Genomic DNA, 56,656 nt, shown 5'->3' with positions numbered 1-56,656 from the left:
CGAAATGCTGGATGATGGCGTTGAGGATGCCGATCTGGGTCTGGCCCTCGCCCCGATACTCGTAGATGAATTTCCAGATCACGCTGGCGCCGACGAAGGAGATCGCCAGCGGCAGGAAGATCAGGCTCTTGGCGACCGTGCCCCACCAGATCTTGTCGGTGAGCACGGCGATGATCAGCCCTAGGAAGGTGCAGGCGGCGGGCACGACCGCCAGCCAGATGATGTTGTTGAGGATCGAGTTGCGGAACTCGCGATCGCCGAACGCCCATTCATAGTTCGCCAGGCCGACGAAATTGATGCCGCCGCGATCGAGGAACGACAGCCGCAGCGTCTCGACCACCGGATAGATCAGGTAAATGGTGAGGATGATCATCGCGGGGCCGACGAAAAGCCATGGCCTGACCAGCCCTTGCCGGCGCAGATTGTCGATGGCCGCGGCACCCGCGACGCCGCGTGACGGGAATATCAGGTCGACCAGCTTGTTGGCGCCCCAGAAATAGGCGACGCAACCGCCGACGCCGACGATGATGACGAAAATGGCCGAGAAAATCTGAGCCGCCATGGGTCCCTCTCCCCCTGCGCATGACCCGACAAGGAATGACCTTGGTGACGGGGACCAGGCGCCGATTCAGTTGTTTGGAGCGCGTCATCGGCGGCTTGCGCACATTGCCGATCGCGCTTCATGTCAATGCGCTCATGACGAAAGGCTGCGGCACGGGCCACCGTCAGATCCGGGCCAGTACGGTCCGGATCCAGTGCGAGAATGGTTGGTCGTCTACGTGCCAGCCGTCTACTTGATGGCGTCCCAGCTCTTCTGGATGTCGGTGGCGACGTCCTGCGCCGACTTGCCGCCGACCAGGTCGATCATGCCGGTCCAGAACGCGCCGGCGCCGATCTTGCCCGGCATCAGATCGGAACCGTCGAAGCGGAAAGTCGAGGCATTGGCGAGGATTTCGCCCTGCTTCTTCAGCGCGTCGCTGGCATAGGCATCCTTGTTGACCGACTTGAGCGGCGTCACGAAACCGCCCTCGGCCATCCAGATCTCGTGGGCGAGCGGCATCTTCAGGAATTCGATGAACGCGCGCGAGGCCTTGGAGTCCTTGGTGATCATCGCCAGCGTACCGGCGCCGAGCACGGGCGTGCCCAGTTCAGGCTTGGAGGCATAGGGTGGGAAGTAGAAGAAGTCCGCGTCCTGACCGACCTTGGTGCCCTCCGGGAAGAAGGTCGGAATGAACGATGCCTGGTGGTGCAGGTAGCATTTCGGCGGCACCGAAAAGAGGCCCTTCGGGCTGTCGCGGAAGTCGGTCGCCGCAACCGCCTTGGCGCCGCCGTCGACCATCTTGTCGTCGGTCGCGATCTTGCCGAAAATGTCGATTGCGTTGACCACTGCGGGGTCGTTGAACGGAATCTCGTTCTTCACCCATTTGTCGTAGACCTCCGGAGGTTGGGTGCGCAGCATCAGGTCTTCGACCCAGTCGGTCGCCGGCCAGCCGGTGGCGCCGCCGGAGCCGAGGCCGATGCACCACGGCTTGCCGCCATCGGCGATGATCTTCTTTTCGAGATCGGCGAGTTCTTCCTGCGTCTTCGGTACCTTGTAGCCGGCTTCCTCGAAATTGTCCGGCGAGTACCAGACCAGCGACTTCACGTCGGCCTTGTAAGGGAAGGCGAAGAAGCCCGGCTTGCCGTCCTTGTCCTTGAAGGTGCCGAGATCGACCCATGACTGGCCGGCACCGTAATTGTCCTTGACCCATTTGGCGGTGTCGTCACCGAGCGGCGTCAAAAGGCCCTTCGACGCCAGGTCCTGGATGAGGCCCGGCTGCGGCAGCACGGCGATGTTCGGCGGGCTGCCGGCCTGCGTGTCGATGACGATCTGCTGTTCGTAATTTTCCGAGGAGGAGTATTTGATCTCGACGCCGGTGGCTTCCGCGAAATAGTCGAGAACGCCGCGCACCAGGCCTTCGTCCTCGCCGCGCCACGGTCCGAAGATCGACAGCGTCTCACCCTTGAGGTCGACTTTCTTGAGTTCTTCGTAGTTTGCCCAGTTGAAGCGCTTGTCTTCGCCGGGCTTGAACTTCAGTTCGGCCTGCGCGGGCGCGTTCAGGGCGAACGTGGCAAACGCAGCACCCAGCAAAAGCATTTTTTTCATCGGTATTCCTCCCAGTGGGTCTCACACACCGGACGGAACCTCCATTCCGCCCGCCGACGCCGCAGGACTGTGACTCAGTCGGAAAGGAACCGCAACCTTTCGAAGAGTCTTCCAAAGCGCTTTGGCTTTTTCGATCACGCCATTGAATCGCTGGGAAGTCAAGAGCCTGGCGAGTTAATCGATTTAGGTTCGCCCGTTTTCACTCCTAAAAGTGCGCTGCAACATACTATTTTGGCGATGCAGCAGCAATTTCTGTTTCAAACACGCCCAAACCGCGTCTATGGTTCGGCTTCGTATGGCTCGGCCCCGGTGGCACTTGGGTCGATTCAATTTAAAAGCGCTTTGAGGGAATGGAGACTTCGTGAACCTCAAGCAGCTCGCCCACATGCTGGCACTTTCGCAAACCACGGTGAGCCGTGCGCTGAACGGCTATCCCGAGGTCAACGAGGAGACGCGCAGGCGTGTCATGGATGCCGCCAAGCGCCATGGCTATCGTCCCAACCCGAGCGCGCGCCGGCTGGCGACCGGCAAGACCGGCATGATCGGCTATGTCCTGCCGACCGGTGCGTCGGTCGACATCGATCCGCATTTCGTCGAGTTCCTGTCCGGTCTTGGTGACTATGCCCGCTCGCACGAGCTTGACCTTGTGCTGTCGCCGGCCGACGCCGACGACCAGGAGACGACCTACCGGCGCATCGTCGCCAACCGGCAGGTCGACGCTGTTTATATCTCCTCTCCAAGGCCCGCCGACCGGCGCGTGGCGCTGGTCAACACGCTCGGCATTCCCTTCATCGTCCATGGCCGCAGCGAAGGTTTCGATTTCGACTATGCCTTCACCGACATCGACAATGAGGGCGCCTTCCACGAGGCAGCCAGGCTGCTGATCCAGCTCGGTCATCGGCGGCTGGCGTTGATCAACGGTGACGACCGCGAAACCTTCGCCATCCATCGCGAACGCGGCGTGCGCCGGGCACTCGCCGCGAGCGGACTGTCATTGAGCGAACGCCATGTCTGCTCGGTCGATATGACCGAAGAGAACGGCTATCGCGCCACCAGGCGTTTGCTGGAAGAAGGTGACGCGCCGACGGCGATCGCCTGCTCCAGCCTGATCATGGCACTCGGCGTCGTGCGCGCCGTGCGCGACCTCGGCTTGAGCATTCCCGGCGACGTGTCGCTGATCGCTCATGATGACGTCTTCCCCTGGCTGAGGCCGGAGAATTTTTCGGTGCCGCTGTCGACGACGCGTTCATCGATCCGTCTCGCCGGCGCCCGTGTCGCCGAGCGGCTGGCGGCACGGATTTCAGGCCTGGAGGAGGGGGCGCGAGGCGAGGTCTGGCCGGTCGATCTGGTGGTCAGGGGATCGGTCGCCGGCGCGCCTGGCTAGCGGTCGAAACGCAATCACTCCGCGCGACCGAGTTCGACCCATTTCTGCCGTTGATTTTAAGAAGGCTCGCGCGGGCAATTTTCCGTCTAGGCATTAACCATCTGATCGAAGCCAAGATTCATATTCCGCCATACCAGAATATTCCCACTCAAATCGCTTGCACAATTCGCGAACACTCTCCTTCCATGAATTCCCTTCACATTTTCTAAGGATATCTAGAATGCTTTTGAGCAGATCAGGCCATTTAAAATCTTCGACGCTAATTACCGGATGAGGGTCTATATTGATCTGATCTCTGATTGCGTTCGTGATGATATAGACGGTAAAATTGTCAGCCCCAACACCATTGTCCCACCCTATCGACAGGTTGAGCGCCAAAGCGACGCTCTTTGGATTTGCAGGCCTCCAATGCTCCAGCGCCTCCTCTGGCGTTACCACCCTGATACCAGAGTGAATTTCAGCTTCGGTGTAGCCTTCTCTGATGAGACTTTCAGGAGTTGAGCCAGGTTTTCTTGTTCTTTCGCCAAGATTCCGTGCATCGAAGCTGCGTAACCGTAGTCGGGACTCGGAGCAGATATTCGACATTAATCACCAGCATTCTCTCAGCGGCAGCCCAGCGCGGCGCAGCTATCTTCCGGGATGGAAATACTATGAACTAAACTGTTAGACGACTGCTTCCCACCCATCTCGGCCATTGGGCAACCATCTGATTGAGTTTCGACATGCATGAAAGCAGAAGCTTTTAAGCGTTAGATCTATTCCTTTGCCGCCGCCGCCTTTATGTCCAGCAGCCCATAGCCGAAATCATCGTCGCGTCCCTTGGGGCCGAGATCTCTGGCCGTTGCAGCGAGCGCCTTCTCGATGTCGTCGGCCGAGCGATCAGGCGCGGCGTGGATGAGATTGGCGATGGCGCCGCTCACGATCGCCGCCGCGAATGAGGTGCCGGTGACCACGTCCGAGCCGGCGCCGCTCGGCGCCACCATCTCGACGCCGGGCGCCGAGATGAAGACATAGGCGCCGCGATTGGCCTGCGGCATCAGCCCGTCCTTGGCATCGGTGGCGGTGACCGCGATGACGCCGTCGAAGGCGGCCGGATAGCCATAAGGCGCTTTCGGCCCGTTGTTGCCGGCGGCAGCGACCAGCACCATGCCGAGCGCGCGGGCATTGCGGCAGGCGACGCCGAGCAAATCGTTCTTCGGCCCGACGAAACTCATATTGATGATGCGCACGTCCTGTTCCGCCGCCCAGTCGAGCGCCGACAGGATGACATCCATGGTCGACTTGCCGCCCTCGAAGGCGCGGGCGTGATAGATTTTTGCGCCCGGCGCCATGCCTTCCAGCGCGCCGACGCCGGCGATCAGCCCGTCGATCGACGTGCCGTGATCGCGCTTTTCTGTCGGCACGTCGGGCATGGCGTCGAACTGCCCGGCAATGACGCCCGACAGCGCCGGGTTGGTGTCGTCGATGCCGGTGTCGATCACCGCGATGCGGACGTTTTCGCCGCTCGCCTGCTTGGCATCGAGCGCGATACGATCGAACGCATAGTTGACGATGCCGGCGGCCTGCTGCAGCGAATAGACATGGTTGGGCTCGCGCCGCTGGGTGCGGCCGTCGGCGGCCAGTTGCGCCAGCACGACGCCGACGGGCCGGCCGTCGGGAATGCCGAAGCGCACCAGCGTGGTGCCAAGCAGAAGCGACTGGCGCTGCGAGCGCACCTGCAGGCCGAAGGAGGCGGCGATCTGCTGGACAGCGCCGGCATCGCCGTCGACGGTCACCAGCACCTCGTCGGGCACGAAATCGCCAACCACCGCGCGCGCCGGCTGAACGGCAATGAGATCGGTCGGCGAGACGATCGGGCCGCCAGGCGGGGGGCCGGCTTGAGTATCGGCAGGCAGCGCCGCTGGCGCCGGCCGGGGCGTCGGCACCGGTGTTGGAGGCGCCGCCGGGTTGGGAAACAGGTCGACGATCAGCGCCGGCAGGAACACAGCGCCGGACTGCGCCGCATCCGATCCGCCCTTTGTGTCGCTGCCATCCTTGGCGCAGTCGGCGCCCGCCGCGTTGGTCCCGTCGCGGCAGTCGATTTTCGCCGGGTCGGGATTGGGATCGTTGGTCTGCGCCGACGCGGGCACGGCGGCGATTGTCATCGCCGCCGCAAGCATTGCCGCAAATCGAATGACCGCCTCAGCCGCCATCAACGGGTTTCCTTCCCTCGATCACAGTTTCCGTGAAAGCCTGGGCGGCAACAAGGCCGATTTGCTTGTTGTAGTCGGCTGCGTTGGCAGCCGGGATGCCGAGCCGGAAGACGCCGTCGGCGGTCGGTCCACCGATGATCTTCAGCCCGTTGCCGCCGAGGAAGGCGGATATGTCAGACATCTTGGCATCCGGCTTGAACTTGACCAGAGCGAACGGCATTTTCGCCAGATCGTTTTCCGCGCCGGCAATCTCGAAATCATTGCCCTTGCCGCCGGGTTCGACAAACGACTGCACCATGACCAGGGCCAGCAGAACCGCGGCTGCCGCCCAGGCGACACCGACCGGCACCGCCATGAAGCGGCCCCAGGCCTGCGCCAGCCAGGACGATCCTGCCGGTTTGCGCGCAAGCCCGGCCTCGGCGTCGAGTGCCTTGGCAAAGCGGCTGAGCGCATCGGCCGGCGGCCGGATTGCTTCGTTGGCGGCCGTGGCGCCGGAGAATTCGGCTTCAGCCTCACCAAGGGCGGCAAGTGCCGAGGGATCGCTGGCCAGCCATTCCTCGACCGCTTCCAGGTCGGAACCTTCCAGCGAGCCGTTCAGGTAGAACGGCAGCAGCGTTTCCATTTCGTCGCGGCGCGACATTTTTTCAGCGGCACTCATGGCCACCCCCTGTCGTAACCGGCGGCCTTGAGGGCTTCGCCGAGTTTCTTGCGGGCGTAAAACATCCGGGTCTTGACGGTTGCGACCGGAATGTCGAGCACCTCGCCGATCTCGTTCACCGACTGTCCGTGATAATAGGCAAGATCGATCACCACGCGGTGCTCTTCGGGCAAGGCGTTAACGAAGCGCCGCAGGGCGGCCGCCTTGTCTTCCTTCATGGTGACGACTTCCGGCGTGTCGGCGCCGTCGGGCACCGCGGCGGCGGCCTCGTCGTCGATCCAGTCTTCCTTCTTCTTGCGCAGCACGGACAGCGCCTTGAAACGGGCAATGCCGAGCAGCCATGTCGAGACTTCGGAACGCCCTTCGAAGGCGGGGGCCTGGCGCCACAGCTCGAGGAAGACTTCGTTGGCGATATCGTCGGCCATCATTTCCGATCCCGTCTGGCGCGCCACGAAGCGGTAGACCCGCGCGTGGTGACGCATGAACAGGAGCCGCACGGCGGCACGGTCGCCCTTCGCGACCCGGTCGACAAGCGCGCGATCGGTCTCGGTCGCTGCCGTCATGGCCGGTCGAGCCGCCTGGCTCCTGTCTGCTCTGTCGCTGATCGGCCCAAAAAGGTTCATCCTCCGCCAAGGAATTTTGCGGAGGCTAACCGAAGAAAGGGGAGGTTGCCAGAGCCGGGCCTTTTTCCCTTCTCCCGCAAGGGGAGAAGGGAGGGCCGCGCTCAGCTCAAGAAAGCCTTCGCCTTCATCGTCGCCGGCACCGGCACACCCAGTCGGCTCAGCACCGTCGGCGCCAGCTGCAGCTGGTCGAGCAGCGTGTCGGCCTGCGGTCCTTTGCCGGCACCGAAATAATACAGCGCGAAATCCTGCATCTCGTCGTCATGGCCGCCATGATGGCCACGATCGGTCTGGCCGTGATCGGCGGTGACGATCACCTCATAGCCGGCTTCGATCCAGCGCGGCAGGAAGGCGGCCAGCATGCCGTCCATCGCATAGACGGCATGGTCCATCTCGTGGCAGTCGTGGCCGAAGCGGTGTCCCATCGAGTCAAGCGTGCAGGTGTGCAGGATGCCGTAGTCGATGCCATGGCGTTTCGTCAGCATGGTCAGCGTCGCGAACAGGTCGACATCGCTCGGCGTCATCTGGTTGCGGAGATTGTAACCGGTCATGGTGTGGAAGCGGCCATGCGTGATCGGCCCGCTTGGCTCGTCGAATTCCATGTCCTCGACCAGGTCGAACGGATAGGCGCGGAAGAATTCCGACCAGTAGGAATGGGTCACCGCCCCCGTCTTGCCGCCTGCCTTGCTGACCTCGGAGAAGATATCGGGCTGCTCGACGCGGAACCGGTTCTCGTTGGAGAGAATCCCGTGCACCTGCGGAGAGACCCCGGTGTGGATCGACGCATAGCAGCAGGCCGAGGTCGACGGCAGCACCGAGCGCATCTTCCAGACGCGCGCCTCGCCCGATTGCACCCAACCTTCGAGATTGCCCATCAGCCGGCGCCAGTTCCGGTAAGGCACGCCATCGAGGATGATCAGCAGAAGCTTGGATTTGAGCGCCATGGGCTGCTCCATGTGGTTGGCGGTTTGAAACGGGAACGCCGTGTGCCGTCCCGGGCACACGGCGTTCTTGATAGATGAAATCGGACGATCAGAGTCCGCTCAAGCGTTGAGCCAGCACTCGGCAAGCGCGTAGCCGTCCATCATTTCGCCGATAGGGCTCTTGGCATAGCCGCCGATCTTGTTGGTGGCGGCCGCGTCGATGAACTGGTTGAAGAAGGGCACGATCAGCCCGCCTTCGTCACGCATCATCACTGCCATATCGTGGTAGATCGCCTGGCGCTTGGCCTGGTCGAGCTCGCCGCGCGCGGTAAACAGCATCTTGTCGAATTCCGGCCGCTTGAAGCGCGTGTCGTTCCAGTCGGCTGTCGAGACATAGCCGGTGGAATACATCTGGTCCTGCGTGGCGCGTCCGCCCCAGTAGGAGAGCGAGAAAGGCTGCTTGTTCCAGACCTCCGACCAGTAGCCGTCGCCGGGCTCGCGCTTGATCTCGATCTTGATGCCGGCTTTGGCGCAGGACTGCTGATAGAGCTGTGCGGCATCGACGGCGCCCGGGAAGGCGACGTCCGAGGTGCGCAGCACGATCGAGCCGCTGTGGCCTGATTTCTTGTAGGCTGCCGCCGCCTTGTCCGGATCGAACTTGCGCTGTTCGATGTCGGCGGAAAACAGCGGATAGGCCTCGTTGATCGGGAAGTCGTTACCCACCGAGCCATAGCCGCGCAGGATCTTTTCCAGCATCTCGTCGCGGTCCATGGCCAGCTTCAGCGCCATGCGCAGATCGTTGCTGTCGAAAGGTGCGGTGTCGCAGAACATGTTGAACGGATAGTAGCCCTTGCCCGAGACGTTCTCGATGGAAACGCCCGCGATGCGCTTGACGAGATCGACGACCTTGGGTTCGACGCGGTTGATCATGTGCACCTGGCCGCCCTGCAGGGCTGCAAGCCGTGCGGTCGCATCATTGATGACGATGATCTCGACCTGGTCGGCATGGCCGGCCTTGTCGCCCAGCCAGTAATTGGCGAAACGCTCGCCGCCATGGCGCACGCCTGGCTGGTTGACGCTAACCTTGTAGGGTCCGGCGCTGATACCGGCATTCGGATCGTCCTTGCCGCCATTCGGCTGGATGGTGAGATGGTAGTCGGCCATCAGATAGGGGAAGTCGGCATCGGCGTCGCCGAGCGTGACGATGACTTCCTTGCCGCTCGCCTTGACGCCCTTGATGTTCTTGAGGATACCGAGCGCGCCCGACTTCGATTTCTCGTCTGCATGGCGCTCGATGGTGGCGGCAACGTCTTCGGCGCCGACCGTCTTGCCATTGTGGAACTCGATGCCGTCACGGATCTTGATCGTCCACGTCTTGGCGTCCGCCGAAGCGCCGATCTCTTCGGCGATCAGGTTGACCAGCTTGTTGTCGGGGGTGAGGCGCACGAGATACTCGCCCCAAAGCTTGCCGAAGCTGAAGGTGACCTGGCTGAGGTTCAGCGCCGGATCGAGGCTGTTGGTCGATTCACCGCCCTGCAGGCCAGCCTTGATGGTGCCGCCCTTCACCGGCGTTTGGGCAAAAGCCTTGCCAGCCAACGCCGGTATCAGGGCTGCCGACACGCCGAGCGCGGCGGCGCGGCCGAGAAACGCGCGGCGCGAAATGCGCCCTTGACTGGCGAGTTCAGCGAGATGGTCGAGTTCAGTTTTCATGTCCTACCCCTTTTAAGAGAAAAACGTGCGGGCGCCGCCCGTCCGCAGGACGTGTGGCGCTCTAGTGTTGCATCCGGATGACGGCCGCCGGTTCCCCTGACCTTGGCGGACCGCCTGGCTTGCCCTGACGCAATTCCCAAGGGAAAGCGCTGTGCGCTTTTCCCGGGAAAATCGGTTCCCACTTTTCCTGGAATTGCTCTAGTTCCCCGCGCTGGCCATGCGCCGTCCCTTGATCGCCTTTTCCAGCCAGCCGATCTCCATCTCGGGGACCGAGGAAAGCAGAAGATCGGTATAGGCGTCGAAGGGCGGCGCCAGCACCTTGCTCTTGGGGCCGTAGCGCACCACCTCCCCGCGATACATCACCGCGATCGAATCGGCGATCGACTTCACCGTCGCCAGGTCGTGCGTGATGAAGAGATAGGCGACGTTCTCCTCCTTCTGCAGGTCGAGCAGCAGCTTGAGGATGCCGTTGGCGACCAGCGGATCGAGCGCCGAGGTCACCTCGTCGCAGATGATCAGCTTCGGCTTGGCGGCAAGCGAACGGGCAATGCAGACGCGCTGCTTCTGGCCGCCGGAAAGCTCGGCCGGATAGCGGTCGGAAAAGCCTTTGCCCATCTCGATCTTGTCGAGCAGCTCCGCAACGCGCTTGTCGCGCTCGCGGCCGCGCATGCCGAAATAGAACTCCAGCGGGCGGCCGATGATGGTGCCGACGGTCTGGCGCGGGTTCATCGCCACGTCGGCCATCTGGTAGATCATCTGCAGCTGGCGCAGATCCTCCTTCGGCCGATCGGCCAGCCGGTTTGCCAGCGGGCGCCCGTCGAAGGTGACGGTACCCTGTTCGGGCGGCAGCAGGCCGGTGATGGCGCGCGCCAGCGTCGACTTGCCGGAGCCAGACTCGCCGACCACGGCCAGCGTCTGGCCCGGATAGATGTCGACCGAGACGTTCTTCAGCACCTTGATATGGCTGCCGCCATAGGCAGCGGTGATGTTCTTCACCGACAGAAACGGCGCCGTGCCGGGCTTCTGCTCGGCATGTTCGATCTCGTGTACCGAGACCAGCGCATTGGTGTATTCCTGGCGCGGCTCCTTGATGATCTGCCGTGTGCCGCCCCATTCGACCAGCCGGCCATGGCGCAGCACCATGATCTCGTCGGAGACCTGGGCGACGACGGCGAGGTCGTGGGTGATGTAGAGCGCCGCCACATGCGTATCGCGGATGGCGTCCTTGATCGCCGCCAGCACGTCGATCTGCGTCGTCACGTCGAGCGCCGTGGTCGGCTCGTCGAAGACGATCAGGTCCGGCTCGGAGCACAGCGCCATCGCCGTCATCACACGCTGCAGCTGGCCGCCCGAAACCTGGTGCGGAAAGCGCTCGCCGATGGTTTCGGGGTTAGGCAGGCTGAGCTTCTTGAACAGCGCAACCGCGCGCTTCTCGGCCTCGGCTCGTGTCGCGGTGCCGTGCAGCAGCGTGGCTTCCACCACCTGGTCCATCAGTCTGTGCGCCGGATTGAAGGCCGCTGCCGCCGACTGCGCGACATAGCAGACTTCGCGGCCGCGTAATTTGCGGAAGCCATCCTTGCCGCCCTTGAGGATGTCGCGGCCGTTCAGGATGACCTCGCCGCCGGTGATGCGCACGCCACCGCGGCCATAGCCCATCGACGACAGACCGATGGTCGACTTGCCGGCTCCGGATTCGCCGATCAGGCCGAGCACCTTGCCCTTCTCAAGCGTCAGCGAGACATCGTGCACCAGCACGATGTTCTTCGGCGGCTCTCCGGGCGGGAAGACGGTGGCCTCGATGCGCAGATTGCGGATGTCGAGCAACAAGCCAGGTTTCGCTTTGGTGTCGGCCATCACCCGCGTCCTCCCTTGAGGCTTGTCGTCCGGTTGAGCACCCAGTCGGCAACCAGGTTGACGGAAATCGCCAGCAAAGCGATCGCCGCCGCCGGGATGAGTGCGGCCGCGATGCCGAAGACGATGCCGTCCTTGTTTTCCTTGACCATGCCGCCCCAGTCGGCGTCCGGTGGCTGCACGCCAAGGCCGAGGAACGACAGCGTCGACAGGAACAGCACCGCGTAGATGAAGCGCAGGCCGAGTTCGGAAACCAGCGGCGACAATGCGTTGGGCAGGATCTCGCGGAAGATGATCCAGCCGCTGCCCTCACCACGCAGTTTCGCCGCCTCGACATAGTCCATGACGTTGATGTCGACGGCGACCGCGCGCGACAGGCGATAGACGCGGGTCGAGTCCAGAATGCCCATCACCAGGATCAGCGTCACCAGATTGGTCGGCAGCACGGACAGCACGACGAGACCCATGATCAGCGTCGGGATAGACATCAAGAGATCGACGAGGCGCGACAGCAGCGTATCGAACCAGCCGCCGAAGACGGCCGCCGAGAAGCCGAGGATGGCGCCGAGCGAGAACGACAGCGCGGTGGCCAGCACCGCGATGAACAAAGTGATGCGGGCACCGTAGATCATGCGCGAAAGCAGGTCGCGGCCGAGATTGTCGGTGCCCAGCAAATGGGCAGCCGACATCGGTTCCCAGACATCGCCGACGATTTCGCCATTGCCGTGCGGCGCGATCCACGGTGCGAAGACCGCCGCCAGCACGAACAGCGTCGTCAGGATAATGCCGATTAGCGCGGGGATGGGGATGCGTTTGATATCGAGCATATCCGCCCCCTATTTCGGGTGTCTGAGACGCGGATTGGCGACAATAGCCCCGATGTCCGCAATGATGTTCAGGCTGATGTAGACGGCGGCGAAGATCAGGCCGACCGCCTGCACCACCGGCACGTCACGCTTGGTGACGTGGTCGACGAGATATTGTCCCATGCCCGGATAGACGAAGATCACCTCGACCACGACGACGCCGACGATCAGATAGGCGAGGTTGAGCATGACGACGTTGATGATCGGCGCGATGGCATTGGGGAAGGCGTGCTTGCGGATGACGTTGAAGGCCGACAGGCCTTTCAGTTCCGCCGTCTCCACGTAGGCCGACTGCATGACATTGAGGATCGCCGCACGTGTCATGCGCATCATGTGGGCGAGCACGACCAGCGTCAGCGCCGTCGCCGGCAAGGCGATCGCCTGCATGCGCTCGCCGAACGGCATGCCCTCATAGACGGTCGAGATGCCGGGGAAGATTTGCCATTTCACGGCGAAGAAATAGACCAGCACATAGCCGATGAAGAACTCGGGAAAGGAGGTCGAGGCCAGAGCCAGCCCGGAGATCAGCTTGTCGACCCAACCATTGCGGTAGCGCACCGCGATCAGGCCGAGAATAATCGCCAGCGGCACGGCGACGACCGCCGCCCAGAAGGCGAGGAACAGCGTGTTCCACAGCCGTCCCTTGATCGACGTGGCGATATCCTGCCCGCTCGACATGGCCGTACCGAGATCGCCGGTCAGCACACCGCCGAGCCAGCGGAAATACCTGATATAGGCCGGATCGTTGAGGCCGAGCTGCTCGCGCAGATTGGCGAGCGACTCCGGTGTCGCCGATTGCCCGAGAATGGCTTGCGCGACGTCGCCGGGCAGGATCTGGGTACCGGCGAAGATCAGGACCGAAACGGCCAACAAGAGGACGATGCCCAGCGCAATGCGCTGGGCAATTAGTTTCAGGATGGGTGAAGACATATCCGCAAAGCCGGCTCAGGCCTGCAGCCAGCACTTCGCCAGGGCGTAACCGTTCATCAGCTCCTGATGCGGATCGTCGACCCAGCCATCGACCTTGGCGCCGGTTGCGTCGATGAACTGGTTGAACATCGGCAGGATCAGGCCGCCTTCGTCGCGGACCAGGACAGCCATGTCGTGGTACATCGCCTTGCGCTTGGTCTCATCGAGTTCGGCGCGGGCCGCCAGCACCATCTTGTCGAAATCCGGACGCTTGAAACGCGTGTCGTTCCAGTCGGCAGTCGACAGATAGGCGGTCGAGTACATCTGGTCCTGCGTCGAGCGCCCCCCCCAGTAGGAGGCGCAGAAGGGCTGCTTGTTCCAGACTTCCGACCAGTAGCCGTCGCCCGGTTCGCGCTTGATCTCCAGCGTGATGCCGGCCTTGGCCGCGCTCTGTTGATAGAGTTGCGCGGCATCGACGGCACCGGGGAAGGCGACATCCGAGGTGCGCAGCAGCACGGCGCCGTCATGGCCCGACTTCTTGAAGTGGAACTTGGCCTTGTCGGGATCATATTTGCGCTGCTCGATCTCGCTGAACAGCGGGTAGGAAGCGTTGATCGGGAAGTCGTTGCCGATCGAACCGTAGCCACGCAGGATCTTGTCCAGCATTTCTTCGCGGTCGATGGCCAGCTTCAGGGCCATGCGCAGATCGTTGTTGTCGAAGGGCGCCGTGTTGCAATGCGCGATGAAGACATAGTGGCCAGGACCCGCATGGTTGCGGATGGTCACGCCCGGCAGGCGCTTGATCAGGTCGACGATCTTCGGCTCGACGCGGTTGATCATGTTGACCTGGCCGCCTTGCAGGGCCGCCGTACGCGCGGTGGCATCGTTGATGACGATGATCTCGATCTGGTCGGCATGGCCCATCTTGTCGCCCTGCCAGTAATTGGCGAAACGCTCGCCGCCATGGCGCACGCCGGGCTCATTGGTCGTGACCTTGTAAGGACCGGCCGAGATGCCTGCGTCGGCCTTGTCCTTGCCGCCATTCGGTTGGACGATCAGGTGATAGTCGCTGAGCAAATAGGGCAGATCGGCATTGGCTTCCTTCAGGGTCAGCACGACTTCCTTGCCGCTGGCCTTGATGGTCTCGATGCCCTTCATGTAGCCGAGCGCGCCGGACTTCGATTTCTCGTCGGAATGGCGCTCAAGCGTGGCGGCCACGTCCTCGGCGGTTACCGTTTTGCCGTTGTGGAATTCGACGCCGTCACGGATCTTCAGCGTCCAGGTCTTGGCGTCCGGTGTTGAGCCGATCTCCTCGGCGATGCGGTTCTCGAGTTTGCCTTCCGGCGAAAGCTCGACAATCAATTCGCCCCACATCTTGCCGAAGGCGAACGGCACCTGTGTCATCATCAGCGCCGGGTCGAGGCTGTTGGTGGATTCGCCGCCGACAAGTCCGGCCTTCAGTGTGCCGCCCTTGACCGGACCTGCCGCGCGTGCAGCGCTTGAAAGCAGCGAGTTGGCGAAGGGCGCGGAGATACCGAGCGCCGCCGCCCGGCCGAGAAAATCACGACGGCTCAGTTTGCCCGACGCGACACGCCGGCTAAGAAATTCCAGTTCGTTCGACATTTTGAGTTCCTCACTCTGTTGGTTCGACTCTGCGGTCGTTTTTCTTGTTTCTTGTGAGGAGAATAATGACCGCAAGGGAAAGCGGTAAGCAAGACCGAATGCGACATGCCGTGGCGTAAATCGTACGTCGCAATTGGACCAATGAAATCGGCGCTCAAAGAAGTGCGCGCGGCACCTTCTCTTCGAAATTGCGCTCGAAGACGAGGGTTTCGTCCTCATAGGCCTCGATTCTGGCGCTGACGATGAAGTTTTCCGCGTCGGATCGCATCTCTGCCAATGTCTCGGTGCGCACCGACCATCCATTTCGCGACAGGGTCTGCGTCCAGTGCGTCTTTCCCGAGGCCGACAACGGATCGTCGGGATGGATCGTCCAGGTCTCGCGGGCGATGCTGCCATTGGCGAGGCCATGGGCGAGATCGCGCACCTCGCCGAAATCATCTGATATGGAAAGCGTCACCATTCCGGTCTTTTCATCACGATCGACATGGCGCTCGGAATTGGCGGCGCGGATCGTCTCCGTTGCCCAGGGGGTTGCCCCTTCCGGCTCGGCGAACGTTACCTCGTCGCCTGTCGCCAACGGCCGCAGCGGCAAGCTGAGCGTCGCCGCCGACAAGGTGAGCTGGACCGGCTCCGGCGATGGCCAGATGGCAGGCCAATAGGCGTTCGAAACGGCAACACGCAGGCGGTGTCCGGTTGGAACGCGGTAAGCACATTGATCGAGCACGACGCGCACCGAGACGGTTTCACCCGGCACCAGCGCCTCCGGGAATTCATGCGAATTGCGATGCGTCAGATTGAGCACGCCATAGGAAATCAACTCCGAGGCGCCGTCGGGATGCACATCGCAAAGCCGGACCGCGATGTTGGCCTGCGGACGATCAGAGGATAGCTGCAGCTCGACCTCCGGCGCTCCGACGATGTCGATCGGCTCGCTGAGTTCCGACTGGTCGAAACACACCGACAGGGCATCGTCGGGGCGTTGGTCGCCGGGCAGTTCGGGGCCGAAGGTGAAGGGAAAATACTCGCCGCCGGCCAGGCCGCAGCTTTGCGGCGAGGCGATGATGGAGGGTTTTTCCGTTGAGGGGATCAGATCGACCGTTTGCGCCTGGATGGTTGGCAAGGGCCATTCCTGCTCCGCCACCCAACGGCCGGGACGCTCGGGGTGCCAGCGCGCCGGACGCACGCTGTCCATGACATAGGCGCGGTAGGCCGGGTCGGACTCGACACCGGTGTCGACACCCTTCAGCCAGCGGTCCCACCAGCGCAGAGCCTCCTGCAGGAAGCCGATGGCAGGTTTTGGTCCTGCGTAATGCGGGTATTTGTGAATCCATGGCCCGATAATGCCCTTGACCGGGGCTTCGATGTTGCTGGCCAGATGCGAGACCGTGTTGCGGTAGCCGTCATGCCAGCCGCCGATCGACAGCACGGCAGCTTTGACGGCGGAAAAATCCTCGCAGATCGAGCCGCGCTTCCAGTAGGCATCCCGGTGCTGGTGCTTCAGCCACAGCGGCGCCAGGAAGGATTGGTTCTCCAGCCGGGTCAGCCACAGATCGCGCCATCTGTTGTCGCCGGCCAGCAGCGGGTCCGGCGGCCGCGACGAGTAGGAGAGCATCGTCGAGGCCCAGCCGAAATTCTCGATCAGCAGGCAGCCGCCCTTGTAGTGGATGTCGTCGGCATAGCGGTCGACGGTCGAGCACAGGCTGATCACGGCTTTCAGCGCCGGCGGCTGCTTGGCTGCCACCTGCAGGCAGTTGAAGCCGCCCCAGGAAATGCCCATCATGCCGACATTGCCGTTGCACCAGGGCTGGCTTGCCGCCCAGGCGATGACGTCGCTGGCGTCCTGCAATTCCTGCTCGGAATATTCGTCGTCCATCAGTCCTTCGGAATCGCCATTGCCGCGCATGTCGACGCGGATCGAGGCGTAGCCGTGGCCGGCGAAATAGGGATGCGTCAGCTGATCGCGAAAGATGGTACCGTCGCGCTTGCGGTAGGGCAGGTGTTCGAGGATCGCCGGCACCGGATCGTCGCCCGCATCCTCCGGCATCCACACCCGCGCCGACAGCCGGCAGCCATCGGGCATGACGATGCCCATGTCCGGGAATTCGACGACCTTGCGGGGAAATTCGGTGACGGTTTTCATACGGACGCACTCCAGGATAGCCACATGATGGAGGCCACCGGAGCGCGTCGTGGGCCAGCCAACGAATTCGGCTGGTCAATCCGCGTCAGTTCAGCGGAATGTCGTTATCGTCCTTGTTCGCCTGATAGACGCCGGACAACTCATCGTAGCGCGCCGAAATCGCGCCGATGCGTGTTTCCAGCCGTTGCCGCTCGGCTTCGGGCAAAGCTCGCACCAACCGACGTATGGAAAAGCTCTTCCAGTAGGCATTCTCGGCATTGTAGCCGCCAGGTTCGAGGGTGAAGACCTCTTTCAGGATCTTCAGGTCGTGCGGGATAGCAAAACTGTCGCGCGAATCCTCGTGGCTGAACAGATAGTAGAAATTGTCGAAGCCGGTCCAGGTGATCGCCGACAGGCACAGCGAGCAGGGTTCGTGCGTGGCGATGAAGATGGCGTCCTTGGTGTCGACGCGCTCAGCCCTGGGTATTTCGTAGAAACGCTTCAGGCAGTGTACCTCGCCATGCCAGAGCGGGTTTTCCATCTCGTTGTTGGTTTCGGCCAACACCAGCGAACGGTCGTCCTTGCGCAGGATCGCCGCGCCGAACAGCTTGTTGCCATGGGTAACGCCGTCGGCCGTCTTCGGCACGATGTCGTGCTCGATGACGTCGAGCAGGCGGTCGATCAGCGAAATATCGGTCATCAGGGGGTCTCCTGCTGCATGTCGCCCAAAAGTGCCCCGGGTTTGGGGTAACGACACGCACAAAAAATTAAGGGAGATGGATCTCGTAGGCGTGCGAGAAATGGAACTCTTCGAGGTTGGAACCGTCGCCGCCACGGTCGACGATCAGGAAATCCTGAGGCTCGCCGAGCGGCGTCAGCACGCCATGCCAGAGATTGCGCCGGTAATTGATGCCTTGTCCGGGTGCGGTGATGAAGGCATGCGGCTCGCCCGGCCCTTGCTCGCCATCATGGCAGACGACGACCAGAAAGGGGCGCGGCGACAGCGGAATGAAGGCCTGGCTGCCAAACGGGTGGCGCTCGACCATGCTCAGCTTCAACGGCAGTTCGTAAGGCGTGCCGCGCACCATCGAGATCAGCACGCGGGCGTTCAGTCCGGTCGCCTCGGCGGTAGCCAGATCGTGGTAGCGCTCGGCCCTGCCGCCATTGATCGGGTAGTGGTTGTCGCCGCCCATGTCGATGACGTCGCCGAACGGAGCAAAGCTCTCGCGGGTCAGTGGCTGCGCAATGATTCGCGTCACGCCGTCCGCCCGGGGACACCGGCGCCGCCGAGCTTGGCGTGCCGGTTGACGTCCTTGTAGAGCAGATAGCGGAATTTGCCCGGGCCGCCGGCATAGCAGGCCTGCGGGCAGAAGGCCCGCAGCCACATATAGTCGCCGGCCTCGACCTCGACCCAGTCCTGGTTGAGGCGATAGACCGCCTTGCCCTCCAGCACATAGAGCCCATGCTCCATGACATGGGTCTCGGCGAAGGGAATGACCGCGCCGGGTTCCAGCGTGACAATGGTCATGTGCATGTCGTGGCGCAAATCGGCCGGATCGACGAAACGCGTCGTCGCCCAGCGGCCTTCGGTGCCGGGCATAGGCGTCGGCACGATCTCCTGCTCGTTGGTGAAGAAGGCTTCCGGCACATCGAGACCGTCGACCACCTCGTAAGCCTTGCGAATCCAGTGGAAGCGCACGTCGGCCTTGCTTTCGTTGCGAACCGTCCAGCCGCTGGCCGGCGGCAGGAAGGCAAAGCCGCCGGGCCGCAAGACATGCTTCTTGCCGGCAAGCAGAACCGTCAGTTCGCCTTCGACCACGAACAGCGCGCCTTCGGCGCTGGCATCGGGTTCCGGCCGCTCGCTGCCGCCGCCGGGCGCGACCTCGACAATGTATTGCGAGAACGTCTCGGCAAAACCGGACAGTGGTCGCGACAAGATCCAGACGCGGGTCTCGTCCCAGAACGGCAACGCACTGGTCACGATGTCCTGCATCACACCCCGGGGAATGACGGCATAGGCCTCGGTGAAGACGGCGCGGCCGGTCAGAAGCTCGCTCTGGCCGGGGTGGCCGCCATGTGGTGCGTAATAGGTTCGCTCGGGCATCCTGATCGTATCCATGGGTTCAAACCTATTGCGGAAGCATGTCCTTGAGGCGGAGCAGCGCGATGCGCTCGACCTGTTTGCAGGCGGTTTCGAATTCGACGCCGCGGCTGTTGCCGATGCGCGCCTCGAACTCCGCCAGGATTTCTTGCCTCGTCTTGCCCTTCACCGCGATGATGAAGGGGAAGCCGAAGGTGGTGACGTAGGCGGCGTTCAGCTTGGAAAACAGCTCGCGCTCCTTGTCGGTCAGCGCGTCGAGGCCGGCCGAGGCCTGTTCCCTGGTCGATTCCGCCGTCAGCCGTTTGGCCTTGGCCAGCTTGCCGGCAAGGTCGGGATGGGCGTTGAGCACCGAAAGCCGCTCGGTTTCGGTGGCGGAACGGAAGACGCGGGAAAGCGCATTGTGCAGGCCGCCTGAGGTGTCGTGCGCCGGACCCAGTTCCAGTTCGTAAGCGCGTTCGGCGATCCAGGGTGAATGCTCGAACACGCCGCCGAAGGTGTGAACGAAGGTCTCGAATTCCATCTTCGATGGGCGGAGTGCCGCCGGTTGATAAGGATTGACCTCTTGCCAGTGCTTGGCGATGTCGATGCGCCGCGCCAGCCAGACCTTGTCATGCGACTTCACATAGTCGACGAAGCGCTTCAGCGCCGCCACCCGTCCCGGCCGCCCGACGAGGCGGCAATGCAGGCCGATGTTCATCATGCGCGGCCGGCCGGCCTTGCCCTCGGCATAGAGCGTGTCGAAGCTGTCCTTCAAATAGGCAAAGAACTGGTCGCCCGAATTGAAGCCCTGCGGCGTGGCGAAACGCATGTCGTTGGCGTCGAGCGTATAGGGGATGATGAGCTGCGTGCCGCCTGCGTGCTCGAACCAGTAGGGCAGTTCATCGTCATAGGTGTCCGACACATAGTCGAAGCCGCCTTCTTCCGCCGCCAGCCGCACCGTGTTGATTGATGTGCGGCCGGTGTACCAGCCGGTCGGGCGCTCTCCGGTCACCTCGTAATGCAGCTTGATCGCCGCTTCGAGGTCGCGGCGCTCATCCTCGGCGCTGTGGTCGCGGTAGTCGATCCATCTCAGCCCGTGTGAAGCGATTTCCCAGCCGGCTTCCTGCATGGCCGTCACCTGATCGGGCGAACGGGCGAGTGCGGTGGCGACGCCGTAGCAGGTGATCGGCACTTGCGACTCGGTGAACAGCCGCAGCAGACGCCAGAAGCCGGCGCGGGCGCCGTATTCGTAGATGGATTCCATGTTCCAGTGGCGCTGGCCCACCCAGGGCGCCGCGCCGACGATTTCCGACAGAAAGGCTTCAGAGGCCTTGTCGCCATGCAGCACGCAGTTTTCGCCGCCTTCCTCGTAATTGACGACGAATTGCACGGCGACATGTGCGCCGCCAGGCCATTTCGGGTCCGGCGGATTGGCTCCATAGCCGCGCATGTCTCTGCTGTAACGCATCGTCCCTCCCGCCGGGCATGGCCCGAAGTATGATCAGGATATCGAAAGGGTGCCTCTCGCATTCCCCCGAAAATTTTTGAAAGTGTTTTTGTCGCACTCCGCTCGACCGGGACTTATGCATCGCCTTTAATTGGCGCACAATTCACTGTTGATACTTGATCGTACCGGGCCAATTCGCTCGTACCGGAAATGGGAGGCGGCCAATGGCAGAAACGTCGAATGCCGATGGCGGGCGTCTGACGACCCATGTCCTCGACACGGCGACCGGCAAGCCGGCGGCGGGACTGTCGATCGCGCTTTATCACCTCGAGGGCAAGGCGCGGACACATCTGAAGACCGTTGTCACCAATGCCGACGGCCGTTGCGACAAGCCGCTGCTCGCCGGCGCGGAGTTCCGCACCGGCGAATACGAACTGGTCTTCGCCGCCGGCGACTATTTGCGCCAGCAGGGGTTGAGCCTGCCGAAACCCGCCTTTCTCGATGTAATACCAATCCGCTTCGGCATGGCCGAACCAGTGCATTATCATGTGCCACTGCTGGTCTCGCCTTACGGCTACTCGACCTACAGGGGGAGCTGAGGCATGGCCAAAATTAGCATCCGCAACGAGATCCGCTTCATCCTCAATGGCAGGGATGTGGCGCTTTCGTCGGTGGCGTCAGACGCGACCCTGCTCGACTGGCTGCGGCTGGACCGTTCGCTGCGCGGCACCAAGGAAGGCTGCGCCGAGGGCGACTGCGGCGCCTGCACCGTGTTGGTCGGCAAGCTCTCGGCCGGCGGCCTGGTCTATGAAAGTGTCAACGCCTGCATCCGCTTCCTCGGCTCGCTCGACGGCAGCCATGTCGTGACCGTCGAGCATCTGCGTGGTTCACCCGGCCAATTGCACCCGGTGCAGCAGGCGATGGTCGATTTCCACGGCTCGCAATGCGGCTTCTGCACGCCGGGCTTCGTCATGTCGCTGTATGGCTTGTGGATGAAGTCGCCTGACCCGTCGAACGCGGATATCGAAAAGGCCTTGCAAGGCAATCTCTGCCGCTGCACCGGCTACGAGGCGATCATGCGCGCCGCGCATGCCATCTCCAGCTACGGCAAGGCGGCAAAGGATCCGTTGGCCGCGGAGCGCAAGGCGATCACGGCGAGGCTCGAGGCCATGCATGACGGCGCCCGGGTCGAGATCGGAACCGGCAAGGCGCGGCTGGTCGTGCCGGCCGATGTCGACGATTTCGCCGCCGTGCTGGACAAGGAACCCGGCACCACCATCGTTGCCGGCTCGACCGATGTCGGCCTATGGGTGACCAAGCATATGCGCGATATTTCGCCGGCCATTTTCATCGGCAATCTCGACGGACTTTGCACCATCTCGGAAGACAAGGGCGTCATTTCGATCGGCGCCGGCGTCACCTACACTGACGCCTTCGCGACATTGGCGAAGCGCATCCCGGCGCTGGGGTCGTTGTTCGATCGCATCGGCGGCGAACAGGTGCGCAACATGGGCACCATCGGAGGCAACATCGCCAACGGCTCGCCGATCGGCGACACGCCGCCGCCCTTGATCGCACTTGGCGCAAGTCTCACCCTGCGCAAGGGCAAGAAGCGGCGCTCGATCCCGCTGGAAACCTTCTTCATTGCCTATGGCAAACAGGACCGGCAGCCGGGCGAATTCGTCGAGGCCGTGCACGTTCCGGTTCCGACCAAGGGCACGAAATTCGCCGTCCACAAAATCACCAAGCGCCGCGATGAGGACATTACCGCGGCCCTCGGCGCCTTCTTCTTGACGCTGGCCAGCGATGGCACGGTCGCGGAGGTGCGCATTGCCTATGGCGGCATGGCGGCGACGCCGAAGCGGGCGTCCTCCGTCGAAAAAGCGCTGCTCGGCAAGCCGTGGACCGAACAGACTGTTGAAGTGGCGATGGCCGAATATGACAGGGATTTCACCCCGCTGACCGACATGCGCGCTTCGGCCGAATATCGCGCCCTTGCGGCGAAGAACCTGCTGCTGCGCTTCTTCGCCGAGACCAGCGGCACCAGGGACCAGATCCAGGTTTCAAGGCACGAGGCGGCATGATGAACAAGCACGCTGCTCCCAACCTCAAGGCCGAAAAGATCGCTGGCGGCGTCGCCACCGATCAGCGCCACGATTCCGCGCACAAGCATGTCAGCGGCACCGCCGTCTACATCGACGACATGCCGGAACCGGCCGGCACGCTGCATGGCTGCCTAGGGCTTTCCACCGCCACGCATGCGACAATCGCCAGCATGGATCTCTCGGCGGTGCGCACGGCGCCCGGCGTTGTCGACGTGCTGACGGCCAGTGACGTGCCGGGCGAAAACGATATTTCACCGACCGGGCGCCACGACGAGCCGGTGCTTGCCGACGGCAAGGTGCAATTCTACGGCCAGCCGATCTTCTGCGTTATTGCGCAGACGCGCGAGCAGGCACGCCGCGCCACCAGGTTGGCCAAGGTCGAATACCAGGAATTGCCCTTCGTCACCGACATTGGCGCGCTCGATCCGAAGAGGGACAAGCTCGTCACGCCTCCTCTCACCTTGAAGCGCGGCGATGCCGCCGCCGCCATCCGTCAGGCGCCGCGCCAGCTGAAGGGAAAAATGCGCATCGGCGGTCAGGAGCATTTCTATCTCGAAGGCCATATCGCCATGGCCATTCCGGGCGAGGATCAGGACGTCACCATCTATTCCTCGACCCAGCATCCGAGCGAAGTCCAGCACATGGTCAGCCATGTGCTGGACGTGCCGAGCAACGCCATCACGGTGGAAATCCGCCGCATGGGCGGCGGCTTCGGCGGCAAGGAAACGCAGGGCAACCAGTTTGCCGCATTGGCCGCGATCGCCGCGAAGAAACATCATCGCGCCGTGAAGATCCGGCCCGACCGCGACGACGACATGATCGCCACCGGCAAGCGCCACGATTTCCTCGTCGACTACGAGGTCGGCTTCGATGACGACGGCAACATCCTTGGCGTCGATTTCATGTTCGCGGCGCGTTGCGGTTTCTCGTCGGACCTTTCCGGCCCGGTGACCGATCGCGCACTGTTCCACTGCGACAACACCTATTTCTGGCCGGCGGTGCATGCCCAATCGGCGCCGCTCTACACCAACACCGTGTCGAACACCGCCTTCCGTGGTTTCGGTGGCCCGCAAGGCATGGTCGGCGCCGAGCGCGTCATCGACGAGGTGGCCTTTGCCGTCGGCAAGGATCCGCTCGAAATCCGCAAGAAGAATTTTTACGGCACATCAGATCGCAACATCACGCCTTACCACCAGACGGTCGAGGACAACATCATCCAGCGCATCGTCGCCGAGCTTGAGCAAAGCGCGAGCTATGCGCGGCGCCGGCGTGAGATATCGGCCTTCAATGCCAACAGCCGTTTCATCAAGCGCGGCCTGGCGCTGACGCCGGTCAAGTTCGGCATCTCGTTCACCGCCACGCATTACAATCAGGCCGGCGCGCTGGTGCATGTCTACACCGACGGTTCGGTGCATCTGAACCATGGCGGCACCGAAATGGGGCAGGGCCTCTACGTCAAGGTGGCGCAAGTGGTGGCGGAAGAGTTCCAGATCGACCTCGACCAGGTGAAGATCACCGCGACCACGACCGGCAAGGTGCCGAACACTTCGGCCACGGCAGCGTCGTCCGGCACCGATCTCAACGGCATGGCGGCGCAGAATGGCGCGCGCCAGATCAAGGACCGGCTGATCGATTTCGCCGCCGAAAAATACCAGGTGCCGCGCGATCAGGTGCTGTTCCTGCCCAACCGGGTGCGCATTGGCAACCAGGAAATCGCCTTCGCCGACCTCGTCAAGCAGGCCTATATGGCGCGCATCCAGCTGTCGGCGGCGGGCTTCTACAAGACGCCGAAAATCCACTGGAACCGCGACAAGGGCGAGGGCCGCCCCTTCTACTATTTCGCTTATGGCGCCTCGTGTTCGGAAGTTTCGGTCGACACGCTGACCGGCGAATACATCGTCGAGCGTACCGATATTCTCCATGACTGCGGCCGCTCGCTGAACCGGGCTATAGACATCGGCCAGATCGAGGGCGGCTTCATCCAGGGCATGGGCTGGCTGACGACGGAAGAACTGTGGTGGGACGCCAAGGGCCGGCTGCGCACGCATGCGCCGTCGACCTACAAGATCCCGCTCGCCTCCGACCGGCCGAAGATCTTCAACGTCAACTTGGCCGACTGGCCGGAAGCCGGCGAGCCGACCATCCACCGCTCCAAGGCGGTCGGCGAGCCGCCGTTCCCGCTCGGCATGTCGGTGCTGCATGCGCTGTCGGATGCGGTGGCCAGCGTCGCCGACGACAAGATCTGCCCGCGTCTCGATGCGCCGGCAACGCCGGAACGGGTGTTGATGGCGATCGAGCGGCTGAAGAAAGAGGCCGGCGCCTGAATCCGGCCCCAGGGTCGGCAATGCGTGCAATCCGGGCCGAAAAAACCTATATTTCCCGCACGGGAATGCGAATGATGAATTCGAAAGTGCAAAGCCTGAGAGACTTCCTTGCTGGTCAAGGTCGCATCGCTTTGGTCGAGGTGGTGGGCACCAAAGGTTCGACGCCACGCGAGAAAGGCGCCTTCATGCTCGTTTCGCAGGCGGCGATCTTTGGCACCATCGGCGGCGGTCAACTCGAATACATGGCGATCGACAAAGCCCGGCAGATGCTTTTCTCCCCCCTCGAGGGGGAGATGTCGGCGAAGCCGACAGAGGGGGTCGGTAAAGGCAGCGCGCGACCTAAAGGGACGTCGAGCACTGCCGAGGCGACCCCACCCGGCGGCTTCGCCGCCACCCTCCCCTCAAGGGGGAGGGATATCCGCGCTACCCTGGACGTCCCGCTCGGCCCCGAGATCGGCCAGTGCTGCGGCGGGCGCGTCGAGGTGCTGATCCGGCTCGTCGATGCCGCGCTTGCCGCCGAACTGGTTGCGGCTGCGGAAGCCGAGGAGGCGCACCTGCCGCATGTCTACATCTTCGGCGGCGGCCATGTCGGCCAGGCGCTGGCGTCGACGATCGCACTGCTTCCCGTGCACGGCGTCGTCATCGAGACGCGGGCCGAAGCACTGGAAGGCATGCCCGAAACCGTCGAGGCACGGCTGACAGCTATGCCGGAAGCGATGGTGCGAAATGCCCCCGCCGGCACCGCCTTCGCCATCCTGACCCACGACCATGCGCTGGATTTCCTGATCGTCGCCGAGGCGCTGAAACGCAGCGACACCGCCTATGTCGGCATGATCGGCTCGAAGACCAAGAAAGCGACATTCAGGAACTGGTTCCTGAAATCGGCGGACGGCAGCGAAGCGGAATTTGCCCGCCTCGTCTCGCCGATCGGCGGCGACACCGTCAAGGACAAGCGCCCGCAAGTCATTGCGGCGCTGGCGGCGGCCGAGATCATGACGGCGCTGGTCAGCCACAACGCAGGCTTAAGTGCCAACCATCAAATTCCGCATGGCAGGGTGATGGCCGGCTAAGCTTGCGTCGCGGCTAGACGGGCCGTTTCAAACCGAGATGGTCGCGCAACGTCCGACCCTCATACTCCGTCCGGAACAGGCCGCGCCGCTGCAGTTCCGGCACGACGAGCATGGCAAAGGCATCGAGTTCGCCAGGGAAATAGGAGGGCATGACGTTAAAACCGTCGGCGGCACCGCCTTCGAACCGCGCTTGCAACTCATCGGCCACCTGGGCCGCCGTGCCGACGATGCGCCAATGGCCACGCGCGCCGGCGAAATGCCGGGCAAGCTGGCGAATGGAAAGGCCGTCGCGGCGCGATTGCTCGATGACCAGCGCCTGCCTGCTCTTCATCCCCTCGCTCTCCGGCAGGTCCGGCAGCGGCCCGTCGATCGGATGGCGCCACAGATCGGAGATGCTGATATAGCTGGACAGCAGCGCAACGCCGACGTCGTCGGGGATCAGTTCCTGCAATTCCTCATATTTTTCCTGGGCCTCAGCCTCGGTTTCCGCCACCACCGGTGCGACGCCCGGCATGATCTTGATGTCGTCGGGCTCGCGGCCATAGGCCGCCAGACGCCCCTTGAGATCGTCGTAGAAGGCCTTCGCCTCCTCGAAGGTCTGCGCCGCCGTGAACACCACATCGGCGGTGCGAGCGGCGAGGTCGCGGCCGACATCCGAGGCGCCGGCTTGAACCATCACCGGCGCGCCTTGCGGCGAGCGAGGCAGGTCGAGCGGGTCGCGAACCGAAAAGCTCTGGCCGTCATGGCCGGAGGCCTTGCCGTGCCACAGGCCGGTTACCACCTCGGCGAATTCACGCGCGCGCTCATAGCGATCGGCATGGGGCTTGAGGCCGGTCGAGCCGAAATTGGCGGCCTCGATGGGACTGGCCGAGGTGACCAGGTTCCAGCCGGCCCGGCCGCCGCTCAGATGATCGAGCGACAGGAAGGTTCGCGCCAGGCCATAGGGCTCGTTGTAGCTTGTCGAGGCCGTCGAGACGAGGCCGATGCGGCTGGTCTGGACGGCAAGCGCCGAAAGCAGGCTGATCGGCTCGAAGCCGATCGAGCGCGACGTCTGGCTGGCAATGCCGATATTGGCTTCGCGCAGGCCGGCGGCGTCCTCGCAGAAGATCATGTCGAACTTCGCCGCCTCCGCCGTGCGCGCCAGCTGGATGTAATGATCGATGTCTATGCCGGCGGTGACGTGCACCTTGGGATGGCGCCAGGCAGCGATGTGGTGGCCTGTCGCCCACAGAAAGGCGCCGAGCTTCATCTGGCGAGCGGTCATTGGTCACCTCCGCCGGCAAGCCCGAAATGCGAGCGCAACGTCGTGCCGCGATAGCTTTCTCGAACCAGGCCACGCCGCCGCAGTTCCGGCAGAACCAAGCCGACGAAATCGTCGAGCGCTGAAAGCTGTGCCGGCATCTGGATGGTGAACCCGTCGCAGCCGCTCGCCCGGAATTCCTTTTCCAGCCTCTCGGCGACGGCAGCCGGCTTACTATCGGCGGTAGGCGCGATGTTCGTCAGCACTTTCACAGCATCCGGATCGCGTCCGCACGCCGTGACACGGCGCCGGATATCGTCATAACGTGCTTTCGCGCTATCCCTCGGTCCGTCGTCCAGCAGGATGACATCGGCGGCGCGGGCGGCAATATCCAGGTCGGCTTCGCTCAGACCCGACAAGACAAGCACCGGCCTGTCCTGCGGTGACCGTGCGACGTTGAGCGGTCCGCGCACCGAAAAGAACTCCCCCTTGTGCTCTAGCAGGTGCATCTTTTCGGGGTCGTGGAAGCGGCCGCCGCTTTGGTCGAACAGCAGGGCGTCCGCATCCCAGCCCTGCCACAGACCTTGCACGATGCCGATATGTTCCTCACTGCGACGGCGGAAATCGTCAGGCGAAAATCCTTCGGGCCGGCTGAAATTGGCTGCTTCCCGTGGCGCTTGCGTCATGGTTGCGTTCCAGCCACTGCGGCCATGGCTGATGATGTCGAGCGAAGCGAAACGGCGTGCCAGATTGTAGGGTTGGTGGGCAATTGTCGAGGCAGCGGCAACCAGGCCGATCCTGCTTGTGACAGTCGCCAATGCGGCCAGCAAAGTGGTCGCTTCGAAGGGCATCGGACTGTTCGCAGCACCGCCGCCGGAAGCCGGCGCTGAATCGGCAAGCAGCACCATGTCCAGCCCGGCGGCTTCAGCCTTTTGCACAAAACTGGCCAAGCGGCTGAATTCCAGCCCCGGTGATGGATCGGCGATCCCCGGAAACAGCGAAACGGCAAGATGCATTGTGGCGCCGTTGTCCATCGACGGTCCCTGCGAGACGAAATACCACCAGAACTATGTTCGCCACGTCCTGGGATGGCAACCGCTGGCGCTGGGCCAACTGCGGCTCACTTGCCGGCCAGCCCTACTTGCCAGCAAGAAGATCGTTGATCAGCCGCTGGCAGCGTTCGGCCATGAAGTCGAGCAGCAGCCGCACTTTTGGATCCTGCAGCTTCTTGTGCGGATAGACGGCGGCGAACTGCACCGGTGTCGGTGGCGTGCTGCTCAGGATCACCTTCAGCCGCCGGTCACGGATGAACGGCTCGACCTCGAAGCGCGGCTTGTTGATGATGCCGCGTCCAGACAGCGCCCAGCCGGTCAGCACGTCGCCATCGTCGGTGTCGTAGGGTCCGTGTACCTCGAACTTCTGCGGGCCCGTGGGGGTCTGCAGCGTCCACACATATTCGCGCGCGCCGGAATAACGCAGCATCAGGCAGTCGTGCTTCTTGCCGATCAGTTCCTGCGGCTCAATCGGTTCGCCGCGCGCTTCGAGATATTTGGGCGCCGCCACCAGCACGCGCTCGCATTCCATGATGCCGCGCATCCTGAGGCTGGAATCCTCGATGATGCCGAGCCGGAAGGCGACATCGATGCCTTCCTTCATGATGTCGACATTGTGGTCCGAGAGCCTCAGCCGCACCTCGATGTCAGGGTATTTGTCGTGGAAATCGGGTATCCCTGAAGCAACCAGCCGGCGGCCGAGGCCCAACGGCGCGGTCACGCGGATGGTGCCGCGCGGCTGGCCGGAAAGCGCCGAGACAGCCGCTTCCGCTTCGGTTATTGCCTCCAGCACCTGCTTGGCGCCTCCATAGAAAACCGTGCCATGCTCGGTCGGCATCAACTGCCGTGTGGTGCGGTTGAACAGCCGCACGCCAAGGTGCTTCTCCAGTTCCTTGATGCGGTTGGAAGCGACCGCCGGCGAAATGCGCATGTCGCGCCCGGCCGCCGACAGATTGCCGAGTTCGACCACGCGAACGAAGACGGCAATGTTGTCGAGATAGGCCATGCGGTTCTGTGGCTTTCCTGAGGTCGCCTTCGGGCGGCTCCCATCCTGCTGCGTGTGACTACCCTAGTATTTTCCATTTTTTTTTGAAAGTCATCGTGCACCTCGCCTCTTTCCGTTTGCGCGCCACACCGTAAAGTCACCCGATCGGCAGGGACGACTTCAATGATGGATTTCGCGATTTTCTGGGACTGGCTGAGTTTTGCCGTGCGCTGGCTGCATGTTGTCACCGGCATCGCCTGGATCGGCTCGTCCTTCTACTTCGTCGCGCTCGATCTCGGCCTGCGCCAGCGTCCGGGCATGCCTGCAGGCGCCTTCGGCGAGGAATGGCAGGTGCATGGCGGCGGCTTTTATCACATCCAGAAATATCTGGTGGCGCCGGCCGAAATGCCGGAACACCTGACCTGGTTCAAATGGGAATCCTACGCCACCTGGCTGTCCGGCTTCGCCATGCTGTGCGTCGTCTATTATGCCGGAGCCGATCTGTTCCTGATCGATCCGAACGTGCTGCCGATGTCGGTGCCGGTCGGCATCCTGCTGTCGCTGGCAACGATCGGGGTCGGCTGGGTGGTCTATGATCTGCTGTGCCGCTCGCCGCTCGGCAAAAGCGACACCGGCCTGATGCTGGTGCTCTATTGCGTGCTGGTGTTCATCGCCTGGGGACTGACCCATCTGTTCACCGGGCGTGCCGCCTTCCTGCATCTGGGCGCCATCACCGCCACGATCATGTCGGCCAATGTCTTCATGGTCATCATCCCCAACCAGAAGATCGTCGTCGCCGACCTCATCGCCGGCCGCAAGCCCGACCCGAAATACGGCAAGATCGCCAAGCAGCGTTCGCTCCACAACAATTATCTGACGCTGCCGGTGCTGTTCCTGATGCTGTCGAACCACTATCCGCTGGCGTTCGGCACTGAGTTCAACTGGGTCATCGCCTCGCTGGTGTTCATCATCGGCGTGCTGATCCGGCACTATTTCAACTCGGTCCACGCGCGCAAGGGCAACCCGACCTGGACCTGGATGGCGGCACTTGTCCTGTTCATCATCATCATCTGGCTGTCGACCGCGCCGAAAGTGCTGACCGGCGAACCCAGGGAATCGGCGGCGGCGCAAATCTATGTCGCTTCAGCGCATTTCCCGGCCGTGCGCGACACCGTGCTCGGCCGCTGCTCGATGTGCCACGCGGCGGAGCCGGTCTATGAGGGCATCTATCATGCGCCCAAGGGCGTGATGCTCGACACCGATGCTGACATCGCCAACCACGCCCGCGAAATCTATCTGCAGGCCGGCCGCAGCCACGCCATGCCGCCCGCCAACGTCAGCCAGATTACCGACAAGGAGCGGGCGCTGCTGGTGGCCTGGTTCGAAGGCGCAGGGAAATAGCATGACCTCGATACTTCTGCGCGGCCGCACGTTGTCCTTTGTGCGCTGGCCGCAAACCATCGAAGACCATTCCGCCTGGCGCTACGAGGAGGATGGCGGCCTGCTGATCCGCGACGGCAGGATCGTCGCCGCGGGCACCTATGCCGATGTTGAAAAGCAGGCCGGCGAAGCGGTGAAAAAAATCGACCACCGGCCGCATCTGCTGCTGCCCGGCTTCATCGATGTGCATGTGCATTTTCCGCAGATGCAGGTCATCGCCTCCTATGGCGCCGAACTGCTCGACTGGCTGAACACCTACACGTTCCCGGAAGAGACGAAGTTCGCCAATGCCCAGCATGGCCGCCGCATCGCGCGGCTGTTCCTCGACGAAATGGTGCGCCATGGCACCACGACGGTCGCCGCCTACTGCTCGGTGCACAAGGCCTCGGCGGAGGCGTTTTTCGCCGAGTCGCATGACCGCAACATGCTCAACATAGCCGGTAAGGTGATGATGGACCGCAACGCGCCCGACGGCGTGCTCGACACGCCGCAATCGGGTTACGACGACACGAAGGCGCTGATCAAGGAGTGGCATGGCAAGGGACGGCAGCACTACGCCATCACGCCGCGCTTCGCCATCACCTCGTCGCCGGAGCAGATGGAGATGGCGGGCGCGCTGTGCCGGGAATATCCCGACCTGCACATGCAGACGCATCTGTCGGAAAACCACGCCGAAATCGCCTTCACGCAGCAACTCTATCCGTGGTCGCGCGACTATACCGACGTTTACGAGCACTACGGGCTGTTGGGGAAAAAGAGCCTGTTCGGGCACTGCATCCATCTCTCGGAGCGCGAAGCGGATGCGCTTTCGGCCTCGGGCTCAGTGGCGGTGTTCTGCCCGACCTCCAACCTGTTCCTCGGTTCCGGCCTGTTCGACTACCAGCGCTTTCGTCGCCGCGAAAAGCCGATCCGGATCGCCGCCGCCACCGATGTCGGCGGCGGCACCAACTACTCCATGCTGCGCACCATGGACGAAGGCTACAAGGTGATCGCGTTGAACGGCGAGAAACTCAACCCGTTCCAGTCCTTCTGGCAGATGACGCGTGGCAATGCCGAGGCGCTGTCGGTGGCGGAAAAGATCGGCACGCTGGACGAGGGCACCGATGCCGACATCGTCGTGCTCGACGCCAGGGCAACGCCAACGATGCGGCTCAGGATGGAAACTGTCGAGACGCTGGCGCAGGAACTATTCCTGCTGCAAACGCTGGGCGACGACCGCGCCGTGCGCGAGGTTTATGTGGCGGGACGCGCAGCCAAGGCGGATATGATCGCGGGGTAAGACCCGCTCACCCCGAGGGGAGAGGACCGCAGCTCGACGGAGTGGGGTGGATCTTCGCACGGGACAAGATGATGATTGCGCCTGTTGCCAAGTGGTTCCCCCACTCCGTCGCCGCTTCGCGGCGCCACCTCTCCCCCCTCCGGAGGGAGAGGAAGGGAGCCTCTGTTTTCGCAGGACGGGCGCCGGTTCGGACAGCTTAGCGCCCCTTCCTCTACCCCGTCGATCGGGGGAGAGGTGTCGAGCGAAGCTCGACGGAGGGGGGTCGACCCTTGGCGGGGCAACACGATCGCCGCGACGGAAGCTTGACCGGGCGGAGCTTGTCGTACACACGATTTGTGACTGACTTCGGAGAAAGAAAATGGCCGCTGCGGACGACATCGCTCTGATCCAGAAGCAGGAAGAGATGCTGGTCTTCCCGGCCTTCGACGAGGCCGTCGCCTTCGAGATCGGCGCGGCGATCCGTGAGCGGGCACTGGCCGAAGATCTACCCATCATAGTCGACATCAGGCTGTGGGACCGGCCGCTGTTCTATGCCGCGCTGCCGGGCTCGAATGCTTCCAATCCCGACTGGGCGCGGCGCAAGATCAATGTGGTCAAGCGGTTCCTGAGAAGCACCTACCGCATGGTGCTGGAACAGCAGCGCCCGGACCGCACCTTCAAGGTCGGTGAGGGGTTGGATATTGCAGATTATGTGCTGGCCGGCGGCGGCTTTCCGGTGACCGTCAAGGGCGCCGGCGTCATTGGCGTCATCGCCGTTTCCGGACTGCCGGAGCGCGAGGATCACGGCGTCGTCGTCGATGCGCTGTGCGATCATTTGGGCGTCGACAAGCGCGGCCTGACATTGCCTCCGGAAGCCGAATGACCGTGCTCGACCCCAAATCCTTCCTCGTCTCCATCTTCAACGCCGCCATCGCCGCCGCCGTTCCGGAGCGAACCATCCGGGATCATCTGCCGGCCAAGCCAAAGGGCCGTACCATCGTCATCGGCGCGGGCAAAGGCTCGGCGCAGATGGCGGCAGCGTTCGAGAAAGTGTGGGACGGCCCCATCGAAGGGCTGGTCGTCACCCGCTATGGCTATGGCGCGACCTGCGAGCGCATCGAGATCATCGAGGCGGCGCACCCGGTGCCGGACGCTGCCGGTCTGGAAGCCTCGCGCCGCCTGCTCGCCAAGGTCCAGGGTCTGACTGAGGATGATCTGGTGGTGGCGCTGATTTCGGGCGGCGGCTCGGCGCTGTTGCCGTCGCCCGCCGGCGGCCTGACGTTGGCCGACGAGATCGCCGTCAATGAGGCGCTGCTCGCCTCGGGGGCGCCGATCGCGGCGATGAACACCATCCGCAAGCATCTTTCCACCATCAAGGGCGGCAGGCTGGCAGCGGCCGCATGGCCGGCCAGGGTGGTGTCGCTGATCGTCTCCGATATTCCCGGCGACAATCCGGCAATGGTCGCCTCCGGCCCAACCGTACCGGATACAGGCAGCCGCACCGACGCGCTGGCCTCGATATCGGCCTATGGCATGAAACTGCCGGCCTCGGTGATGGCGCATATCAATTCGCCGGTCGCAGATGCGCCAAGCCCGGATGACGAGCGCTTTTCGCGCAACGAGGTGCATCTGATCGCCTCTGCCGGGGTGTCGCTGGAAGCCGCCGCTGCGGAAGCGAAACGGCAGGGTGTCGAGGCGGTTATCCTCTCCGATGCCATCGAGGGCGAAGCGCGCGAGGTTGGCGGCGTCCATGCCGCGATCGCGCGCGAAGTGGCGACCCGCAACCGGCCATTTCAAAAGCCGGTGCTCATCCTGTCGGGCGGCGAGACAACCGTGACGCTGCGCGCAAAAGGCAAGGGCGGCCGCAATTCGGAATTCCTGCTCGCCTTCGCCATCGGCATCAATGGTGTCGAAGGCATTCACGCTCTGGCCGCCGACACGGACGGCATCGACGGTTCGGAAGACAATGCCGGCGCCTTTGCCGATGGCTCGACCGTATCGCGCATGCGCGCAGCCGGGGTGGACGCAAAGGCTATGCTTGCCGGCAACAATGCCTGGACGGCCTTCAACGCGGTTGGCGATCTCTTCGTACCCGGTCCGACCGGTACGAATGTCAACGATCTCAGGGCGATCCTGATCAGGTAGCTGAGGCCATTCCAGGAAAAGTGTGAAGCGGTTTTCCGTCCGGAATTGCGCAAAACAGACTGATCAGGCGGCCATCAGCCGCTTCACCAGCTTCATATCCTGCAGGAACCGTTCGCGTTCAGCCTCCTTGTCCGCGGGTTCGCGGATGCGCAGGATGAAGGAGGGATGGATGGTGATGAACACGCGCAATCCGTCCTCGCGCTCGATCAATTGTCCGCGCATTTTTGTCACCGGGATCGCCTTGCCGAGCAGCGACATCGCCGCTGTCGCGCCGAGTGCCACGGCGAGGTTCGGCTTGATCAGCTCGAATTCTTGGTCGATCCACCAGCGGCAGGCCTGAATCTCACCGGAATTCGGTTTGGAGTGGATGCGGCGCTTGCCGCGCGGCTCGAACTTGAAGTGCTTGACCGCGTTGGTGACATAGACCTTTTGCCGATCGACACCGGCATCATCCAGGATCGCATCGAACACCTTGCCGGCCGGACCAACGAAAGGTTTGCCGGCGAGATCCTCCTGATCGCCTGGCTGTTCGCCGACGAAGATCACCTTGGCATTGTCGGGGCCTTCACCGAAGACGGTCTGCGTCGCGTCGCGCCACAGCGGGCAGCGGCGGCAGCCTTTCGCTACCTCGCGCAACTCGGGAATCGTGTCTGCATCATCTGCCGGTGCTTCGGCGGGCTGCTTCGGCCAATGCCGTGCCTGCACTTTGGCGTGGTGCGGCGCGGGTGTTGTCGGCATCTTCGCAATCATGTCCTTGGCGGCCTTGTCCGCTCCTGCGATCATGTCTGGAATGAGCGAGGCCTCGGGAAGGTTCCGCCAATATTTCTTCGGCATCTCCTTCTGCATGGCCTTCACCTTCAATCGCGCCGGATTGAAGATGTTCTCGAAATAGGTGCGCCAGAGCGCCTCGGTATCGTCTTGATCAGGCGCATCGCCCTTGGCCGCGCCCGGCCCGATCGCCAGCCTTTCGCCATCCCAGTCGGCAGAGGCATAAGGCGTCAGGATCGTCCAGCGCATGCCGGTGAAACGTCTGACGAAGAAATCGGCGTTGCGCTCGACGATGAAATGATCCGGCTCGAACCAGGCGACATAGCGCTCATCGGCACCGTTGCCGATTTTCCGGAAGCGTACGAAGGCGTGCATCTTGTGGCTGTCGCGCCGCACCGCCTTTTCCATGGCCTCAAGCCGCCTGGTGTCGGGATCCGACGCGATTTCCAGCAGTTTAGGCTCATCGCGCAATCGCCAAAGCATTCGGTAGAGAAAGGCAAACCGGCCGGGATCGGAATGACAGAACGCCGTTTCGGCATGCCCGATGAAGTCGCGCGGCACGACGAGCTGCGCGCCCGCAGGCACTTCAGGCAATTCTGCCTGATCAGAGCCCGGCGCGACATGCCAATCGACGTCCTCGGGTCTGACCTCATTCAGGGCGAGCCGCCGTGCCGAGTCACGCCAGCCGGCAAAATCCGTCTCGCTCTCGAGCCGAACTCTGTATCTGGCGAGATCAAGTTCCGCCGGCCGCATGATTAGAACAACGACAATTGTTCGCAGGAGTGGGCGATCTTGTCGCGCAGGCCGGCCTTGTCGGTCAGCGCACCAGGGGACCAGCCTTCGGCGATGATGAACGGTCTGAGCTTGGCGATCGACTGGCAGATCCGCCCGACATCCTCCAGCCGCATGCGCCGATGCCGGCGCGTCTCCAAAATCTTTGCCACCACCTTGGTGCCGAGACCCGGCACCCGCAGCAGCGCTTCGCGGTCGGCGCGGTTGATGTCGACCGGAAACTGTCCCCGGTTGCGCAGCGCCCAGGCGAGCTTCGGGTCGATGGCGAGATCGAGCATGCCGTCGCTGCTCCCGGCAAGGATTTCCGACTGTGAAAACCCATAGAACCGCATCAGCCAGTCGGCCTGGTAGAGCCGGTGCTCGCGCATCAGCGGTGGTTTCAGCAACGGCAGCGACCACGACGAATCCGGAATCGGGCTGAAGGCCGAGTAATAGACCCGCCGCAGATGGTAGCTGCCATAGAGCCGAGCGCTCGTGTGCAATATGCCGTCGTCGGATGTCTTGTCGGCGCCGATGATCATCTGCGTCGACTGGCCGCCCGGCGCAAAGCGTTCGCGCTTCTTGGTCTTCAATGTCGGCTCAGCCTTCTCCTCCATCTTCTGGCGCAGCCTGGCCATGGAAAGCCGGATTGTCTCCGGCTTCTTCTCGGGCGCCAATCGCTTCACACCCTCGTCGGTCGGCAGCTCGACATTGATCGACAGCCGGTCGGCATAAAGCCCTGCCTTCTCGACCAGTTCGGCCGAACTTTCCGGAATGGTTTTCAGGTGGATATAGCCGGAGAACTTCTCCTCCAGCCGCAGCCGGCGTGCCACTTCGACCATCTCGCCCATGGTCTCGTCCGGTGAGCGGACGACGCCCGAGGACAGGAACAGGCCTTCGACGTAGTTGCGCCGATAGAAATCCATGGTCAGCTTCACCACCTCGTCGACGGTGAAACGGGCGCGCCGCACATTGGAGGACGAGCGGTTGATGCAATAGCTGCAATCGTAGATGCAGAAATTGGTCAGCAGGATTTTCAGCAGCGAAATGCAGCGGCCGTCCGGCGCGTAGGAATGGCAGATGCCCATGCCTTCGGTAGAGCCGATGCCGCCCGATTTTAGCGAATCCTTTTTCGCCGCACCGGAAGAGGCGCAGGAGGCATCGTATTTGGCGGCGTCGGAGAGAATCGCCAGCTTTTCACGGACGGTAAGTGCGCTCATCTGTTCATGATATGTTCTGAGCAGGAGATCCGCTACCACATTTGATGGAGGCGGCGAAAAAGTGATCGCCGCCCATCATGAACCCATCAAACCTCGTGCAGATAGAGGTGGTAATCCAGTTCGCTGACCGTGCGTGCCACACGCAGGTACTCGGACTGCTTGATCGCCACGAAGGTCCGGTGCAGGTCCTCGCCGAGCGCGTTCTTCAGGAAGCTGGACGTTCGCCCCGCTTCGATCGCGGCGCGCCAGTCGACCGGCATGGTCGTGCGCGTGACCGCTGCCTCATAGCCGTTGCCGGTCGTTTCGGGTCCCGGATCGAGACCTTCGTCCATGCCCTTGATGATTCCGGCGAGCACGGTCGCAGCGATCAGGTAGGGATTGGCGTCGACGCCGGACGGCCGGTGCTCGATGCGCCGGTTCTTGGCGTCGCCGGCCGGCACGCGCAGCGCCACCGAGCGATTGTTGACGCCCCAGGTCGGCGCCACCGGCGCATAGGATTGCGAAACGAAGCGCCGCCACGAATTGGCGTGCGGTGCAAACACCAGCATCGATTCCGCCATGGTCTGGATCAGGCCGCCAAGCCCCTGCAGCAGCGGCAGCGACCAGCTCTCGCCGCCGGCTTCGGCAAAGACGTTCCGTCCGGCCTTGTCCTGCAGCGAGACGTGGAAATGCATGCCCGAGCCGGCATATTTCTCGATCGGCTTGGCCATGAAACAGGCGGTGACGCCGTGGCGGCGCGCCTGCGCCCGAACCAGCCGCTTCAGCATGACCAGGTCGTCGGCCGCCCGCATCACATCCTTGCGGTAGTTCAGCGTCAATTCGTATTGGCCGGGCGCATATTCGGAGATAACCGTCTCGGCCGGAATGCCTTGCGCCTTGGCCGCTGCATAGATGTCGGAGAACAGCGGCTCCATGCCGTGCAGATGGTCGACGGAATAGACTTCGGTCTTGCCCGAGACGCGGCCATCAAGCACGGCGCGCGCCGGCTGCACCTTGCCGTCGGCGTCGCGCTCATTGGCCAGCAGGAAGAATTCGAGTTCGAAGGCGCCGGCCGGATAGAGACCCTTGGCCGCCAGGATCTCCACCTGCCGAGCCAGCGCCAGCCGCGGATCCGACGACATCGGCCGGCCGTCGAGCATGTACATCGCCATCAGCAACTGGCCGCGCGGCGGGCTCGTACCGTAGAGCGGCACCAGCGTGCCGGGGATCGGCCATGCCCTGAGGTCGCCGTCGCCGGTGGTCCAGATCAGTCCGGTCTCGTGCACATCCTCGCCGGTGATGTCGAGGCCGAGGATCGAGATCGGCATATGGCGGCCGCCCTCGAAGATGCTCATCAGTTCATGCCGGCGCACGATCTTGCCACGGCCGACGCCATTGGCATCGGTCAGCACGATATCGAAGGCCTCGATCTCGGGATGGGCGTCGAGAAAGGCTTGCGCCTCGGCAGGTGTCGAGCCCGAAGGTGAGGTTATCATGACGTTGGGGTGGTCCATCGCCGCTTGTCTCATGCCGCAAGCTTCGCCGCAACCGCGCCGAAGGCGGTGATCAGCCGGTTGACCTGGGCAGCCGAGGTTGCCGGCGAGATCAGCATCATGTTGTGGAAGGGTGCGATCAGCACGCCGCGATTGACCAGCGCGACATGGATAGCGGCCTCCAGTTCCGGTGCATGCGCCATTTCCGCCTCGGCGCCATTGCGCAGCGGACCGGGCGCACAGATGAACTCGACACGAGCGCCGACGCGGGAAACATGCCAGGGCAGGCGATAGCGATCGATCACGCCGGTCAGCCCGGCATCGAGCCGCCGCGCCAGATGATCCATGCGGTCGTAGTTTTCCTGCGTCATCACCTCTTCGAGCGTGGCGCGCATCGCCGCGAACTGCAGCGGGTTGGCCGAGAGTGTCGTGCCCATGCCGGAATAGCCCGGCTCCTTGGTCCTGTTGTAGTCGGCATAGCGCGAGGCAACGTCGTCGCTCATGCCCCAGACGCTGGCCGGCACGCCGCCGGCGATCGGCTTGCCCAGCACGAAGAAGTCCGGGTCGAGGCCATATTTCATCGTGTAGCCGCCGGGGCCGGTCGAGATCGTGTGCGTCTCGTCGATCAGAAGCAGCGTGCCGGTTTGGCGTGTCAGTTTGCGCAGGGCGTCATGGTAGCCCGGATCGGCCAGCACCATGCAGGAATTGGTCAGCACTGGCTCGGCGATGACGCAGGCGACGTCCTTATCCCTAAGCGCGGCTTCGAGTGCTGAAACATCGTTGAACTCGATGACCTTGGCCGTGCGGGTCAAGTCGCGGAACTCGCCCGCCAATCCTCGCCGGTTGACGGGCTTGCCGTCGATCAGCCGCACCATCGTTTCGTCGACCGAGCCATGATAGCAGCCGTTGAAGACCAGGATTTTTTCGCGGCCGGTGACGGCACGGGCAACACGCAATGCAAAGCGGTTGGCGTCGGTCGCCGTCGTCGCGATCTGCCAGAACGGCAGGCCGAAGCGCTGCTGCAGCAGCGGCCCAATGGCCAGCGCATCTTCCGAAGGCAGCATATAGGTCAGGCCGCGTCCGGCCTGGCGGCGGATGGCGCGTGCCACCGGCGGCGGCGAATGGCCGAACATCGAGCCGGTGTCGCCAAGGCAGAAATCATCGAGCCGGTTGCCATCGATGTCGATGATCGTTGCACCCCTGGCGCTGTCGACCAGGATCGGAAATGGCGTCGGCCAGTCGTTCATCCAGTGCATCGGCACGCCGCCGAAGAAGCCGGGCAGGCCGTTGCCGATCTTGGCTTGCGATTTTGGCCGCGCCTTGCGGAAGGCTGCCCCCTCGGTTTCGCGCAAATCGGCAATGCGGTCGCGGCCGATGCCGCCGATGGACGTGTTGGACGTGTCGCTGTGCATGAAAACCCCTCTGGTCGATCCCTCTTAGCCAATCCGTGTCCGCATCCGCAATTGGCCGCGCATCTGCCCTGCGTTGGCTCAGCCTTTGGCGGCGGCGCTTGACCGTGCTGCCGAAGTCAGCGCCAATATGAGCGGGAATTGAGGTGGAGGGGTAAAATGCGAACGATCATGTGTGTGGCAATGCTTCTGTCGTCGGCTGGCGCTGCCTTCGCGTCGGGTGGCATCTGGTGCTCCACCGAGGACACGGCGGCGACATTCGAGGTCGAGGCAGGCGTCACCAGAGGCATGGGCGGGCCGACCTTCAACTTTCGCGGCAACCTCGAAATTCTGAGCCGGCCTGCCGGCGACAGCCTGCGGAAGACCGTGTTCGAGGATTCCAACCTGACGCAGTACTGGCTCGACGGCAAGGAATTGCGGCTGAACATCTATCGTGAGCACGAGGCCGCGCAAAAGATCAACTCGGTCGAACTGACGATCCTGACCAAGACCAGCGACGAAGGCGTCTATGACGGGAACTATACGCTCGCCATCTACGACGCCGCGGCGGATACGGACCAGGACGGCAAACCGGTTGAAATCAGCGGCAAAGTGTCGTGCGGAGCGGAGTGAGCGGGGTCAGGCCGTGATGTCGATGACGCCGCAGTCGCCGGCGGCACTGCCGAAGGCGACACGGCGTTCTTCCTTGTCCCACATCATCGAGGTGATGGCGCCCTTGCCCGGCCGTCGCAACAGCACTTCCTTGGCGTCGGCAAAACGCACCGCCATCACCATGCCGTCATCATAGCCGACGGCAACGACATCCTGGCTCGGGTGGCAGGCGACAGCCGTCACCATGGCGTTGCCGCGCGTGCCGAGTTCCAGCGGCGCCTTGCCCATCGGCCCGTCCTTGCCTGAAAACGGCCAGACGATCGCCGCCGGCGCGCCGGAGCTCGCCAGCCACTTGCCCTTCACGCTCCACGACAGGCTTTTGACCTTGCCGGGATAGCCGGTCATGCGCATGTGCTTGCCGTCGGCGAGCTTCCAGCCGTGCAACGCGTTTTCCTGCATGGTGGTGACGAGGAAGGCGCCATCCGGCGAGAAGGTGATGCCGGTATGGGCGCCGGCCCATTCGAGTTCCACCGGCTTGCCCTCTGCGGCCGGGAAATGCAGCGTCGCGCCATTGTAGCGAGCAACGCCGAAGCGTATGCCCTTGGGCGAGAAGGCCAGCCCCTCCACCGAACGCGGATGGACGAATTCCCTGGTCTTGCCGTCGGCGAAGCGCACGAAGGCGGTCTTGCCTGAGGCATAGGCGACGGCGCCTTGCGGCCCGGCGGCAACGCTGGTGATCCACTTCTTGGCCGCGCTTGCCAATTCGGTGACCTCGCCGCCCGCCTTCACGGCAAACACCTTGCCGTCCTCGCCGCCGGTGATCAGCCGGTCATTGGCCGCATCATGGAAAGCGGCGAGCACCCCGTCATTGGCCTGAACTGTCTTGTGGCCATGGTCGAGCCGATGGACGGCGCCGTCGGCCATCGCGAAATGCGGCACGTCGCCGAGCAAGACGGCGGCGATGCAGTGGCCTTCGAGATCAAGCGGGGCGACGGTTGGCATGGGAGATTATTCCATTCGAGATTTATGCTGGTCGTCTAACCTCGCTGGGTCGCCAGCGCGGCTGGATGCGGCCGGCCCTCTACCCTTGTGGGAGAAGGTGGATCGGCGCGCAACGCCGAGACGGTTGAGGGGCGGGTGACGGATCTCCGTCGGCGCCAAGCTGGAACACCCCTCATCCGACCGAACTTCGCCCGGCCACCTTCTCCCACAAGGGGAGAAGGAAGAAGGGGCAGCGCTAGCGCTATAAAGTCTGGAAATCAAGCCGCCTGGCAGGCGTCAAAACTCTTCTTCAGCCGCTCGGCGTCGAGTTCCCTGCCGATGAACACCAGCCGGCTCTCATGCTTCTCGCCGTCCTTCCAGGCGCGCTGGTGGTCGCCCTCGATGATCATGTGCACGCCTTGGATAACATAGCGCTCATCATCGCCCTTGAGCGCGATGATGCCCTTCAACCGCAGGATGTTGGGGCCTTCCATCTGGGTGATCTTCTCGATCCACGGGAAGAATTTCTTCGGATCCATCTCGCCGCCGCGCAACGACACCGACTGCACGGTCACATCATGGATGTCGGACGCATGTGCGTGATGGTGGTGCCCGTCATGATCATGATGGTGATGATCGTGGCCGTCATGATCGTGGTCGTGGTCATGATGATCGTCATCGTCATGTGCCTCGAGGAAGTGCGGGTCGTTTTCCAGCGCCCTCGACAGGTCGAAGGCGCCTCGGTCGAGCACTTCGGACAGGTCGACGCCGGCTCGCGTCGTGCGATGGATCTTTGCGGCCGGATTGATGGCGCGGATCGTCGCCTCGACCTTGGCGAGCTCTTCTGATGTGACGAGGTCGGTCTTGTTGAGCACGACGACGTCGGCAAAAGCGATCTGGTCCTCGGCTTCCCTGGAATCCTTGAGCCGCAGCGGCAGATGCTTGGCGTCGACCAGCGCCACCACCGCATCGAGCCTGGTCTTGGAGCGCACGTCGTCGTCCATGAAGAAGGTTTGTGCCACCGGCACCGGATCGGCCAGCCCGGTGGTCTCGACGACGATGGCGTCGAAGCGGCCGGGGCGGCGCATCAGGCCCTCGACGACACGGATCAGGTCGCCACGCACCGTGCAGCAGACGCAGCCATTGTTCATCTCGTAGATTTCCTCGTCGGATTCCACGATCAGATCGTTGTCGATGCCGATTTCACCGAACTCGTTGACGATGACGGCGTAGCGCTTGCCGTGGTTTTCCGACAGGATGCGGTTGAGCAGCGTCGTCTTGCCGGCGCCGAGATAGCCGGTGAGAACGGTTACGGGGATCTGCGTCTGTACGTCGCTCATGGCTTGCCTCGAAAGTGCTGGGCCGCGAAAATTCGGCCTAAGAAATGGGATTGTCGGTTCCATATAGGATGTGCGCCGGGCTTTTGCACGGGGCAAACCGATGGGCCAAACCGGCTTGCTGCATTGCCGGATTTTGACTGGCGAGAGCCGCTGTGATTGCCTAGTCATGATGCGGAAGGCCAATTCGAGAGGCAAGATATGTCCGGCAAGCCATCCTCTTTCTCATTGAGCCGGCGCCAGGCGCTCGGATTGATCGCGGTCACCGCCGGAGGTGGTGCCTTCCTGCCGGCCTCGGCGATAGCCGCCCAACCTTCGGCTACCCAGGCCTCGTTTTATGCCGGACTGGCTCTGTTCGAAAACGGCGCCGGTGTCTGCACCATTACGCCTGAAGTGACCGAGGGACCGTTCTATTTCGACCCGAAACTCGAACGTGCCGATGTCACCGAAGGCAAGAAAGGTATTGCCCTTGACGTCCGGCTGCAGGTCGTCGATGCGGCCTGCCGCCCGCTTGTCGGCGCCCGCGTCGACATCTGGCATTGCGACGCGCAAGGCGCCTATTCCGGCTATCCCGGACAGGGTGACGGCCGCGATCTCGACACATCGGGCCAGACCTTCCTGCGTGGTTGGCAAAGGACCGACGCGAGTGGCATCGTTTCCTTCGCTACGATCTATCCCGGCTGGTATCGCGGCCGCACCACCCATATCCATTTCAAGATCTTCCCTAACGACAGTTCGGTGATGACCGGACAGTTGTTCTTCCCCGACAGCCTCAGCGAGCAGATATTCACCACAGTCGCGCCCTACAATGACCGGCCCGGCAAGCGCGACACTTCAAACGCCCATGACGGCATCGCCAGGCGGGCCGGACCGCAATCGCAGGCCGCGCTGCGCGAGCTGGAGGATGCCTATCAGGCGCTGATGATCGTGGCGGTGAAGCCCGGCTGAGCGGCGGTCACTCCACCCTCTGCTCGCGACGAAAACTCCGGCCGCGAATTCGTTTGTCATCTAACTGAAATAAACATCTGGCATTAGCCACGGCGGACACCACAATGCTTGCCGGCAAAGCTGTTTGAAGCTCCGGAATCTTTTTGATCGTCGATTGCCAACCGGCCGGCTGTCTCTATGCTGCCCGCACCGGTACGGCCGAAGAGGGATGACCATGGCCAAGGCGGACAAGACTGCGACAATGAGCCGGCTGCATTCGGCGGCAAGGCTGGCAAGAACCGCGCTGGCGGCGCGGCTTCTCGCGCACGGCTTCTATGCCGGCCAGGACCAGATCATGCTGGCGCTCGACCGCGAGGATGGCCAGACGCCGGGCAATCTTGCCGGACGCCTCGGCGTGCGCCCGCCGACGATCACCAAGACCATCAACCGGCTGCAGGCCCAGGGTTTCCTGGAGAAGCGCGCCTCGGAGGCCGATGCCCGCCAGGCCCATATCTTCCTCACCGATACAGGCCGCGACATCATCCACGCCATCGAGAAATCGGTGAAGAAGACCGAAAAGCAGGCGCTGAAGGGCCTCGACAAGAAGGACCAGAAGTCGCTGTTCAAACTGCTTGCCCGCATCGAGGCCAACCTCTCGAACGAGGAACTGGTGCTCATCGACGACGACGCCGAGTCGGACGACTGACCGGCAGATTGTCGCGGCAGGCGATCAAGCCGCTGCGGCAGAGCCCTGGATCAGCGACGACCAGCGTCCCGGTGTCATGCCGAACGCCTTCTTGAATTGCCTGATGAAATGGCTCTGGTCGCTGAAGCCGGCTTCGACCGCGATCTGCGCCAACGGTTCGCCGGCGGCGATCATCCGCCGTGCACGCTGAAGCCGGCGCATCACCAAGAAGCGATGCGGACTGGTGGAGAAAGCGGCGCGGAAATGCCGTGACAAGGCGTAGCGGTCGAGCCCGGTTATCGCCTCCAGTTCGCCGGAACGCACCGGCCGGTTCAGGTTTTCCGTGAGATAGTCGCGCGCCAGTGCCACCGCCCGCCACGCCGTCCTGGTCATCGGCTTCGCCGACCGGCCGCCATGCCGTGTCAGGCTTTGCATCAGTTGCGCCAGGAAGTCGTCGACGAACAGCTCGTCGAGTTCCTGCTCCAGCGGCCCCAGCGCCGAAAGCAACGTTGCGCAAAAGGCGGCGTCCGTCACCACGCCATCCCTGACAAAAGGCAGCGAAGCGCCGCCGAGGCAATTGAGCATCAGCGACGGCTCCAGATAGAGCATTCGGTAGCGCAGGCCGTCCTCGGTGCCGGCACCTCCGTCGTGCAACTCGTCGGGATGAAGCACGATGATCTGGCCGGGCAGGCTGTGGCGCGCAGCGCCGAGATAGCGAAACGTCTGCACCCCGTGCAGCGTCACCCCGATCGAGTAGGTGTCGTGGCGATGCAGATCGAACGCGCTGCCATGGAAACGCGCCTCGATCCGCTCCATGCCAGCGGGGTCGGAGGCAGAGATGATGCAGTTTTCCGCCGCATCGACGCACAAACGTCCAAGACCCTTGAAGGCCTGGCTGTCTAGATCGTGCGACATCGTCTCCTTCAGTCCCGAAACCGGGGCGCAACCTCGAATGGCCTATTTTCTCATGTTCGATACGAAATTTGCAATCGTGCTCCGGGAGGATCTGCCGGTCTGGCAGAAACTCAACGTCACGGCCTTCCTCACCAGCGGCATCGTTGCGCAGTTTCCGGACATCATCGGCGAACCCTATCGTGACCGCGCCGGCAATCTCTACAATCCGCTGTCGATCCAGCCGGTCATCGTGCTGTCCGCCGACCAGGCAACGCTGGGCACCATCCACCGGCGCACCCTGGAGCGCGGCGTGACGACCTCGCTCTATGTCGAGGAGATGTTCGCGACCGGCTTTGACGCGGCCAATCGTGCCGTCTTCGCCGAATTCGCGCCTGAAGACGCCAAGATGGTCGGCATCGCGCTTCGCGCCGACAAGAAGCTGGTCGACAAGATCACCAAGGGCGCCCGCATGCACGCCTAGCCTGGGACACTACGCCTGCCGGCGGCTCTTGTTGTGCCAGCCGGCTTTGGCGTGGCGACGGCCGACAATTGGCTTGCCGCGAGCCGGCAATTCCCGCAAAGGTGGGCTCCAGCCCAGCTTCCCACCCGGCCTTCAAGTGAGTGCTCCCCAAAGACATGTAGAAAGCGCGACGCCCCCGGTGGCGATCCTGTGCATGCTTTCCACCTATGTCTGCTTCACCTTCCTCGACACATCAAGCAAATACCTCGTGCTTGCCGGCGTTTCCGTGCTGATCGTTGCCTGGGTGCGCTTTGCCGTGCATGTGGTGCTGGTCGGCACGCTGCTGCGCGGCTGGCGCCAACCGGTGCGGTTTCGTCCAGTCAACCTGCCGGCGCATATCTTGCGTGGCGCGTTCCTGTTCGGATCGACCATATTCAATGTCCTGGCGCTCAAATCCCTGCAACTGGCCGAGACCACCTCGATCTATTTCTTCGGGCCGATGGTGATCACGGCGCTGGCCGGTCCGCTGCTTGGCGAATGGGCAGGCTGGCGGCGCTGGCTGGCGATCCTGGCGGCGTTTGCCGGTGTCCTCACCATCACCCGGCCAGGCGTCGGGGTTTTCGGCATAGGACATCTCTTCGCGCTCGGCTCGATGCTGTCGAACTGCTTCTACGTCATCATGACGCGCCGCATGTCGGCGACCGAGACGTCGGAGAGCCTCATCCTGTTTTCGGCGCTGGCGCCGGCGCTGCTGCTTTTGCCTCTGCTGCCGTTTTCGTTTTCCCTGCCGCATGACGGCTGGCACTGGTTCGTGCTGCTCATGCTCGGCGTGTTCGGCGCCGTCGGCCACTGGTTGCTGGTCCAGGCCTACCGGCTGGCGACAACCACGGCTTTGGCGCCCTATCCCTATTCGCAGATGGTGTGGATGATCATTTCTGGCTGGATCGTCTTCAAGCAGTTTCCCGACCGCTGGACATTGGTCGGCGCCGCCATCATCGTCGCCAGCGGCCTCTACATCGTCCACCGCGAGCATAGGCTTCGGCTGCGGAGCCGCGCGGCCTCGGATGTCGAGGCCGAAGCGTTGGCAAAAAAACTTTGATTTGCTCCCGATCGGTGGCATAACGCCGCCTTTAAACAGTTTAGGTCTGGAAATTCAGGTCCGGGGAGCACACGTCGCTGGCACAAAAAATCAAGCTTTCGACGATCGCGGATGCGCTCGGCGTGTCCACGGCCACGGTCTCGCTGGCGCTACGCGACAGCCCTCTGGTTGCGGGGACCACGCGTGACCGCATCAAGGAACATGCCCGGGCCATCGGCTATATCTACAACCGTCGCGCCGCCAGCCTGCGCACCTCGCGTTCCGGCATTGTCGGCGTCGTCGTCCACGACATCATGAACCCGTTCTTCGCCGAGATCCTGCGCTCGATCGAAAGCGAGCTCGACCGCAGCCGGCAGACCTTCATCCTGTCCAATCATTATGATCAGCTCGAAAAGCAGCGCACCTTCATCGATACGCTTTTGCAGCTCGGCGCCGACGGCGTGATCATGTCGCCGGCCATCGGCACGCCGGCTTCCGACATCCTGATGGCCGAGGAGAACGGCCTGCCGGCTGTGCTGATCGCGCGCACCGTCGAGGGTGCCGACGTGCCGGTCTTTCGCGGCGACGACTCCTATGGAACAGGCCTCGCCACCAACCATCTGATCTCGCTCGGCCACAAGCGCATCGCCATGATCGGCGGCACCGACCAGACCTCGACCGGCCGTGACCGCTACCAGGGCTATGTCAACGCGATGGAGGCGGCCGGGCTGGAAGTCAGGCCGTCATGGCGCATCGCCGGCCCACGCACCAAGCAGGCCGGCTTCGAGGCCGCCGGACAGTTCCTGGCGCTGAAGGACAGACCGACGGCTGCCTGCTGCTGGAACGACCTTGTCGCCATCGGCCTGATGAACGGCATTGCCCGTGCCGGCCTTGTACCCGGCGTCGACATCTCCGTTACCGGCTATGACGACCTCGAAGAGGCGGCGATCGCGACGCCGGCGCTGACCACAGTCTGGAACGGCCAGCGCGAGGTTGGCCGCCGCGCCGCCAGCGCGCTGCTCGACAAGCTCAACGGCCAGACGGTGCGGCCCTCGCAGGAATTGATCAAGCCGGAACTGCATGTGCGTCAGTCGACCGGCAAGCCGGTGGAGCGTGCATGACCAAGGCCGAACAGTTGCAGACCGTCGCCATCCTGGTGCCGGGCGATTTCAACGACCATGCGGTCGACCGCATCAACCGTACGTTCAGGCGTGTCAGAATAGAACGCGCCGATCCGTCCCTGGTCACCGACGAGATGCGCAGCAACGTGCGTGGCATCGCTTCGTTCGCCGGCATCAACGCGGCGATGATGGATGCATTGCCCAACCTCGAGCTCATCGCCTCCTTCGGCGTCGGCTATGATTCGGTCGATGTCGTCCATGCCCGGGCAAAGAACATCATGGTCACCAACACGCCCGACGTGTTGACCGAGGAGGTCGCCGACACCACGATCGGGCTGCTGATCAACACCATCCGCGACCTGCCGCGCGCCGAAACCTGGTTGCGTGACGGCAGCTGGGTGCGCAAGGGCAACTATCCGCTGAGCCGGCTGACCTTGCGCGGGCGCAGTGTGGGCATTTTCGGCATGGGCCGCATCGGGCAGGCCATCGCCCGGCGTCTGGAAGCTTTTGGCTTGCCGGTCGCCTACCACAACCGGCGCCGTGTCGAAGGTCTTCCCTACCAGTACCATGCGACCCTGAAAGGGCTTGCAGAAGCCGTCGATACGCTGATTTCGGTCGCGCCGGGGGGCGCCTCGACGGAGAAGGCGGTCAATGCCGAGATCCTGTCGGCGCTTGGCGCCAACGGCGTCTTCGTCAACATCGGCCGCGGCAGCACGGTTGACGAGGCGGCGCTCGCGGCAGCACTCGCCAACGGCACCATCGCCGCCGCCGGCCTCGATGTCTTTGCCGACGAACCGAATGTGCCCAAGGCGCTGCTCGACGCGCCCAACACCTCGCTGCTGCCGCATGTCGGCTCGGCCTCGGACCACACCCGCCGCGCCATGGCGGATCTCTGCGTCGACAATCTGGTGTCCTGGTTCACCGAACGCCGTCCGCTGACCCCGGTGCCCGAGACGGCGCATGTGAAGGGTCGAGGCTAGCCAAAAGGCAAATCCGATGGCTTTGAAGCCGCCCGAAAATTCCACTATCTCGGTCGCAACCAGTGGCCGGGAGCAGGTCGTTTCGATCCCGTACCCAAAACCGCCCGCCGCCACCTATATGGTAGGCGTCTTCATGCTTTTCTGGCTTGGCGGCTGGGCTTTCGGAGAGATTTCCGCCGCTCACCAGATCATGACGATGCCGGTTGGCGGAGGAACGGCATTTCTCGTATTCTGGCTTTGTGCCTGGACGATCGGGGGCCTCCTTGCGGTGCTGACGGTTCGTCGCGTTTTCCAGAGATCCGTGCCTGAAATGATGAAGCTGGAGGTTGCTGGGCTCGTCTATGATCCGGGAGTTCCCCCGTTCAAGATGCCTAGCTCCAGGTCCTTCCCGGCATGGCCCTCTTTGATGACGAAACGAACCGAACTCAAGATCGATCGGACGCAGCTCAAATCGCTGAAACTACGCGAGGGCGATACATGCAACCGCCTGACAGTCGACGCGGGTGCCCAGAGGGTCGAACTTGCCTCAGCCGCCACCGATGTTGAGCGGGAGTGGCTCTTCAAGCTCCTTTCAGATCGCTATTCGTTAGCAGTCCCGCAATAGGCCGACGCTTTCGTCGTCGACATCCGTTGATATCAGGAGCGGCGCTGCCACACTTATTAACGTCAGCTTAACGCTTTGGAATCATTGTTCAACCTGTCCGTGTACGTGGATGAAGAATGATGAAAGCACTTTCCGCATTGATCGCTGCCGCGGCGCTGTTTGGTGGCATCCAGCTGTTTCATGGCGGCAGCCGTGAAAGCGTGGCCAACGAGGCCGCCCCGTCCAACAGCTACAGGCTGGTCGCCAATGGCGATGAGGCGGTCTGTGCAGTCAGCCGCGGGGCCGAAATTTCGGACGGTTTGTCGCTGCTCACCGTTGCTCCCAAATGCCGCCGGCTCTTGCCGGGCATAGAGCAGGCGAAGTTCTGGCGCGAGCAAAACGATGGCACGGTCGCCTTCAGCGCCAATGGCACCGATCCGATCGTCACCTTCGCGGCTGCCGATGGCGACGGCTACGAATCCTATGCCCCGGCGCTACCATTGCTGTCGCTGGCGGCCACCGGTGACAAAAAATCTGGCGACTGATTATTCCGCCGCGGCCCGCGCGCCGGCCTTCGCTGCGGCGTGCAGCCGAACAGCATCGCCGAAGGCACGGAATATTTTCACCGAATTGCTGTCCGACTTGACCCAGTATTCCGGGTGCCATTGCACGCCGACGGCGAAGGCGCGGGCGTCGCGCACCGAAACCGCCTCGACCGTGCCATCGGTGGCGACGGCCTCGACCTGCAGCTTCGAGCCGAGCCGGTCGATTGCCTGGCGGTGCAGCGAATTGACCTTGATGTCGCCGGCACCGAACACGCCGGCCAGGCAACTGTCAGGTTTGATCGAAATGGTCTGGTGGATGGCGAAGCGTTCGTCCTGCTTGTCGCTCACCGGCGCGCGGTGGTCGAGCGAGCCCTCGCGCTCCTGGATCTCGGCGCCGAGCGTGCCGCCCAACGCCACGTTCAATTCCTGGATGCCGCGGCAGATGGCGAGCAGCGGCACGCCGCGTTCGATCGCCCGGCGGATCAGCGGCAGCGTCGTGGCGTCGCGCGCCGGATCATAGGGGCCATTGGCTTCGCTGGCGTCGCCGCCATAGAGCGAGGGGTGCACATTGGATTTCGAGCCGGTGACCATGACGCCGTCGACCGACGATAGAAGTTCGTCGAAATCGAGCCGATCGCCGAACGATGGCACCAGCACCGGGAACACGCCGGCGCCGGTGATCGCCGCTTCCAGATATTGTTGTGGGGCTGCATGCCAGGTGTAGTTGTCGAACTGACGGACGTCGGTCGATATGGCGACGAGCGGCTGGTGCATTTTGGCTCTATGTTCCATCTGGGCAAGGATGTCCTGCCTGCAAAATAGGCCATCGCCGGGCATTTTTCCATGCCAAGTTTCAACGTGTCGCATGGGCCACGAAATGGCCTGTTAGACTATAGTTGCAGGGCAGCCGGGCTTCGCCGTCAAATCGGGCCGGCCTGCTGGACTCGACTTCTTGCCTGTGTATTGTCTCGAACGAACCGACACGGAAACCGAGGATTTCCTGGCGTCGGCCTGTTGATCCAAAAGGGAGGAACTTCATGGATCGTCGTTCATTCATTCGCAAGGCCGGTGCCACCGGCGTAGGTGCCGCGGCCGCGGCGGCCACGCTGGCGGCGCCTGCAATCGCGCAGTCCAATCCCAAGGTGACATGGCGGCTGGCGTCGTCCTTCCCGAAGTCGCTCGACACCATCTATGGCGGCGCCGAGGTCTTTTCCAAGATGCTGTCGGAAGCCACCGACGGCAATTTCCAGATCCAGGTTTTTGCTGCCGGCGAGCTGGTGCCTGGCCTGCAGGCCGCCGACGCCGCCACGGCCGGCACGGTCGAGGCCTGCCATACGGTGGCATATTATTACTGGGGCAAGGACCCGACATGGGCGCTCGGTGCGGCGGTTCCCTTTTCGCTCAACGCACGCGGCATGAATGCTTGGCATTACCACGGCGGCGGCATCGACCTGTTCAACGAGTTCCTCGCCACGCAGGGCCTTTTCGGCCTGCCGGGCGGCAACACCGGCGTGCAGATGGGCGGCTGGTTCCGCAAGGAAATCAACACGGTGGCCGACCTTTCCGGCCTCAAGATGCGAATCGGGGGTTTTGCCGGCAAGGTGGTGCAGAAGCTCGGCGTCGTGCCGCAGCAGATCGCCGGCGGGGATATCTATCCCGCGCTGGAGAAAGGCACCATCGACGCGGCCGAATGGGTTGGTCCCTATGACGACGAGAAGCTCGGCTTCTACAAGGTCGCGCCCTATTATTATTATCCCGGCTGGTGGGAGGGCGGTCCGACCGTCCACCTGATGTTCAACAAGGCGAAGTACGAAGAACTTTCGCCGACGTACAAGTCGCTGCTGCGCACTGCCGCACAGGCGGCCGACGCCAACATGCTGCAGAAATACGATTATCTGAATCCTGCGGCGGTGAAGCGGCTGGTAGCCGGCGGCGCGAAACTGCGCCCGTTCAGCCAGGAGATCATGGCCGCCTGCTTCGAAAAGGCCAACGAGGTCTATACCGAAATGGAAGCCTCCAACGCCCCGTTCAAGAAGATCTGGGAATCGATCAAGGGCTTCCGCAAGGAGCATTATCTCTGGGCGCAGGTGGCCGAATACAATTACGACACCTTCATGATGGTCCAGCAGCGCAACGGCAAGCTGTAGTCGGCCGGACTTCTGCTCAAAAACTCTCTGGGCGGAACCCGCTCAGGGAGCTTTTCTGTATGTCCCAGGAGGCGAAGCCGGCGGTTCAGCCTCGGCGCGGCACCACCAGAACCTTGACCTCGCCGGGCGCCGGCGGATTGGCGATCACCGCTGGCGCTTCTTCAAGCGATACCTGCCTGGAGATCAGCCTGTCGATCTCGATCGCACCGGAAGCGATGAGTTCGGCGGCGCGGCGATGGGTGTAGGGATTGAGGAAGGAACCCAGCACCTTCAGTTCCCGGAACAACAGGTCGAACGGCTCGAATTCCGCCTTCATGCCTTGCGGCGTTACGCCGACGATGACGATCGTGCCACCGGCGCGGGCCAGCCGCATGGACTGCTCGACGGTCTCGCGCACGCCCGCGCATTCGAAGACGACGTCGACACCGCCTGGCATCAGCCCCGCCGGTCCGGCGATGGCATCGATGACATCGGCGGTGGTTGGATCGGTCGTCACCGTCGCGCCGAGGTTCTCGGCCAGCGCGCGCCGCGAAGCTTGCCTGGTCGACAGGATGATGGTCGTGGCTCCCGCCAATCTTGCCAGCTGTACGGTGAGCAGGCCGATCACGCCGCCGCCAAGCACGACCACCGAGCTGCCGGGTTTGATCCCGGCAAGGTCGACGCCGTGCAGGCAACAGCCGAGCGGCTCGCAGAAGGCACCGTGCATGGGATCGAGGCTCGCAGGCAGGACGAAAGCCTGCTTCTGCGGCAAGGCAAGATATTCGGCAAAGCCGCCGTCGCGATGAATGCCGATGGCGCGCAGATTGCTGCAGAGATTGACTTGTCCCGCGTGACAACGCGCGCAGCGCCCGCAGGCGATGTTGGGGTCGCCGGTGACACGATCGCCGATGGCAAAACCCGAGACCGATTTTCCGATCGCCTCGACGATACCGGAGAACTCATGGCCGGGCGTCACCGGCGGCGTGCACGGAAATTCGCCGTGAAACAGATGCCGATCCGTGCCGCAGACGCCGCAGGCTTCGATGCGCACCAGCAGCTCATCCGCACCGATGTCAGGCATGTCGACGTCGCGCAGCGTGATGCCGCCCACCGCTTCCAGCCGCACCGCTTTCATGGTCTTGACCATGCCGGTTCAGTTGAAGCTTGGCGGTTGCGACAGGTCGGGCTGTGGCGCTGCCGGCTTTGCCGGTGCCGGATCGCCGAAACTGGGCGGTTGCGAAAGATCGGGAGCTGCCGGCGCCGTGCCGCCGCCAGCGGGCGCCGCTCCATCCGCCGGCGGTGTGCCGAGCGGTGACAGGCCGGGCACCTCCGGTACCTTGTAGTCGATGGTGCCCGGATCGACAGTCGTTCCCTTGTAGTGCATCACCATTTGCGGAAAGGCGATGGTCAACCCGATCATGATCACCTGGATGCAGACAAAGGGCACCGCGCCCCAATAGATCTGTCCGGTGGTCACCGGCGCGATTTGTTTGCCGGTGAGACGATCGAGATAGGGCACGCGCGCGGCCACCGAACGCAGGTAGAACAGCGCGAAGCCGAAGGGCGGGTGCATGAAGCTGGTCTGCATGTTGACGCCAAGGAGCACGCCGAACCAGATCAGGTCGATGCCGAGCTTGTCGGCGGCGGGCGCCAGCAGCGGTACGATGATGAACGCCAATTCGAAGAAGTCGAGGAAGAAGGCGAGGAAGAAGACGAGCATGTTGACGCCGATCAGGAAGCCGACCTCGCCGCCCGGCAGCGACGTCAAAAGGTGCTCGACCCAGATGTGGCCGTTGACGCCGTAGAAGGTCAGTGAGAACACCCGTGCGCCGATCAGGATGAACAGCACGAAGGACGAAAGCCTTGTCGTCGAGGCCAGTGCCTGCTTGACGACGTCCAGCGACAAGCGCCCCTTTGCCGCCGCCATGAACAAGGCGCCGACGGAACCCATGGCGCCGCCTTCGGTCGGCGTGGCGATGCCCAGGAAGATGGTGCCCAGCACCAGGAAGATCAGCGCCAGTGGCGGGATCAGCACGATGATCACCTGCTGCGCCAGCCTGGACATCATGTTGAAGTTCAGGCGCTTGTCGGCAATGGCCACGATGTAGATGAACAGCACCCCGGCGGTCGCGCCGAGAATGTCGGCATTGTCGCCATGCGCCGGCGCCAGATAACGATATGCTGCATAGGAAACCGCTGATGTGACCAGCAAAGCCACCAGCAGCGACATCACGCCATGGCCGAGGGTACGGGCCTCGAGCGGCAGCGCCGGCATCGAGTTCGGCCGGATGATCGACATGATCAGGATATAGGACATATAGAGGCCGGTGAGCACGAGGCCCGGGATCAGCGCGCCCGCGTACATATCGCCGACCGAGCGGCCGAGCTGGTCGGCAAGCACGATCAGCACCAGTGACGGCGGGATGATCTGGGCAAGCGTGCCGGAGGCGGCAATGACACCGGATGCGAGCCGGCGGTCATAGCCATAGCGCAGCATGATCGGCAGCGAGATCAGGCCCATGGCGATGACGGAAGCCGCCACCACGCCGGTGGTCGCAGCCAAAAGCGCGCCGACGAAGATCACCGCATAGGCAAGGCCGCCGCGGATTGGCCCGAACAGCTGACCGATCGTGTCGAGCAGGTCTTCGGCCATGCCCGATCGCTCGAGCACGATGCCCATGAAGGTGAAGAACGGGATGGCCAGCAGCGTGTCGTTCGACATCACCCGGCTGCCGTAGAAATTATCCGGCAATGCGTGCAGGAGCGGCCAGGCGAGGTTGATCGATCCTCCGGAATAAGGCGACAGCAGCACGCCGATGAAGAAGAACATCAAGCCGTTGGCGGCCAAGGAAAAAGCGACGGGGTAGCCGATCAGCAGGAAAATGATCAGCGAGGCGAACATGATCGGCGCCATGTTCTGCGCGATGAACTCCATCACGAACGCACCTCGTCGGCCAGCGCCTTGGCTTCGAGTTCGGCCTGCTCATGCACCGATATGAAGGGATTGGGGTCGTCCATGTTGCCGCGCATGATGGCGATCTTCTTGATGATCTCGGAGATGCCCTGGAGCGCGAGCAGGAAAAAACCGACGAGCAGGATGGCCTTGGCCGGCCAGATGATCAGGCCGCCGGAATTGTTGGACATCTCGCCGCTGCGAAACGACAGCGACACATAGGGAACGAAATAGATCACCATCAGCGTCACGAACGGCATCAGGAAGAAGACATGCCCGAAAAGGTCGATCCAGTGCTGCACGCGGCGTGGAAACAGGCCGTAGACGACGTCGATGCGGATGTGTTCGTTCTGCTTCAGCGTATAGGCGGCGGCCAGCATGAAGGCGGCGCCGAACAGATACCATTGCAGCTCGAGCCAGGCGTTCGAGGAAATGTCGAACACCTTGCGGATAATGGCATTGGCGGCGCTCACCAGGATCGCCAGCAGGATCAGCCACGATATCCATTTGCCGATGAATTCGTTGGCGCGATCAATAGTCCTGGATAGAGCGAGCAGCCCTGCCATGCATTCCTCCCTGTACCGGAGGCGTGCCGGCTTCCCCCTTTTTGTCCGTCACGCCGTGTGGTCCAACGGTATGCCGCGCGTGGACTGACGGGTCAACAAGGATAGAGGCAGCAAATATCATCGCATGGCAGACAGTGCCCAATAGCGGCGATCTGCCCTGGCGTCATGCAACCAAAGTCTGACGTTTTCAGGCGATTTTGCCGGTGTCGCGGCCGGCGCCGATCAGGATCAGCGTCGTGACCAGGAACAAATACATCCACGCGTCGCGCCACTCGACCGGGAAGTAGCCTGCCCACAGCGATTCGGCCATGCCGAAGGCGGCCGCGCCGAGCGCCGCGCGCGGTGGCGAGAGATAGCCGCCGACCGCCGTCACGAACAGGATTTTCAGTCCATAGACGAGGCCCGAGCCGAAGCTGACATTGCCATAATAAAGCCCGGCCATGACACCGGCCAGTGCGGCGCAGAAGCCGCCGAACAGCACCGCGCGCCGGAACACCGCGCGCACGTCGACGCCGCACATCGCGGCTGCCTTGGGGTCGTCGGAGACGGCGCGCCAGCGCCGTCCGAAGCTCGACCGGGCAAAGGCCCGGCTGGCCAGCGCGATTGCCGCCACCACCACGGCGCAGTCGATGATCTGGATGAGCGTCAGCGTTGCCTTGAAGGTGGCGCCCTGCGCGAAAATCATAGGCTGCGCCAGCATCGGCGGCAGCCACAGATCATGCGTGTCGGCGGCGATACGGCTCGCTTCGGACAGCAGCAGCAGGATGCCGAGCGTCGTCACCACGATTGCATTGGGCGTGCGATCGGCCAAAGGTTCGAAGACACTGCGCGACAGCACGTGGCTGATCAGCGCGGCATAGAGGAACGCAGCGACGACGCCGAGCGCCACCGCCGCCAGCAGCGTCAGCCACAGCACCTGATAGCCGAAGGCCGCGGTCAGGATCATCGTCTGGCCGCAAAAGGCGAACAACGCGCCATAGGCGAGATTGGTGCGGTGCAGGATGCCGTTGGTCAGCACATAGCCAAAGGCGAGCAGCGCATA

The 56,656-nt window shown here is 63.1% G+C and carries 51 protein-coding genes (2 of these 51 only partly in view); 19 read left to right on the top strand and 32 right to left on the bottom strand.

Going from position 1 to position 56,656, the window contains the following annotated elements; translation table 11 throughout:
• On the bottom strand, window positions 1-562 hold the 5' portion of the coding sequence (locus tag MESCI2_RS0131130) for a carbohydrate ABC transporter permease (RefSeq protein ID WP_027039897.1). 452 nt of this gene lie to the left of the window's left edge; 562 of the gene's 1,014 nt are visible here — the first part of the coding sequence; it begins with the start codon at window positions 560-562; its stop codon lies beyond the left edge, outside the window.
• A 228-nt stretch (window positions 563-790) separates the two neighbouring features.
• A complete protein-coding gene (locus MESCI2_RS0131125; RefSeq protein ID WP_027039896.1) occupies window positions 791-2,146 on the bottom strand; it encodes an ABC transporter substrate-binding protein in 1,356 nt (451 codons plus the stop codon).
• A 361-nt stretch (window positions 2,147-2,507) separates the two neighbouring features.
• Between MESCI2_RS0131125 and MESCI2_RS0131120 the strand changes: the two genes are divergently transcribed.
• Complete coding sequence (locus MESCI2_RS0131120; RefSeq protein ID WP_027039895.1) at window positions 2,508-3,530, top strand: LacI family DNA-binding transcriptional regulator; 1,023 nt, start codon at window positions 2,508-2,510, stop codon at window positions 3,528-3,530.
• A 93-nt stretch (window positions 3,531-3,623) separates the two neighbouring features.
• On the opposite strand, the gene MESCI2_RS1000000137660 is transcribed toward MESCI2_RS0131120, so the two are convergent.
• The 15 genes from MESCI2_RS1000000137660 to puuE all read right to left on the bottom strand — a co-directional run bounded on the left by MESCI2_RS1000000137660 (window position 3,624) and on the right by puuE (window position 20,549).
• The gene (locus MESCI2_RS1000000137660) at window positions 3,624-4,115 is read right to left on the bottom strand and encodes an Imm8 family immunity protein (RefSeq protein WP_081738945.1); all 492 of its coding nucleotides are present in this window, start codon (window positions 4,113-4,115) and stop codon (window positions 3,624-3,626) included.
• Window positions 4,116-4,285: 170 nt separating this feature from the next.
• Window positions 4,286-5,722 (bottom strand): S8 family serine peptidase, encoded by a 1,437-nt coding sequence (locus MESCI2_RS0131115; RefSeq protein WP_027039894.1) that lies wholly within the window; start codon window positions 5,720-5,722, stop codon window positions 4,286-4,288.
• Complete coding sequence (locus MESCI2_RS0131110) at window positions 5,712-6,380, bottom strand: hypothetical protein (RefSeq protein ID WP_027039893.1); 669 nt, start codon at window positions 6,378-6,380, stop codon at window positions 5,712-5,714. The genes MESCI2_RS0131115 and MESCI2_RS0131110 overlap by 11 nt, the downstream gene beginning before the upstream one ends.
• Entirely contained in the window at window positions 6,377-6,943 is a 567-nt protein-coding gene (locus tag MESCI2_RS0131105; RefSeq protein WP_027039892.1) for a sigma-70 family RNA polymerase sigma factor, read from the bottom strand. The genes MESCI2_RS0131110 and MESCI2_RS0131105 overlap by 4 nt, the downstream gene beginning before the upstream one ends.
• 161 nt (window positions 6,944-7,104) lie before the next feature.
• Complete coding sequence (locus tag MESCI2_RS0131100; RefSeq protein WP_027039891.1) at window positions 7,105-7,944, bottom strand: alkaline phosphatase family protein; 840 nt, start codon at window positions 7,942-7,944, stop codon at window positions 7,105-7,107.
• Window positions 7,945-8,043: 99 nt separating this feature from the next.
• Window positions 8,044-9,633 (bottom strand): ABC transporter substrate-binding protein, encoded by a 1,590-nt coding sequence (locus MESCI2_RS0131095; RefSeq protein ID WP_027039890.1) that lies wholly within the window; start codon window positions 9,631-9,633, stop codon window positions 8,044-8,046.
• Between the two features lie 198 nt (window positions 9,634-9,831).
• The gene (locus MESCI2_RS0131090) at window positions 9,832-11,487 is read right to left on the bottom strand and encodes an ABC transporter ATP-binding protein (RefSeq protein ID WP_027039889.1); all 1,656 of its coding nucleotides are present in this window, start codon (window positions 11,485-11,487) and stop codon (window positions 9,832-9,834) included.
• Entirely contained in the window at window positions 11,487-12,311 is an 825-nt protein-coding gene (locus tag MESCI2_RS0131085) for an ABC transporter permease (RefSeq protein WP_027039888.1), read from the bottom strand. Before MESCI2_RS0131085 ends, MESCI2_RS0131090 begins: the two co-directional genes overlap by 1 nt.
• A gap of 9 nt (window positions 12,312-12,320) precedes the next feature.
• Window positions 12,321-13,280: an ABC transporter permease gene (locus tag MESCI2_RS0131080; protein ID WP_027039887.1), complete on the bottom strand. Its 960-nt coding sequence runs from the start codon at window positions 13,278-13,280 to the stop codon at window positions 12,321-12,323.
• 15 nt (window positions 13,281-13,295) lie between these two features.
• Window positions 13,296-14,882 (bottom strand): ABC transporter substrate-binding protein, encoded by a 1,587-nt coding sequence (locus tag MESCI2_RS0131075; RefSeq protein ID WP_027039886.1) that lies wholly within the window; start codon window positions 14,880-14,882, stop codon window positions 13,296-13,298.
• A gap of 154 nt (window positions 14,883-15,036) precedes the next feature.
• Complete coding sequence (locus tag MESCI2_RS0131070) at window positions 15,037-17,022, bottom strand: CocE/NonD family hydrolase (RefSeq protein ID WP_027039885.1); 1,986 nt, start codon at window positions 17,020-17,022, stop codon at window positions 15,037-15,039.
• Between the two features lie 85 nt (window positions 17,023-17,107).
• Complete coding sequence (locus MESCI2_RS0131065; RefSeq protein WP_027039884.1) at window positions 17,108-17,701, bottom strand: nucleoside deaminase; 594 nt, start codon at window positions 17,699-17,701, stop codon at window positions 17,108-17,110.
• 67 nt (window positions 17,702-17,768) lie between these two features.
• A complete protein-coding gene (locus MESCI2_RS0131060) occupies window positions 17,769-18,260 on the bottom strand; it encodes an ureidoglycolate lyase (protein WP_027039883.1) in 492 nt (163 codons plus the stop codon).
• Window positions 18,257-19,120 carry a bifunctional allantoicase/(S)-ureidoglycine aminohydrolase gene (locus tag MESCI2_RS0131055; protein ID WP_027039882.1) on the bottom strand — a complete coding sequence of 288 codons (864 nt, stop codon included), beginning with the start codon at window positions 19,118-19,120 and terminating at the stop codon, window positions 18,257-18,259. The genes MESCI2_RS0131060 and MESCI2_RS0131055 overlap by 4 nt, the downstream gene beginning before the upstream one ends.
• 10 nt (window positions 19,121-19,130) lie before the next feature.
• A complete protein-coding gene (gene puuE, locus MESCI2_RS0131050; protein ID WP_027039881.1) occupies window positions 19,131-20,549 on the bottom strand; it encodes an allantoinase PuuE in 1,419 nt (472 codons plus the stop codon).
• A 203-nt stretch (window positions 20,550-20,752) separates the two neighbouring features.
• On the opposite strand from puuE, the gene uraH reads away from it, so the two are divergent.
• The 4 genes from uraH to xdhC all read left to right on the top strand — a co-directional run bounded on the left by uraH (window position 20,753) and on the right by xdhC (window position 26,027).
• Window positions 20,753-21,127, top strand: coding sequence for a hydroxyisourate hydrolase (gene uraH / locus MESCI2_RS0131045; RefSeq protein WP_027039880.1), 375 nt, complete (start codon window positions 20,753-20,755; stop codon window positions 21,125-21,127).
• 3 nt (window positions 21,128-21,130) lie between these two features.
• Window positions 21,131-22,612, top strand: a complete 1,482-nt coding sequence (xdhA, locus tag MESCI2_RS0131040; RefSeq protein WP_027039879.1) for a xanthine dehydrogenase small subunit — start codon at window positions 21,131-21,133, stop codon at window positions 22,610-22,612.
• On the top strand, window positions 22,612-24,957 hold the full coding sequence (xdhB, locus tag MESCI2_RS0131035; RefSeq protein WP_027039878.1) for a xanthine dehydrogenase molybdopterin binding subunit: 2,346 nt from the start codon (window positions 22,612-22,614) through the stop codon (window positions 24,955-24,957). Before xdhA ends, xdhB begins: the two co-directional genes overlap by 1 nt.
• Before the next feature lie 74 nt (window positions 24,958-25,031).
• Window positions 25,032-26,027 (top strand): xanthine dehydrogenase accessory protein XdhC, encoded by a 996-nt coding sequence (gene xdhC / locus MESCI2_RS0131030; RefSeq protein ID WP_027039877.1) that lies wholly within the window; start codon window positions 25,032-25,034, stop codon window positions 26,025-26,027.
• Window positions 26,028-26,040: 13 nt separating this feature from the next.
• Here the strand turns inward: xdhC and MESCI2_RS0131025 are convergent, their stop codons facing one another.
• The 3 genes from MESCI2_RS0131025 to MESCI2_RS0131015 all read right to left on the bottom strand — a co-directional run bounded on the left by MESCI2_RS0131025 (window position 26,041) and on the right by MESCI2_RS0131015 (window position 29,325).
• The gene (locus tag MESCI2_RS0131025; RefSeq protein WP_027039876.1) at window positions 26,041-27,291 is read right to left on the bottom strand and encodes an LLM class flavin-dependent oxidoreductase; all 1,251 of its coding nucleotides are present in this window, start codon (window positions 27,289-27,291) and stop codon (window positions 26,041-26,043) included.
• Entirely contained in the window at window positions 27,288-28,301 is a 1,014-nt protein-coding gene (locus tag MESCI2_RS0131020; protein ID WP_027039875.1) for an LLM class flavin-dependent oxidoreductase, read from the bottom strand. The genes MESCI2_RS0131025 and MESCI2_RS0131020 overlap by 4 nt, the downstream gene beginning before the upstream one ends.
• Window positions 28,302-28,404: 103 nt before the next feature.
• Window positions 28,405-29,325, bottom strand: coding sequence for a LysR family transcriptional regulator (locus MESCI2_RS0131015; RefSeq protein WP_027039874.1), 921 nt, complete (start codon window positions 29,323-29,325; stop codon window positions 28,405-28,407).
• Between the two features lie 162 nt (window positions 29,326-29,487).
• Between MESCI2_RS0131015 and MESCI2_RS0131010 the strand changes: the two genes are divergently transcribed.
• From MESCI2_RS0131010 to MESCI2_RS0130995, 4 genes are all read left to right on the top strand, one after another.
• Window positions 29,488-30,705: a urate hydroxylase PuuD gene (locus tag MESCI2_RS0131010; RefSeq protein ID WP_027039873.1), complete on the top strand. Its 1,218-nt coding sequence runs from the start codon at window positions 29,488-29,490 to the stop codon at window positions 30,703-30,705.
• 1 nt (window position 30,706) lies between these two features.
• Window positions 30,707-32,023, top strand: coding sequence for a guanine deaminase (gene guaD, locus MESCI2_RS0131005; protein WP_027039872.1), 1,317 nt, complete (start codon window positions 30,707-30,709; stop codon window positions 32,021-32,023).
• A 358-nt stretch (window positions 32,024-32,381) separates the two neighbouring features.
• Window positions 32,382-32,885 (top strand): heme-degrading domain-containing protein, encoded by a 504-nt coding sequence (locus MESCI2_RS0131000; RefSeq protein ID WP_027039871.1) that lies wholly within the window; start codon window positions 32,382-32,384, stop codon window positions 32,883-32,885.
• Window positions 32,882-34,147, top strand: coding sequence for a glycerate kinase type-2 family protein (locus MESCI2_RS0130995; protein ID WP_027039870.1), 1,266 nt, complete (start codon window positions 32,882-32,884; stop codon window positions 34,145-34,147). Before MESCI2_RS0131000 ends, MESCI2_RS0130995 begins: the two co-directional genes overlap by 4 nt.
• A gap of 63 nt (window positions 34,148-34,210) precedes the next feature.
• Here the strand turns inward: MESCI2_RS0130995 and MESCI2_RS0130990 are convergent, their stop codons facing one another.
• The 4 genes from MESCI2_RS0130990 to MESCI2_RS0130975 form a co-directional block, all read right to left on the bottom strand.
• Window positions 34,211-35,668, bottom strand: a complete 1,458-nt coding sequence (locus MESCI2_RS0130990) for a UdgX family uracil-DNA binding protein (RefSeq protein ID WP_027039869.1) — start codon at window positions 35,666-35,668, stop codon at window positions 34,211-34,213.
• Between the two features lie 2 nt (window positions 35,669-35,670).
• Window positions 35,671-36,906: a putative DNA modification/repair radical SAM protein gene (locus tag MESCI2_RS0130985; protein WP_027039868.1), complete on the bottom strand. Its 1,236-nt coding sequence runs from the start codon at window positions 36,904-36,906 to the stop codon at window positions 35,671-35,673.
• A gap of 86 nt (window positions 36,907-36,992) precedes the next feature.
• Window positions 36,993-38,414, bottom strand: coding sequence for a glutamine synthetase family protein (locus MESCI2_RS0130980; RefSeq protein ID WP_050596723.1), 1,422 nt, complete (start codon window positions 38,412-38,414; stop codon window positions 36,993-36,995).
• Window positions 38,411-39,790: an aspartate aminotransferase family protein gene (locus MESCI2_RS0130975; RefSeq protein ID WP_027039866.1), complete on the bottom strand. Its 1,380-nt coding sequence runs from the start codon at window positions 39,788-39,790 to the stop codon at window positions 38,411-38,413. The genes MESCI2_RS0130980 and MESCI2_RS0130975 overlap by 4 nt, the downstream gene beginning before the upstream one ends.
• Window positions 39,791-39,946: 156 nt before the next feature.
• Here MESCI2_RS0130975 and MESCI2_RS0130970 point away from each other — a divergent pair, with 156 nt between their 5' ends.
• Window positions 39,947-40,399, top strand: a complete 453-nt coding sequence (locus MESCI2_RS0130970) for a hypothetical protein (RefSeq protein WP_027039865.1) — start codon at window positions 39,947-39,949, stop codon at window positions 40,397-40,399.
• A gap of 6 nt (window positions 40,400-40,405) precedes the next feature.
• Here MESCI2_RS0130970 and MESCI2_RS0130965 read toward each other — a convergent pair whose 3' ends face one another.
• Together MESCI2_RS0130965 and MESCI2_RS0130960 are read right to left on the bottom strand one after the other, a co-directional pair.
• Complete coding sequence (locus MESCI2_RS0130965) at window positions 40,406-41,380, bottom strand: WD40 repeat domain-containing protein (RefSeq protein WP_027039864.1); 975 nt, start codon at window positions 41,378-41,380, stop codon at window positions 40,406-40,408.
• A 257-nt stretch (window positions 41,381-41,637) separates the two neighbouring features.
• Window positions 41,638-42,699 carry a CobW family GTP-binding protein gene (locus tag MESCI2_RS0130960; protein ID WP_027039863.1) on the bottom strand — a complete coding sequence of 354 codons (1,062 nt, stop codon included), beginning with the start codon at window positions 42,697-42,699 and terminating at the stop codon, window positions 41,638-41,640.
• Between the two features lie 198 nt (window positions 42,700-42,897).
• Between MESCI2_RS0130960 and MESCI2_RS0130955 the strand changes: the two genes are divergently transcribed.
• Both MESCI2_RS0130955 and MESCI2_RS0130950 read left to right on the top strand, forming a co-directional pair.
• Window positions 42,898-43,644 carry an intradiol ring-cleavage dioxygenase gene (locus tag MESCI2_RS0130955; protein WP_027039862.1) on the top strand — a complete coding sequence of 249 codons (747 nt, stop codon included), beginning with the start codon at window positions 42,898-42,900 and terminating at the stop codon, window positions 43,642-43,644.
• 214 nt (window positions 43,645-43,858) lie between these two features.
• Window positions 43,859-44,329, top strand: coding sequence for a MarR family winged helix-turn-helix transcriptional regulator (locus MESCI2_RS0130950; RefSeq protein WP_013528223.1), 471 nt, complete (start codon window positions 43,859-43,861; stop codon window positions 44,327-44,329).
• 24 nt (window positions 44,330-44,353) lie between these two features.
• On the opposite strand, the gene MESCI2_RS0130945 is transcribed toward MESCI2_RS0130950, so the two are convergent.
• A complete protein-coding gene (locus MESCI2_RS0130945) occupies window positions 44,354-45,223 on the bottom strand; it encodes an AraC family transcriptional regulator (protein WP_027039861.1) in 870 nt (289 codons plus the stop codon).
• Window positions 45,224-45,275: 52 nt separating this feature from the next.
• On the opposite strand from MESCI2_RS0130945, the gene MESCI2_RS0130940 reads away from it, so the two are divergent.
• From MESCI2_RS0130940 to MESCI2_RS0130915, 6 genes are all read left to right on the top strand, one after another.
• Window positions 45,276-45,683: a DUF2000 family protein gene (locus tag MESCI2_RS0130940; protein WP_027039860.1), complete on the top strand. Its 408-nt coding sequence runs from the start codon at window positions 45,276-45,278 to the stop codon at window positions 45,681-45,683.
• A gap of 193 nt (window positions 45,684-45,876) precedes the next feature.
• Entirely contained in the window at window positions 45,877-46,761 is an 885-nt protein-coding gene (locus MESCI2_RS0130935; protein ID WP_032901434.1) for a DMT family transporter, read from the top strand.
• Between the two features lie 77 nt (window positions 46,762-46,838).
• Window positions 46,839-47,861 carry a LacI family DNA-binding transcriptional regulator gene (locus MESCI2_RS0130930; protein ID WP_081738944.1) on the top strand — a complete coding sequence of 341 codons (1,023 nt, stop codon included), beginning with the start codon at window positions 46,839-46,841 and terminating at the stop codon, window positions 47,859-47,861.
• Complete coding sequence (locus MESCI2_RS0130925; protein ID WP_027039857.1) at window positions 47,858-48,841, top strand: 2-hydroxyacid dehydrogenase; 984 nt, start codon at window positions 47,858-47,860, stop codon at window positions 48,839-48,841. The genes MESCI2_RS0130930 and MESCI2_RS0130925 overlap by 4 nt, the downstream gene beginning before the upstream one ends.
• 16 nt (window positions 48,842-48,857) lie before the next feature.
• Window positions 48,858-49,445, top strand: coding sequence for a hypothetical protein (locus MESCI2_RS0130920; protein WP_027039856.1), 588 nt, complete (start codon window positions 48,858-48,860; stop codon window positions 49,443-49,445).
• A gap of 119 nt (window positions 49,446-49,564) precedes the next feature.
• Complete coding sequence (locus MESCI2_RS0130915; protein WP_032901504.1) at window positions 49,565-49,969, top strand: hypothetical protein; 405 nt, start codon at window positions 49,565-49,567, stop codon at window positions 49,967-49,969.
• Here the strand turns inward: MESCI2_RS0130915 and MESCI2_RS0130910 are convergent, their stop codons facing one another.
• Window positions 49,970-50,743 (bottom strand): gamma-glutamyl-gamma-aminobutyrate hydrolase family protein, encoded by a 774-nt coding sequence (locus MESCI2_RS0130910; protein ID WP_027039854.1) that lies wholly within the window; start codon window positions 50,741-50,743, stop codon window positions 49,970-49,972.
• A 263-nt stretch (window positions 50,744-51,006) separates the two neighbouring features.
• On the opposite strand from MESCI2_RS0130910, the gene MESCI2_RS0130905 reads away from it, so the two are divergent.
• Window positions 51,007-52,116, top strand: a complete 1,110-nt coding sequence (locus tag MESCI2_RS0130905; protein ID WP_027039853.1) for a TRAP transporter substrate-binding protein — start codon at window positions 51,007-51,009, stop codon at window positions 52,114-52,116.
• A gap of 85 nt (window positions 52,117-52,201) precedes the next feature.
• On the opposite strand, the gene MESCI2_RS0130900 is transcribed toward MESCI2_RS0130905, so the two are convergent.
• From MESCI2_RS0130900 to MESCI2_RS0130885, 4 genes are all read right to left on the bottom strand, one after another.
• The gene (locus tag MESCI2_RS0130900; protein ID WP_027039852.1) at window positions 52,202-53,230 is read right to left on the bottom strand and encodes a zinc-dependent alcohol dehydrogenase family protein; all 1,029 of its coding nucleotides are present in this window, start codon (window positions 53,228-53,230) and stop codon (window positions 52,202-52,204) included.
• Window positions 53,231-53,248: 18 nt separating this feature from the next.
• Window positions 53,249-55,030 carry a TRAP transporter large permease gene (locus MESCI2_RS0130895; RefSeq protein ID WP_027039851.1) on the bottom strand — a complete coding sequence of 594 codons (1,782 nt, stop codon included), beginning with the start codon at window positions 55,028-55,030 and terminating at the stop codon, window positions 53,249-53,251.
• Window positions 55,030-55,614, bottom strand: coding sequence for a TRAP transporter small permease subunit (locus MESCI2_RS0130890; protein WP_027039850.1), 585 nt, complete (start codon window positions 55,612-55,614; stop codon window positions 55,030-55,032). The genes MESCI2_RS0130895 and MESCI2_RS0130890 overlap by 1 nt, the downstream gene beginning before the upstream one ends.
• Window positions 55,615-55,801: 187 nt before the next feature.
• Window positions 55,802-56,656 carry the 3' portion of a branched-chain amino acid ABC transporter permease gene (locus tag MESCI2_RS0130885; protein WP_027039849.1) on the bottom strand. It continues 51 nt past the right edge of the window, so 855 of the gene's 906 nt are visible here — the last part of the coding sequence; the start codon falls outside the window, past its right edge; the stop codon is at window positions 55,802-55,804.

The organism is Mesorhizobium ciceri WSM4083 (assembly GCF_000519305.1).
GTDB classification, from domain to species: Bacteria; Pseudomonadota; Alphaproteobacteria; order Rhizobiales; family Rhizobiaceae; genus Mesorhizobium; species Mesorhizobium ciceri_B.
This window is presented reverse-complemented; position numbering and strand designations above follow the sequence as displayed.

Bases quoted from the DNA above. Each gene is read 5' to 3' on its own strand.
- MESCI2_RS0131125 (WP_027039896.1), bottom strand. From the start codon at position 2,146: ATGAAAAAAATGCTTTTGCTGGGTGCTGCGTTTGCCACGTTCGCCCTG.
- MESCI2_RS1000000137660 (WP_081738945.1), bottom strand. From the start codon at position 4,115: ATGTCGAATATCTGCTCCGAGTCCCGACTACGGTTACGCAGCTTCGAT.
- MESCI2_RS0131115 (WP_027039894.1), bottom strand. From the start codon at position 5,722: ATGGCGGCTGAGGCGGTCATTCGATTTGCGGCAATGCTTGCGGCGGCG.
- MESCI2_RS0131110 (WP_027039893.1), bottom strand. From the start codon at position 6,380: ATGAGTGCCGCTGAAAAAATGTCGCGCCGCGACGAAATGGAAACGCTG.
- MESCI2_RS0131105 (WP_027039892.1), bottom strand. From the start codon at position 6,943: ATGACGGCAGCGACCGAGACCGATCGCGCGCTTGTCGACCGGGTCGCG.
- MESCI2_RS0131100 (WP_027039891.1), bottom strand. From the start codon at position 7,944: ATGGCGCTCAAATCCAAGCTTCTGCTGATCATCCTCGATGGCGTGCCT.
- MESCI2_RS0131095 (WP_027039890.1), bottom strand. From the start codon at position 9,633: ATGAAAACTGAACTCGACCATCTCGCTGAACTCGCCAGTCAAGGGCGC.
- MESCI2_RS0131090 (WP_027039889.1), bottom strand. From the start codon at position 11,487: ATGGCCGACACCAAAGCGAAACCTGGCTTGTTGCTCGACATCCGCAAT.
- MESCI2_RS0131085 (WP_027039888.1), bottom strand. From the start codon at position 12,311: ATGCTCGATATCAAACGCATCCCCATCCCCGCGCTAATCGGCATTATC.
- MESCI2_RS0131080 (WP_027039887.1), bottom strand. From the start codon at position 13,280: ATGTCTTCACCCATCCTGAAACTAATTGCCCAGCGCATTGCGCTGGGC.
- MESCI2_RS0131075 (WP_027039886.1), bottom strand. From the start codon at position 14,882: ATGTCGAACGAACTGGAATTTCTTAGCCGGCGTGTCGCGTCGGGCAAA.
- MESCI2_RS0131070 (WP_027039885.1), bottom strand. From the start codon at position 17,022: ATGAAAACCGTCACCGAATTTCCCCGCAAGGTCGTCGAATTCCCGGAC.
- MESCI2_RS0131065 (WP_027039884.1), bottom strand. From the start codon at position 17,701: ATGACCGATATTTCGCTGATCGACCGCCTGCTCGACGTCATCGAGCAC.
- MESCI2_RS0131055 (WP_027039882.1), bottom strand. From the start codon at position 19,120: ATGGATACGATCAGGATGCCCGAGCGAACCTATTACGCACCACATGGC.
- puuE (WP_027039881.1), bottom strand. From the start codon at position 20,549: ATGCGTTACAGCAGAGACATGCGCGGCTATGGAGCCAATCCGCCGGAC.
- uraH (WP_027039880.1), top strand. From the start codon at position 20,753: ATGGCAGAAACGTCGAATGCCGATGGCGGGCGTCTGACGACCCATGTC.
- xdhA (WP_027039879.1), top strand. From the start codon at position 21,131: ATGGCCAAAATTAGCATCCGCAACGAGATCCGCTTCATCCTCAATGGC.
- xdhB (WP_027039878.1), top strand. From the start codon at position 22,612: ATGAACAAGCACGCTGCTCCCAACCTCAAGGCCGAAAAGATCGCTGGC.
- xdhC (WP_027039877.1), top strand. From the start codon at position 25,032: ATGAATTCGAAAGTGCAAAGCCTGAGAGACTTCCTTGCTGGTCAAGGT.
- MESCI2_RS0131025 (WP_027039876.1), bottom strand. From the start codon at position 27,291: ATGACCGCTCGCCAGATGAAGCTCGGCGCCTTTCTGTGGGCGACAGGC.
- MESCI2_RS0131020 (WP_027039875.1), bottom strand. From the start codon at position 28,301: ATGGACAACGGCGCCACAATGCATCTTGCCGTTTCGCTGTTTCCGGGG.
- MESCI2_RS0131015 (WP_027039874.1), bottom strand. From the start codon at position 29,325: ATGGCCTATCTCGACAACATTGCCGTCTTCGTTCGCGTGGTCGAACTC.
- MESCI2_RS0131010 (WP_027039873.1), top strand. From the start codon at position 29,488: ATGATGGATTTCGCGATTTTCTGGGACTGGCTGAGTTTTGCCGTGCGC.
- guaD (WP_027039872.1), top strand. From the start codon at position 30,707: ATGACCTCGATACTTCTGCGCGGCCGCACGTTGTCCTTTGTGCGCTGG.
- MESCI2_RS0131000 (WP_027039871.1), top strand. From the start codon at position 32,382: ATGGCCGCTGCGGACGACATCGCTCTGATCCAGAAGCAGGAAGAGATG.
- MESCI2_RS0130995 (WP_027039870.1), top strand. From the start codon at position 32,882: ATGACCGTGCTCGACCCCAAATCCTTCCTCGTCTCCATCTTCAACGCC.
- MESCI2_RS0130990 (WP_027039869.1), bottom strand. From the start codon at position 35,668: ATGCGGCCGGCGGAACTTGATCTCGCCAGATACAGAGTTCGGCTCGAG.
- MESCI2_RS0130985 (WP_027039868.1), bottom strand. From the start codon at position 36,906: ATGAGCGCACTTACCGTCCGTGAAAAGCTGGCGATTCTCTCCGACGCC.
- MESCI2_RS0130980 (WP_050596723.1), bottom strand. From the start codon at position 38,414: ATGAGACAAGCGGCGATGGACCACCCCAACGTCATGATAACCTCACCT.
- MESCI2_RS0130975 (WP_027039866.1), bottom strand. From the start codon at position 39,790: ATGCACAGCGACACGTCCAACACGTCCATCGGCGGCATCGGCCGCGAC.
- MESCI2_RS0130970 (WP_027039865.1), top strand. From the start codon at position 39,947: ATGCGAACGATCATGTGTGTGGCAATGCTTCTGTCGTCGGCTGGCGCT.
- MESCI2_RS0130965 (WP_027039864.1), bottom strand. From the start codon at position 41,380: ATGCCAACCGTCGCCCCGCTTGATCTCGAAGGCCACTGCATCGCCGCC.
- MESCI2_RS0130960 (WP_027039863.1), bottom strand. From the start codon at position 42,699: ATGAGCGACGTACAGACGCAGATCCCCGTAACCGTTCTCACCGGCTAT.
- MESCI2_RS0130955 (WP_027039862.1), top strand. From the start codon at position 42,898: ATGTCCGGCAAGCCATCCTCTTTCTCATTGAGCCGGCGCCAGGCGCTC.
- MESCI2_RS0130950 (WP_013528223.1), top strand. From the start codon at position 43,859: ATGGCCAAGGCGGACAAGACTGCGACAATGAGCCGGCTGCATTCGGCG.
- MESCI2_RS0130945 (WP_027039861.1), bottom strand. From the start codon at position 45,223: ATGTCGCACGATCTAGACAGCCAGGCCTTCAAGGGTCTTGGACGTTTG.
- MESCI2_RS0130940 (WP_027039860.1), top strand. From the start codon at position 45,276: ATGTTCGATACGAAATTTGCAATCGTGCTCCGGGAGGATCTGCCGGTC.
- MESCI2_RS0130935 (WP_032901434.1), top strand. From the start codon at position 45,877: ATGCTTTCCACCTATGTCTGCTTCACCTTCCTCGACACATCAAGCAAA.
- MESCI2_RS0130925 (WP_027039857.1), top strand. From the start codon at position 47,858: ATGACCAAGGCCGAACAGTTGCAGACCGTCGCCATCCTGGTGCCGGGC.
- MESCI2_RS0130920 (WP_027039856.1), top strand. From the start codon at position 48,858: ATGGCTTTGAAGCCGCCCGAAAATTCCACTATCTCGGTCGCAACCAGT.
- MESCI2_RS0130915 (WP_032901504.1), top strand. From the start codon at position 49,565: ATGAAAGCACTTTCCGCATTGATCGCTGCCGCGGCGCTGTTTGGTGGC.
- MESCI2_RS0130910 (WP_027039854.1), bottom strand. From the start codon at position 50,743: ATGCACCAGCCGCTCGTCGCCATATCGACCGACGTCCGTCAGTTCGAC.
- MESCI2_RS0130905 (WP_027039853.1), top strand. From the start codon at position 51,007: ATGGATCGTCGTTCATTCATTCGCAAGGCCGGTGCCACCGGCGTAGGT.
- MESCI2_RS0130900 (WP_027039852.1), bottom strand. From the start codon at position 53,230: ATGAAAGCGGTGCGGCTGGAAGCGGTGGGCGGCATCACGCTGCGCGAC.
- MESCI2_RS0130895 (WP_027039851.1), bottom strand. From the start codon at position 55,030: ATGGAGTTCATCGCGCAGAACATGGCGCCGATCATGTTCGCCTCGCTG.
- MESCI2_RS0130890 (WP_027039850.1), bottom strand. From the start codon at position 55,614: ATGGCAGGGCTGCTCGCTCTATCCAGGACTATTGATCGCGCCAACGAA.